Here is a 57,475-nt window from a genome sequence, read left to right as displayed (position 1 = left end):
GCAACCTTTTTCATGGCCGCCACCATATGTGAACTCCCTGAATTTGTCAAAATAACAAATTGGCCGGCCGCTGTTGAAATCAGGTGAAAACCGGAGAAGATCTCTCCGACGGTATTGGCTGCTTTACAAGATGATTCTTTTCTCCAAACGTCGGATCGCCAAAAAACCAACCATGATCGTAAACACAAGCATATAAATCAGGCTGACCACGGTCAACAGATCAAACCGGTTGAAACAAAAGGCCCGAATAAGACGAGCCGCGTGCGTGAGGGGAAAAATCTCGGCGACCGGTCGAATATAGGCCGGCAGGGATGAAAGCGGAAATACCACTCCGGAGAAAAAAAACATGGGCGTTATCAGTCCTGTGAAATAAAAATTGAAGTGATTGATATTCTTTACAAAGGAAGTAATATAAAGCCCAAGCGCCGCAAACATCAACCCCGTGAAAAACCCACCCACAGGCGCCAAAAAGCCCATCGGGGATGCAATCAATCCAAAGGGATAGATCACGCAAAGCACTGCGGCCGAATAGAACAGGCCTTTGGTGGCGCAAAAAAGCATCTCCCCGACAAAAAGATCCCGGCTCGTCAGGGACGCGGATATCATGCCGTCATAAACCCGATCAAACTCAAGCCGAATAAAGGTGCCATAAGTGCACTCGAATGAAGCGGTAAACATGGCCGGCGGCGCAATAATGCCGGAAGCCAGAAAGACCACGTAGGGAGCGCCGTCGATCACACCGACGAATTGCCCTAACCCCAGCCCCACGCCGGCCAGGAAAAAAAGAGGCTCGAGAAAAGGCGGGAACCCGTTGCTGATCAAATTCCGGGTATAAACCCGGTAATGCCGGTACCAGACGCTGAACAGCCTCACAAAGAGCGACGGCGGTTCGGATAGAACGTTTCGCATTGGCGCCGGGTTATTCATTTAATTTTCTCCCCGTCGTTTTCAGGAATAAATCCTCGAGATTGGATTGCCTCAGAAAATAATCCCCTGCCCGCAAGCCGTTTCGAACGGTTTTAAGCGCACCGAGATCCTTTGAATAGAGCAGCACCCGATGAGCAGTCTTCTCCACGCGGATTCGATCGGGAACATCTTTTTCATCGGGCAAGTCCGCGCCGAACGCCTCCAGAACCCAGGGCTCCATGTGCTCGGAAATGAGCGTGGCCGGCTTTCCCTCCATGACTTTTCGGCCGCCATTCATAATGATCAATCGATCACAAATTTGAAAGGCTTCCTCCATATAATGGGTGCAGAGCAGAATCGTAACACCTTCTTGCTGAAGCATTCTCAGTTTATCCCAGATCAGCTGACGCACCTGAGGATCCAGCCCGGTAGTGGGCTCATCCAGAATCAGCAACTTCGGCTGATTGATCAAGGCCCGGGCAATAACAAGGCGCCGCTGCATTCCGCCGGAAAGATCACGAATCTTGGAATTTATCTTCTCGGTCAGCTCCATGAACGCCAACAGGGTTTCGATACGCGGCAGGGCCGCCTGTTTTTTGAGTCCGTAAAACCGCGAATAGATCAGCAGATTCTGAAGCACGCTCAACTCTATATCCAGGTTGTTTTCCTGGGGTACAATACCGGAAAGAAATTTGATCGCAAGGGCATTGTCCTCCGGATCATATCCGAACACATTAATTTGTCCGCCCCCGTTGCCGTCTCGCCGCGTTTTACCGTAAAGCATGTTCATCATGGTCGATTTTCCGGCACCATTGGGGCCGAGAAGCCCGAAGCATTGGGCGGTTTGTACTTCAAAACTCAGCGCGTCGACCGCTCTTATGGCCTTAAACGTCTTGGTTGCCTTATCAACTTGAATTGCCAACTCTCTCATGGCGATCACCTTTTATGCGCTCAAATGGCGCCCGCAATGCGTCGTAAAAAAAAGAAGACTTTACCCAAGCCAAAACCGATTGTAAACAATCTTCTCCCCTTGCCGTGCTGAAACGCCTTGTCTTTATACGTCATGCGCCAACTGCGCCAACTGCTTGTTTTAAAAAGAGGCTTATGTTAGCCTGCACCATTTAAGATCTATAATAAAAGCTGTCATCATAAGATGAACCAGCCATAACCGGTCAACCACACAAGCAGATCGGAATAACATGGCGGCAAGAGCTGAGACTATTAATGAGGTAAAATTTCCCGCATGAATATTATTTTCTTTTTGCTGGTGGGGGTTTCTTTTCTCTTTGCGGGTTGGCACCAGCTTTCATGGGTAGCCGCAGGAGAAGCTATCTCGCCCATGGCGGCTCTGACCTCGGCTATGGTGGAATCCGCCGCAGGGGCGGTGGATCTGGCGATCGGGCTGGTCGGGGTGATGACGCTTTTTCTAGGGTTGATGAAGATCGCCGAAGCCGGCGGCATGCTCACCATTTTGGCACGCTTGATTCGACCGCTCATGGTGCGCCTCTTTCCGGATGTGCCGCCGGATCATCCGGCCATGGGCGCCATGATTTTAAATATGTCCGCCAATGCACTCGGTCTTGGAAATGCGGCCACACCATTTGGCATTCGGGCCATGCAGGAGCTTGACAGCCTCAATCCGCATAAAGGCACCGCCACCAACGCTATGGCGCTTTTTCTGGCCATCAACACCTCCAGCGTGACCCTTTTGCCCACCGGCGTCATCGCCTTGCGTGCCGCGGCCGGTTCAAGTGATCCTGCCGGCATTTTGCCCACCACCCTCTTTGCCACCATGTGCTCAACGGCCATCGCTATTCTCGCGACAATCCTCTATCGCCGGTTTTCTCCCTTGCCGATTACAGACGCATCGGCTGATCCAACGATTCAAGAAAGAACCGAACCCACCTTGGCAGAAGCGTTGTCACACCCGGATAGGGCGACCGGGTACCCCACCTGGGTCGGCATTTCGGTAATCAGCGCCCTTGTCTGTGCGATACCGCTATCGATTGTTTACGGAAAACAGGTTTCACCCTGGATTTTACCGGGCCTAATGATAGTGTTTCTGCTGTTCGGCCTTTTTCGAAAAGTTCACGTCTATGAAGTGTTTGTGGACGGCGCCAAGAAAGGATTTCAAGTTGCGCTGAAAATTATTCCGTACCTGGTGGCTATTCTGGTGGCGGTGGGCATGTTTCGGGCCAGCGGCGGGCTGGACGCGCTGGTTGGCTGGCTCGGTATTTGGACGTCCAAGGTCGGCATGCCGGCTGAAGCGCTGCCCATGGCCCTGATGCGACCCCTTTCCGGCTCGGGCGCCTACGGCATTCTGGCTTCCCTTATCAATGATCCGACCGTGGGGCCCGATAGTTACACCGGATACCTGGTCAGCACCCTTCAGGGCTCCACCGAAACAACATTTTATGTCATGGCCGTATACTTCGGTTCGGTCCAAGTGCGGCGAATACGCCATACCCTGGCGGCGGCACTTACCGCGGATGCGGCGGGCGTGATATTCGCCGTGATCGCCTGCCTTTATCTATACGGATGAATTTTTAATGAATCAGAAGCGCCATCTTTAGGGTGGTGTGCACCTCATCCCCCCAGGGCCAGAACTTGGCGATCACCGTCACATCACCGAAGGATTTTTCAAACAACGTCTGATTGACCCATATACCACCGGTTTGACGGGTTAGTGTCTGATCCTCTCGGGTTGGTTCACTGCCGGCCTGTTTTCGCGGTTCCCCGAGATTGGCGGCCAGGGTCTTATACCACGCCCCCAAATCCATATTCAAAAAAACCAACTCAACGTATTCATCATCCATGACGCGGGTTTCAACGATTTTCAAATGCGCCAGTTGTTGAAAAATGTCTTTTAATTTCATGGGTCACCCATATGGTTGGGGTAGAAAAGAAATTCGCTACAACCGCCAATAAGCGATGTCCAATGCCGCCGCCGCTTCGGGCGTATACATTCCCTTGATATCAACAACAATTTTCTTTCCGAGGGAACAAAGCGAGGCTATTTTTTCCAGCCCCAACACCTTGTAATCATGATGCCCGACTGCCAAAATTACGGCATCCACTTCCTGAAGCGCCGCCAGGGGCTGCAGGGTCAGACCATAATATCGTAGGGCTTCATCTGAATCCGCCAGGGGGTCATGAACCTTGACCTCTATGCCGTAATCCACTAATTCACTCACGATGTCCACCACCCGTGTATTTCTTAAGTCTGGAACGTTTTCCTTAAACGTGATGCCCAGCACGGCCACTTTGGCGCCCTTGACATGCTTATCTTCGGCGATGAGCATCTTTACAGTTCGCTCGGCCATATACTTGCCCATATCATCGTTGATCCGCCGGCCGGCCAGAATCATCTCCGGATGATATCCCAACGCTTCCGCCTTAAAGGTCAGATAATAGGGATCCACCCCAATGCAATGGCCCCCCACCAAGCCCGGTCTGAAGGGCAAAAAATTCCACTTGGTGCCGGCGGCGGCCAGCACTTCCAGGGTATCGATGCCGCCCTTATGAAATATCATGGCCAGCTCATTCATCAGCGCAATATTAATATCTCGCTGCGTATTTTCAATAACTTTGGCCGCCTCCGCCACTTTAATGGAAGAAGCCTTGTGAATGCCGGCCCGGACAACTTTCCCGTAAACATTCGCCAGCAACTCCCGGGTGGCATCATTCGATCCCGAAACAATCTTGACGATCGTCTCCAGGGTGTGTTCTTTATCGCCCGGGTTGATTCGTTCGGGTGAGTAGCCTACCGTAAAATCCGAACCAAAATGCATGCCGGATGCTTTCTCAAGAATCGGCACGCAAACTTCTTCCGTAGCACCCGGATAAACCGTGGATTCATAGACCACACAAGCGCCTTCTTGCATATGTTGCCCCACGATTCGAGATGCACCCGCCAACGGCCCAAAGTCCGGTATTTTGTATGCATCAATCGGCGTGGGGACAGCAACGATAATCAGCGCACATTCGGAAAGCCGCACGGGATGCTCCGTAAACTCAACGGTTGCAGCTGATAACGCCTTGTCACTCACTTCCAGAGTCCGGTCATGGCCCGCTTTTAATTCCGCCACTCTCTCGGATTTCAAATCGTAACCCACGACTTTAAAATAATTGGATAGATGAACCGCCAGCGGCAAGCCCACATACCCCAACCCGATTACGGCAATTTTTTCCTTGCCCGCGCATAACGCATCAAAGCTCACCATATATCGCCTCGTTACCATAGAAGTGACTGAAAATGACTTGCCAGAACTTAACCTCATGGGATAATCTCGAACTCCGATATCATAAATGGGGTGACAAGTCATTTATTTTATTGACTCGGATAGAAAGTATGGCCATGCAGCAAACCAACTGGATCGTCATTACCGGAGCACCCTGCTCCGGGAAAACATCGGTTATCTGCGCACTTGAGAAAAAAGGCTATTCCGTGGTGCATGAGGTTGCCCGCGCCCTCATTGACAAGGCGTTGCAGCAGGGGTTATCCCTGGCGGAAATAAAATCCGATGAATCCGCATTTGAATACCGTATTCTCGAGGAAAAAGAAAAAATAGAAGCCGGCCTCTCACCGACCGCGCTCATCTTTTTGGACCGGGCTATTCCGGATAGCCTGGCTTATTTTATTCATGCGGGCCTTGACCCAGACCTGCCGCTTAAAAAAAGTCGCCTGTATCACTATAAGAAAATATTTCTATTTGAGCGATTCCGGTTCAAACGGGACAAGGTCCGCATTGAGGACGAAATAATCGCGGAAAAACTAGACCGGTTGTTATGGGAAAGCTATCAACTTCTTAAATACGACGTGATTCGGGTCCCCGTCCTGCCGGTGGCGGAGCGAACCGAATATATTTTATCCCGCATTCAATAGTCCCCGCGTTTCATCCGCGCTCAGGTGCCGCCATTTGCCCATGGCCAGTCCGCCCAGCCGAATGTTGGCAATACGAATCCGTTTAAGCACGGTTACCTGATTTCCGGTTTGCTCGACCATCCGCCGAATCTGTCGATTACGCCCCTCTTTTAAGGTAATGCGAAAACACGCCGGATTAATCCGATGCACCTCGGCACGGCGGGTCTTTTTGCCTTTTAGCATTATACCATCAGCCATTTCCCGCAAGGCCTGATCCGTGATCGGCTGCGCAACCGTTACCTCATACTCCTTTTCATGATCAAAGGACGGATGACTCAACCGGTTGTGCAAGGCCCCATCGTTGGTCATCAATAACAGCCCCTCTGAATCTTCATCCAGACGCCCCACCGGAAACACCCGATGAGGCAAATCCACCAATTCCAGCACGATCTTTTTACCGGCATGACGGCAACTCGACACATATCCGGGGGGCTTGTTCAACGCAATATAGATGCGCGGCGCTTCCGATTTAAGCAGGCGACCATTCACGGCAACGGCATCGGTTTTCGGGTCCACCTTGACTCCCAGGACCGAAACCGTATTGCCGTTAACCGTTACCCGGCCCTGAAGAATTAACGCCTCTCCATGCCGCCGGGAACAAAGCCCCGCCTCGGATAAATATTTTTGCAACCGAATCAGCGCCATGATGCCCTGTTTTCCCCCTGTCGACTGCCTTAGAAACATGCACGAAAAAGCGTGCACAACGTTCATCAATGGAAAAGGTCGTTGGCCGCCCGTCAGCCCAGCCGCCCAGCTTCCAGCGTTGCCGCTTCAGGTGCGGTAGTCCGCATTAATTCTGACATAATCCATTGAAAAATCGCAAGTGATCAGCTGTGCGCTACCGGAGCCCATGTTTAAATCAATCCGCAGGGCATATTCAGATTGCCGCATCACCTCGGTTGCCTCGGCCTCGGCCTGCGCACCACACCACCGGGTGTTTTGTAGCAGTTGCACCTGATCAAAATAGATATCGATTTTTTCCGGCTCGATCTCGACGCCCGCCCGGCCAACGGCCGCTACAATCCGTCCCCAGTTGGCATCTTCACCAAAAAGCGCGGTTTTAACCAGAGGAGAGTGTCCCACTGTCTCCGCTACACGGTAAGCATCCGCATCCGTCAAGGCGCCCTTTACCATAAGATCAACGAGTTTGTTGACCCCCTCCCCATCCCGAATCATGGCCTTTGCGAGCTTTAAACAAAGCGCGTTCAATACCTCTTGAAAAACAGCCTCATGCTCGGATGATTCGATTTGAATACCGGAGACGCCATTGGCTAACAGCAGTACGGTATCGTTGGTGCTTGTATCGCCATCCACGCTTGCCCGGTTAAAGGATATATTCGCGGCGGCGATCAATGCATTTTTCAGAAAGCCAGGAGGGGCTTTCGCGTCCGTCAAAATATAGCACAACATAGTAGCCATATCCGGCCGAATCATGCCGGCGCCCTTGATGATGCCGGTCAACGTAAACACCTTGCCGTCGATTATTCCTTGACTCGAAATCGCCTTTGGCACTGTATCGGTGGTCATAAACGCTTTGGCCACCGCCATAATGCCTTGATAGGACAGCCCGGCAACCAACCGTGGAATGGCCGCCGAAATTCGATCCATGGGCATCGATTTTCCAATCACACCGGTAGAGGACACCAATACGAGTTCACGAGAAATACCAAGAGAATCCGCAACAAGAGCGGCCATTTCCATGGCATCGCCCATTCCCTGAGCGCCCGTGCAGCAATTGGCATTGCCGGCATTGACGACAATGGCCTGCGCCGATCCGGATTGAACCCGCTGCATATCCATCAGCACCGGCGCCGCTTTTATTTTATTTTTTGTAAAGATCCCCGCAACAGCAGCCGGCACGTCAGAAACGATCAAGCCCATATCCAACCGGTTTGCCTGTTTGATGGCAGCCGCTACACCAGCGGCCCTGAAGCCGGGGCATTTGATCTCCATTGACATGGCATGTTCTCCTCATACTGAAAAAAAACCGGCTTCATTCGGGAGAATCCGAAATGAAGCCGGAAAATCAAGCACGATATATCAATTCTATGCCGCTTGCGTATCCTTGTTGTAGCAAATACGGCAACAATTGAGACAGCGATTTGACTCGTAGGCAGCCGATGCTTCGGAAATAACCAAATCCGCTTCCACAAAAGATTTGATTCGCTCAGCCACTTCCATTTCCGGCATCGGCGTGCGTTTCTTTGCCTCAATGCCGTCAACGGATTCAAAAATAGATTCCGGAATATGCTTTTTCCGCAGGGATTTTGGAACCGGAACCACCTCTTCTTCTTTCAGAAACAGATGAATCGCCCGGGCCGCACGGCGTCCGCCGCCGATGGCCTCCACAACCAGAGAGGCGCCGGTATACGCATCGCCCGCCGCAAAAATATACGGCACGGAAGACTGTAAAACCTCCGCGTCCCCATCGATGGTGTTCCATCGGGTGATTTTAATATCAGCCGTTTCCTTTTCCTGATCCACAAATGAAACATCCGGCCCCTGACCAATCGCAGTGACCAACATATCAATATCCATCAAGGTCTCAGAGCCCTCAACCGGAACCGGTCGCCGTCGGCCGCTGGCATCCGGCTCACCCAGCTCCATTTTAAGATATTCCAACTGCTTGACCTTACCGTTTTCATCGCCGATCACACGGGTCGGCGCAGCCAGAAAATGAAAATTAACGCCCTCATGTTCAGCCGCCTCGATTTCCACCATGTTGGCAGGCATTTCAGCGCGGGTTCGTCGATACACGATCGAAACCTCTTTGGCGCCGAGCCTGACAAGGGTCCGCACGCAGTCAATAGCCGTATTCCCCCCACCGATCACCACGCATTTTTGACCGATGGGATATTGGTTGACCGGCTTGCCTTCCTGCTGGTATGCGGCAAATTTGGTTAGAAAATCAATGCCCGTATAGCAATTTCCAAGGTCTTCCCCTTCAGCACCGAGTTTATAATCCTTCCATGCGCCCACCCCCAGGAAAATAGCGTCATAGCCGTCTTCTCTTAGCGAGCTGATGGTAAAATCCTTTCCGAGCTTGACATTCAAGCGCGCTTCGATCCCCAGGTTTAAAATACCATCCGTCTCCCATTTAAGCACCTGTTTGGGCAATCGGTATTCGGGGATGCCATATCGAATCATGCCGCCAAGTTCCGGCATCATATCAAAAATCGTCACACTGTGGCCCAATCGCCGCAGAAAAAACGCGCAGCTGAGCCCGGCGGGTCCGCCGCCCACAACGGCTACTTTCTTGCCGGTATCCGGCGCGCAAGAAACGGGTAGCCGCTTGCCGGAATTCATTTCATAATCCGCCACAAATCGTTTTAACTGGTTGATGGAAACCGGTTCATCCTCGATGCCTCTGCGGCAATAATCTTCACAGGGATGGGGGCAAACCCGGCCGCAGGAGAGAAGCAATGGATTTCGTTCCCGAATGGTGTGAACCGCACCCTCGTAGTTCCCTTCACGAATCTGGGAAATGTATTTGGGGATGTCGATCTCCGCCGGGCATGTCTGGGCGCACGGCGCCAGCGCATCGTCTTCCTGATTAAAATGCAGCAGCCGATCGCTCATGGTGCGAACATGCAAAATATCTTTCGGGCAGGCCGTTTCGCATGCGCCGCACCCGACACATTTGGTCTCATCCACCACCGGAAACCCATTGGGGCCTATATGGATTGCATCAAATTTGCAGGCCTTGACACAATCACCCATGCCGATGCATCCGATGGTGCAAACACGCTTTCCCCCATACATGACGGCCATGGCCCGGCAGCTGTTAATGCCCATATAGTCAAATTTATCAGCCGCCCGAAAGCCTCCCTCACATTCATTATGGGAAATTTTGGGCTCGGCGCTGCCGGGATCCACACCAAGCACACCGGCAATCGCGATCGCGGATTCCGGCCCCGCCACGATGCAAGCGCTCGGCGGCGCCTTTCCCGTCACAATGGCCACCGCAGCCGCCGAACAACCGGCAAACCCGCAACCACCGCAATTGGCGGCTGCCAAAAAATTTTCAACCTCGGCAATCCGGGGATCTTCATAAACATAAAACACCTTGGAGGCGACGCTTAGAAGTATCCCGCAAACGGCACCAAGGATGCACATGGATAAAATGGCTTCAATCACGATGAACTCCTTAAGATATGGTCCGTAAGATTAAACCATGCCTTTAAATGCAAAAAATGTCAGGGACAACAACCCGGCCGTCACCAGTGCAATGGAAGTATCCTGCAATGGTTTGGGAACCCGCGCGAGTAATATCCGCTCCCGCACACCCGCGAAAAGGATGAGCGCCAACCCGAACCCCGCCGCAAAGCCCAGAGAGGCAACCAGCGCTTGAATAAAGGTATATTCTTTGTCGATATTAATCACACAGGCACCCATAACGGCGCAGTTGGTGGTAATCAGCGGCAGGAAAATCCCCAACCCGGCATACAACGCCGGAATACTTTTTTTCAAAAACATCTCTACGAATTGAACCAGTGCGGCAATGACAAGAATAAAAGAAATGGTCCGCAAATACACCAAGTTAAACGGCAGCAACAACCAGTAATAGATCATCCAGGTAATAACGCCCGCCAGCACCAGAACAAAAACAACTGCCATGGCCATGCCGACCGCAGTTTCCATCTTCTTGGAAGTGCCCAAAAACGGGCAGTTCCCCAAAAACTGCGCCAGCAAAATATTGTTAACAATGATACAGCTAATCAATAGGATGATGAGATCGCCCATTTTCTGCTCCTATTTTTTCCCCATAAGGTTCATCATGCATAACATCAGCCCCAGGCAAAGGAAGGCGCCGGGTGCTTGGACCATAAATTCAAACGGTTGATAGGAAGCACCGAAGATCTGTTCGACCACAACGCCTTTCCAGATGGTCAGCTCTCCTTTGCCAATCAGGTTTCGAACCGCACTGATCGCGGTCAGTGAAAGGGTAAAGCCGATACCGATACCAAGACCATCTGCAATCGATGGGATCAATGGATTCTTTGCCGCAAATGCTTCAGCACGCCCTAATAGAATGCAGTTTACAACAATTAGGGGAATAAAAACGCCAAGGCTTAAAAACAGCGAATAGGCAAACGCCTTCATCAGCAGTTCCACCACGATAACAAAGGTGGCAATTACAATAATGAAACAGGCGATACGAACCTTGGAAGGGATAATCTTGCGCAACAGGGATATCAGTATATTGGACGCCAACAGAACAAACGCCGTTGCCATCCCCATGCCGAGGCCGTTTTCCACGGTAGTGGTGACTCCCAACACCGGACATAGCCCGAGTACGAGCCGGAACGGCGGGACTTCCTTCCATAGCCCTTTGGTAAATTCCTGAGCAATCGACTTGGCCATACCTCGTCTCCCTATTTTTTAATTTCTTTTAATTTTTCAATAAGTTGTGGTTTAATTCGCTGGTAAACGGTGACAGCGTCCGAGGCTGCAACGCAAACACCTCTGGACGTGATTGTAGCGCCACTGAGTGCATTGATGTCGCCGCCGTCCTTGGTCACCTTAATGGAGCCTGAAACGGCATGCCCCTTGAATTGAGCCGCAAAGCTCGGATCTTCCTTTGCGTTGGCACCGAGGCCGGGCGTTTCACTATGAGTCGTGACGCCAACACCGTGAAATTTATCCTCGTCCACATTGATGCCCACCATCAAACCGACTTTATCGGCAAAGCCGGTGCCGAAGGTTTCAAACACAACCGTATTCGGTTTTCCGTCAAAAACGCCGACAAAAACGCTTATCTCCGTCTCCCCGTCGGGAATCTTGACACGATCCACCAGCGGATCATTAGAGGCCCCTTCCAAAATTTTTCGGATGGCGGGGCCTTTCACCAGGTTCAACTCCTGTTTTTCGATAAGGTCCTTGGTTCCATCTCTGAGCGCTGCAAGCAGTCCCCCGGAAAACGAGCTCAGGACCGTCAGAACGACAACCATTTTGATCATATCTTTCATATCAGGCCACCTTTCCAATCGCTTTGGGCCGGATCTTGTCCAGTAGCGGGTTTACGAGGTTAATTACAAGAATTGCATAAACAACGCCGTCCGCATAGATGCCGATGTTTCGAATCAGCACGGTCATGACACCCCCCAAAGCGCCGTAGATGAACATGGGAATCATGTTGACCGGCGAGGAGGAATCTTCCGTTGCCAGAAAAAACGCCCCCAAGAGGGTATAACCGGACAAGAGATGAATCAGGGGGCCGCCGTATTTGGCGGGATTCAACAAATTGAATAAAACGGCGGTAACCGCGATGCCGACCAGAAAAGAGATGGAAATTTCCCACCGAATAAATCCGCGCAAAATAAGGTAGAGACCACCGAGAATAATCCCCAGCCCGAATGTGGCGCCGATGCCCCCTACCTGACGTCCCAATAGCAAATCAAGGGGATTGAATTGGGTGGTGGCCTGAACCCCGAAAGACTTTAAGGCAACCAGGGGAGAGATGGTCAAGAATTCCAAATTGTAATTGACCAGCATCCCATCGAAATCGAAGAGGTGTTTCCAGGAAACCATCAAAATCGCGACCGCTATTATTACCGGATTAAAGGGGTTGCTACCAATACCGCCGAAAATCATCTTTCCGATAAATATTGCAATAAAGGTTCCCACCAAAACCCCCCACCAGGGCATGGTGGCAGGCATCAACATGGCCAGAACCATGCCGATTAACGCTGCATTGCCGTCCCCGATGGATATCGGCTGCTTGGCGATGCGATTAAATGCAACCTCCCAAAGCATGGCGGTGGCGATGGAAAACGCCACAACGCCCAACGCGGGAGGGCCATAGGAGATAATCCCGGCCAACACCGCCGGCACCGCCGCCAGCATGGTGTGGTAGCTTCTTTCAGATACGCTTCTGCCACAGTGCCAAAACGGCGCGTGTGAAACGATAAATTTCTTTTGACTAATCATTTTGCTCCTCCGCTGTTTGGACTTGGCTCAGTGCGAATTTAGCCAACCGAATATACTGAAAGATGGGAATTTTTGCGACACACACGTAACTGCACAACCCGCATTCAATGCAGGAATAAAGATCGTATTCATCGGCAGCCGTCTGATAAACGCCAGCCTCCAGAAACCGGACCAGCATATTGACCGGCATCTTGGCCGGGCACACCCGGACACATTCACCGCAATTGATGCAAGGATAATCGGATACGAAGGGGACATCCGCCTTATCCTGCAGCATGACGGCATCCGTGTCGGGCTGAACCGGATGCTCCTCGGAGTAGATGGCATTGCCCGTCATGGGCCCGCCGACAATCAGCCGGTCCATATCGGATAATGTTTCCCCGCAGGCGGCCAATACATTTCTAATCGGGGTTCCGATTCTAGCCTCCACAAGAGTTTGGCTGCCGTCTTTATGAATCACGGTGATAATTTTGTTTACCGGCACCCGCCCGGTCTCAAACGCATCGCCAAGGGCAGCCACCGATTCAGCGCTGAAAAAAACAACGCCCAGATCTTCAGGCGCCTTTCCAACCGGTACCGCCTTGCCTAAAACCTGATTCATGATATTCTGCGGATTCGCCGCAGGGTAAGCCGTGTCCACAGCCCTTACCTTAGCGCCGATCTCACCGTAGCTTTGAATTCGGTCCCGGGGCGTTACCACGATAATATCATCTATTCCACTGATTTTTTTAAGCATATCGATCCCCTTGGTTAAAGAGGAAAACCGGGAGGTGGCGATATAGCGGTTCGTGGTAATCAGAAGGTCTTTATCTTCGGCATAGATAACGAGGGTCTCAATGGTCTTCTCAAGATTCGACAACATCGACAAGGGCGGTTTGCCCGGTGCCGTTTGAAGAAAATCGAGTGCCGTTTGAAGGGATGGCTCGGCGGCCACGGCAGTGAATTGATCATCAAGCTGCTCGGCCTTGGCCGAATCAATGCTCACCGCCACATAGATTTTGCCGAAGTCCCCTTCAAAAACGGAGATATCGGAAACGGTTCCGGTGACGCTTGAAATCGCGTAGCCACCGGACTCCTTTGACAGCAATACTTTCTGGCCGGTCTTTACCGCGTCGCCTTTTTTCAGGACATCCTTATCCACGAATGACAACGCACCGTCGATCAGGAGTGTCACCCTGCCGGGTGTAGGAATTGATTTGGGGATCGGGAAGGCACCCTGGGACGGCGGATAAATTACCCGGGGTTTAGACAAGCCGAAAAATGGTTTCTTCATCATGATTCAACCCCATTCGTTTGGTCGCGATTTGAAAAACAGGTTCAGCCGAATGCTCGGCTATCCTATTTGTGGTTACTGGATATGACAACCGGAACACTCTACCGGCCCCGATTCATATTCATTGTGGCACTGAACGCACTGGGCATGAAAGGCATCCGCGCGCTTGCTCATAGTTACTTCTTCAAGCTCATCCGGTTCATGACAGGCAAGGCAGGCATCGGGTACTGTTTTTCCTTCCGCCGGCAGACTGTGGCAGGCACCGCATCCACTGGTATCGCTGCCATCCTCGGGATGATGATGGCAGTCCCTGCAGGAAATGCCGTAACCGGATTCTCCCAGGTGGATCTGGTGATTAAACAACACCCTTCCGGCGACGGTTTGATACATCATTCGAAGCGGCTGCGCCGGTGCCTTGGCGGGCACCATATAACAAATTACTCCCACGACAAGCAGAGCGATTGCCAGAACGTAAGCCAATTTCAGTTCTTTTTTAACCATGTTGATACGTCCTTTGTGATTGAGATCATTAACGCGGTATATGGCGAACCAAAGAAAAGTCCCTACCATAATGCGTTTTGTCTTTCAAGATTTTTTTCATTGCCCTATTCTAAGGATAGCGTCACGCCCTTCATTCAAACCATTCGATCATATTTTGGTTCATCATATTTTCGTTGACAGTGACTTATTTCACATTTATATTCGGGGGTCTAAAATTATGGGCTTAGAACGGGGCGGACTTATCCACTCCGGCCTGTTTTATTCTATTTTGTGTCACAAGGAGGTTTTTATGAAATGCACGACGATACGTGAGGGTGTCGAATGCCCTTTTATGACTGCCAAGGGATGCAGCTACACCAATGGGGCTTGTCTTGAAATCATTGAAGCCTGCAAGGGTTGCGCCCGAAGCAAGGAGTTTAAAACTGGTTGGTATTGCATGACTTGCCCCGATCCGGCTTCAAAATGGAAGCACGGTCATTGCAATATGGCCACGCATGTCACAATGGCCGTAGAAAAGAAAGCCGCGGCAAAACTCAATCCGATAAAGGCTTCAAAACGAGGAAACCGTTAACGCGGTTGCTGATCAATACGCTATTGAACCCGCTCCGCACCGAGCGGGTTTTTTTTTGATGAACCCGATTCTACGGCCATGAAGGCCGAACCGTCTATGCACACAGGAAAGCCAAGGAGGCCTTGACATGAACCCCATCGCCAAAGAACTTAATCAGACACTTCAGGCAGGGACCCCCCAACTATATGACATGTTATCCGACATCGGAAAAAACCTGTTTTTTCCCAAAGGTATATTGAGCCAAAGCGCGGAAGCCAAGGAAAAAGCATACCGGCTCAATGCCACTATCGGAATCGCAACGGAAGAGGGCAAGACCATGCATTTTCCTTCCGTCATGAATGCACTCCGCGACATTGCTCCCGAAAAGGCGCTCACCTATGCCCCCTCCTTCGGGTTGATGACGCTTCGAAAGGCTTGGCAGGACAGCCTTAAACGCAAAAACCCGTCCCTAGCCGATACTGAAATCGGGCTGCCGATCGTCACCTGCGGCATTACCCATGCTATCAGCGTATTTGCCGATGTTTGGGTCGATCCGGGAGATGTCGTGATTCTGCCGGACATGATGTGGGGCAATTATAGTATGATTTTAAGCGTCCGAAAGGGCGCCCGAATCGCACAATACCCGCTCTTCTCGAATGCGGGCGGGTTTAATCTGGCTGCATTTGAAGCGGCGGTGAACCAGGAAGCGAAAACCAACAAAAAAATCATCGTCCTTTTGAATTTTCCTCAAAACCCAACCGGTTATACGGCAACCCAAACCGAAGGGGCGGCAATCGTACAAATTCTGGCAAAAATTGCGCGCGCCGGCACGCAAGTCATTGCTGTATCGGATGATGCCTATTTTGGTCTCTTTTATGAAAAAGACACGCTTAAAGAATCCCTTTTCGCTCAATTGTGCCGCCAGGATTCACGGCTGCTGGCCGTCAAGCTGGATGGGGCGACAAAGGAGCTTTTTGTCTGGGGCCTTCGGGTCGGATTTATCACGTACGGAATCAAAATGGACGGCAACAGCGCAGCTGTCTACGATGCCCTGGAGAAAAAGACGGCCGGCGCCGTGCGCGGTTCCATCTCCAATGCTTCTCATTTAAGCCAAACGATTGTGCTTCAATCTTTGGAGGACAAGAACCATGCCAAAGAACTGGAAGAAAAATTTGCCATCCTTTGCGCCCGCGCCAAACGTGTCAAAGAAGTGCTCAGGGATGAAAAATACCGCGATGCCTTTGAAGCCTATCCGTTTAATTCCGGATATTTTATGTGTATTCGGGTTAAAAACGTCGATGCGGAAGTGCTTCGCGTCCATTTGCTGAACCAATACGGCGTGGGCCTGATTTCCTTTGGCCCGGACAATCTGAGAATCGCCTTCTCCTGCCTTGAGGAAAAGGATATTCCGTTATTGTTCGATACCATCTTACGGGGAATTTCGGATCTGAAAGCTTAGACCCCGATAAACGAACGCCATTTACTTGTCATAACAAACGTTCATCAGACATAACCCCTGGCCGGGCGCGGTTGCACCGGCCAGGGAACGGTCCGCAGCATCCCGAATGACAGCAACAGTGGTCGGTTCGATTTTTCTCCTTCCGACTTCCACCAGCGTGCCCACAATGTTTCTCACCATGTGTCTTAAAAAGCCATCGGCCGTAAAGTAAAAATTAAGCCTTGAAAGTTGCGCATCCACTTGCAACACCGCATTCAGCATATGTCTTGTGGTATGCGCCCTGGGACTACCGGTGCCTTCAAATGCCTTGAAATCGTGTCGTCCGATGAGATGTTGCATCGCGGATTTCATAGCCGCCGCATCCAAATCCTGTGGAATATGCCAAGCGTACTGCCGCCCGACGGCAACCGGAGAAAACCGGTTGATAATGGTATAACGGTAAGTTTTGGCTTTCGCGTCAAATCGGGCATGGAAACTTTCATCCACCACCGTACATGCGAGAATGGCAATATCATCCGGCAATAAAGCATTTAATCCACGACAAACCGTGTTCGCACAAAGATGAGTTTCGCAAAAAAAATTGGCGACCTGTCCTTTGGCGTGAACCCCCGCATCCGTTCTCCCTGAGCCGATGAGAGATATCCTCGATCCGGTCAGCCGGTGAAGGGCCGCTTCGATGGTAGCTTGAATGCTCTCATCCTTCTGCTGCCGCTGCCACCCATGATAGGCACTGCCGTCATACTCGATCAGCAGCTTAAAATTTTTCCGGGATTCCGTCATGGCAAAAAGATCAAAGCCGATCACAGGGAAAATTGGCCAAGGCTGTTTCCCAAATTTCATCCAGAAGATCAGCAAACTTTTCAATGTCGTGCATTGCGCCGCAGGACCTGCAGCAAAGCTTTACCCGCTTTCAGGTCAATTTTACATAAAGCTTTCCGCCGCAATCCGGGCAGTTAATTTTTGATAAATTCATTTTTTACATCTTTTCACTGTGTGTTAACAGCTTAGCCGGATCGGGCGTAGACCGCAGGGTTTCAAGCAAAAAGGTCATGTCCGAAGGCAAGGGGGATTCAAACATCATTTCTTTTCCGCTGACAGGATGTGTAAAGCCGAGCCGCCAGGCATGCAGCATCTGTCGGCCGATGCTTTCAATGGCCGCACGAACGGCGGGCGACGCCGGGGGGTATTTGGCGCCTAAATTCCGGCCACCATAGACAGAATCTCCGATAACCGGATGGTGCATCGCGGCACAATGCACACGAATCTGGTGAGTCCGACCGGTTCGAATCCGAACCCGCAACAGGCTCACCTGATCAAACCGCGATTCGACTTGCCAGTGGGTCTCGGCGATTCGCGTTTTGCGACTGACCGTGCTCATCCGTTTTCGATCCACCGGATGACGCCCGATGGGTAAAGATATCGTACCGCAATCGCGGGCAACACACCCCCACACCAAGGCCAGATATTCCTTTTGAACATGCCTGTCCCTGAATTGATCCGCGAGATGTTTCATGGCAACCGCATTTTTCGCAATGACCAAGGTGCCGGAAGTATCCCTGTCCAACCGGTGAACGATACCGGGCCTGATTTCTCCGCCAATGGCCTCAATCCCAGGGCAGTGGTGCAAAATGGCGTTGACAAGCGTTCCGTTTCGATGTCCGGGCGCCGGATGCACCACTATACCCGGCTGCTTGTTGATGACAATAATCGTCGTATCTTCATATAGAACGCTCAACGCGATCGGCTCAGGCTCAAAACTCGCCGGCACGGGCAGCGGAATAATGCCGCTGACCTTTTCGCCCATTCGAACCCGATAACCGGCCTTTTTAACATGGCCGTCGACATGCACGCTTCCCGAACGAATTAGCTTAGCAGAAAGCGTCCTCGCACAACCGGGCGCATGCGCACAAATCAGAAGGTCAAGGCGTTTTCCCTCATCGGGCGCTTCAATGGTAAATTCAAAGGCCCTGCTGCATCTGTCCATAGGGGGAAAAGGAAGGTTATTCGGAGGCAAATAGGGATTCTATCTCTTTTAATATGGTCGCTTCATCTGAATTTTTGGCCGTGGACAGCTCCCGAATAAGCAGTCCTTGCGCCGTATCATAAAGCTTGCGCTCACCAAAGGAAAGATCCTTATTTAATTTCAGCAGATATAAATCCCTAAACACTTCAGCAACGTCATTCAAACATCCGGTTTTTATCTTTTCCATATACTCCCGATAGCGCCGGTTCCAGGTCTGATTGTCGATGGGGCTATCCCTGTTTTCTTTCATTATTTCATAAACTTTTGGGATATCCTCCGCTTTGATAACGTCCCTGAGTCCGACCGATTCCACATTGCTCGTGGGGATCATGATCACCATACCGTTTTCGATAATCTTCATGATATAAAAATCATGCGTTTCCCCATTGACTACCTTGCTTTCTATGGCATTGATTCGACCGACACCATGGGCCGGGTATACCGCAAGATCGCCTACTACGAATTCCCGTAACCGCTGGCACTCACTGTTCGTGTTATCTCTCATTAATAAATCCGTAATATCACCCTATTTCGTTTGCTGTAGTAAACATACCTTAATTAAAGGTTACTTTATCATTCCGGCCGTGAACAATCAATAAAAAAGGATTGGCGCAAACGCGCCAATCCTTTTAATTGTTTTCTTTTCTGAAAACGTCGGGTTGAATTACATCAGGAAGGGAACCATCAGCAAGGCAACCACGTTGAGAATCTTGATCATCGGGTTAACCGCGGGACCGGCCGTATCTTTGTACGGGTCGCCTACGGTGTCACCGGTAACAGCGGCTTTATGGGCATCGCTGCCTTTGCCGCCCAGATGACCGTCTTCAATGTATTTTTTCGCATTGTCCCAGGCAGCGCCACCAGTGGTCATGGAGATGGCGACAAACACGCCGGTAACGATACTACCGATCAACAAGCCACCCAGAGCCACTTTGCCCAGAAGGAAGCCGACCAGCAGCGGAGCAACGACCGGCAGCAGCGCCGGAATCATCATTTCCTTCAATGCAAACTTGGTGACGATATCCACACAGGCACCGTAATCGGGTTTGCCGGTACCTTCCATAATGCCGGGAATTTCACGGAACTGACGACGAACCTCATCCACAACAGCGCCACCGGCATTGCCGACGGCCTTCATGGCGATGGAGGCGAACAGATAGGGCAGCAACCCACCGATGAAAAGACCGATGATAACCTTCACATCGGACAGATCAAACCGAATCACCTCACCACCACCTCGAATCGTAAATTCCTGCACATACGCAGCAAAAAGCACCAGCGCGGCCAAACCGGCGGAGCCGATGGCATACCCTTTGGTAACCGCCTTGGTGGTGTTGCCGACCGCATCGAGCGGATCGGTAACGGCGCGAACGCTCTCATCCATCTCGGCCATTTCCGCGATACCACCGGCATTATCCGTAATGGGGCCGTAGGCATCGATCGCGATAACCATACCGGTCATGGACAGCATGGACATGGCGGCCATGGCAATACCATAAAGGCCGGCAAAAGCATGGGATAGATAAATCGCAAGGCAGATGGCCAAAATCGGCGCAGCCGTGGACTGCATGCTAACAGCGAGCCCTGCGATGATGTTGGTGCCGTGACCGGTGGTGGAGGCTTCGGCAATCCCTTGAACCGGCGCATATTTTCCGGTGTAGTATTCGGTAATGATAACGATAACAACCGTCAGAACAAGTCCGACGAGGGTGCAGTAATAAATGTCCATGGCGGTGATGTCACCCATGCCGGTCATCATGGTCTGGCACATATAATAGAACGCACCGGCGGCAATAATCGCGGCACCGAACATTCCTTTATAAAGGGCGCCCATGATGTAACCACTTTTGCCCAACCGGACAAAAAAGATCGCGATCATGGAAGCGATAATGGAAACCGCACCCAGAACCAGCGGAAATTCGGTGGCCATGGGAACTTTCGGGAACATGAGATGGCCGATCAACATCGCGGCCACTGCTGTCACCGCGTAGGTCTCAAAAAGGTCCGCGGCCATACCGGCGCAGTCACCCACGTTGTCACCCACGTTGTCGGCGATAACGGCCGGGTTTCTCGGATCATCTTCGGGAATGCCGGCTTCGACTTTACCGACCAGGTCCGCACCGACGTCCGCGCCCTTGGTAAAGATACCGCCGCCGAGACGGGCGAAAATGGAGATTAAGCTACCTCCAAACCCGAGAGCGACCAGGGCCATAACATCATGCGTCGCTGCATAAAAACCAGCGGTAACGGTCAACGCCAGACCGGCAACGATCATACCGGTAACGGCACCGCCCTTGAATGCCAGCGCCAGACCGGCAGCCATGCCTTTTTTAGCGGCTTCCGCGGTTCTGACATTGGCGATAACGGAAACCCGCATGCCGACATAACCAGCCACAAAAGAAGCCACCGCGCCCAGAAGAAAACCCAGTGCGAATTTCGCGCCCAGGGTGGCAAAAATAATCACAAAAATGACCGCACCGGCAATGCCCATGCTCTTGGCCTGCCGATTCAGGTACGCGATGGCACCCTCTTTGATCGCACTGGCGATCTTCTGCATTTTTTCGTCACCGGCAGGAGCCGCCTTGACGATTGTTGCAAGCATAACTGAAAACAGCACGCCGAGGAGCCCCACCAGCGTACATACCACCGGTATATTTTTCAATAAACCTTCCATTACTTCCTCCATCCATTGTTATAGCTGAACATCATTAGTCTTTGTATTGTACCTGTTCATTCCAACTGTCACACCTTGACAAAGGACCATCACCACGGCTTCCGCAGAGCGTTCGATTATCCGATCCAGCATTCGGGCCTCGCTCCTATTAAAGCGACTCAGTACATGGCCGGCCACATCGGCACCGTCTTCGCGTGCCCTGGTGCCTCGCCCTACGCCGATGCGAACTCTTGTGAATTCGCCGCCGCCGAAGGCTTCAATAATTGATCTAATACCTCTATGTCCGCCATCGCCTCCTTTCTCTTTAATTTTTAATCTTTCAAATGCCAGGTCGATATCATCATGAAGAATCAACATCTCCCGGCTTGGAATTCTATAATAACCGGCGAGCTGTCTTAAAGGCCGTCCGCTTCGGTTCATGAAGGATTGCGGCTTGGCCAAAATTACAGGCACGCCTTGAATACTGCCGCGTCCGAAAATAGTGTCGAATTTTTTAGTCGACAGCTGAATATCAAACAGGCGCGCCATATGGTCGATTACTGTGAACCCGATGTTGTGACGGGTGTTTTCATAATCCTTCCCGGGATTACCCAGCCCCGCCACCAAACGAAGCGTCTCGTTTTGCATACCTATTCGATCCGATTCGTAATCCCTATCCTTCAAGGATACGGAAGGCCACTTCAAACCCATTCCCGTCAGCCGGGTATATCAAAAAACATTCGAAAAAAAACGAATGATCAAGCTTTTCCCAAAGCTTCCACTTCTTCTTCAACCGCTTCCCCCTCGCCCTCCGCCTTTTCAACCTTTCGGCCCAATACGGTAAGAACGGTGAAATTGACATCATGGGGAATCTCGGCGCCGCCTTCTAAAACAATATCTTCCACATGAACCGACCCGCCCAACCCCAGGTCCGTAACATCAATAATGATCGATTTGGGAATGCTGTTCGGATAGCAAAGCACTTCCAGTTTTCTACGGATCACCTGAAGCATGCCACCCAATTCAACACCGATGCATTTACCTTTGGTGGCGACCGGTACTTTGACGAGAACTTTCCGATCCATCGCCACTTCGTAAAAGTCTGCATGAAGATAACCGCCCGATAACGGATCAATTTGAAGCTCCTTGATCATGGCGGCTTTGCTGCCACTGAGCTCGTCAACCGCAAGATTCAAAACTACCTGCGAGACACTGTTTTTTTTCAGAATCAACTCCAGATCCCGCCTGTCAATCGAAAGCATGACGGGTGCACTGCCGGGTCCATATAAAACAGCCGGCATTCTGCCGGCCTGTCTGAGTCGTATGGCCGGCCCATCTCCCTTTTCCGCTCTTATAGCCGCTTTTAATTCGATAAGGTCCAAGGAACATTCCTCCCTGATAATACATTATAATGTCGCACGTTAAACAAATAGAGACGTCACCGAGTCCCCGCTGTGACTTCGAATGATTGCTTCCCCAAAAAGCTCCGCAATGGAGAGCTGTTTTATTTTACCAATTTCTCGGGCTTTTTCACTTAACGGGATGGTATCGGTAACCACCAGGCTGGTGAGTTCCGAATCGGCAATTCGTTGAACCGCTGGTCCGGAAAGAACCGAATGGGCGCAACACGCATGAACCTCTTTTGCCCCTTTGCGCATAATCGCGGCGGCCGCTTCCGTAAGTGTCCCCGCAGTATCCACCATATCATCCACAATGATAGCCCTCTTGCCGCTGACATCGCCGATGACGCTCATGGCTTTTGCCTGGTTGGGCTTGTCCCGACGCTTATCAACAATGCCGAGTCCCGCACCAAGCCGTTTGGCAAAGGCTCGCGCCCGTTCCGCACCGCCGGCATCCGGAGAGACAATCACCAGGTCATTGTCAAAATTTTGTTTAATATAGTCGATCAGGACAGGCGCCGCAAAAAGATTATCCACTGGAATATTGAAAAATCCTTGAATCTGTCCGGCATGAAGATCCATGGTAATAACACGATTGGCACCGGCGGTTGTAATCAGATCCGCCACCAGTTTGGCGCTGATCGGCACCCTCGGGGCAACTTTTTTATCCTGGCGGGCGTACCCGTAATAAGGTATGACGGCGGTGATTCGGCGGGAAGATGAGCGCTTGAAGGCGTCGATCATCAGGAGCAGTTCCACCAAATTTTTATTCACCGGATGGCAGGTGGACTGAATAATAAAAACGTCCTTTGATCGAACGTTCTCATCAATTTCAATCTGAATCTCACCATCACTGAATGTGGTAACTTTGGCACCCCCAATAGACATTCGAAGGTATTCACAAACGGCATTGGCCAGCTTCGGATTTGACGTGCCGGAAAAAATAATCATGTTGTCCATCAAGTCTTCCTCTCAATCACACGCTGGCAGCCCCTTACGCTCATAAACAAATGGCTGGGGCGGGAGGATTCGAACCTCCGAATGCAGGAACCAAAATCCTGTGTCTTACCGCTTGACGACGCCCCAGTGTAAAAAAACCCACCCCGCAGATCCCGTTGTGGCGATAGGGATCACATCCTACCCACCGATAGATTCGGCAAGAAACAAGCGCCATGACGAATACTTCGACAAAACCGATTGCGCATTTTGCGCAGCTTTCAAATCATAAAAAAGCCCGAACACGGTCGGGCCACTGCCTGTCATAAGCGCACCATCCGCGCCGTTGGCCAGAAGCGCTTCTTTTATTTTTTGAATCTCAGGGAATTTTGAGGCTGTCACCGTCTCAAGGTCGTTCCATAAATAACGGACCGGATTCAGCTTCCGAACCCTAAAAAAGCTTTCTTTATTTAGTTTTTGGCTGTTTGTCAATCCTAAATTCAGGTTTTTATAGACGTCGGCAGTGGCGACATGGATACGGGGGTTAACCAGTAAAACATAAAATTTAAATAAGTTATCAATAGGCGTCAGCACCTCTCCCACCCCCGTGGCAATCGCCGGCCTGCCCAGAATGAAGAAAGGCACATCTGCCCCGAGGGAAAGGCCCATTTCGCGGAGTGCAATCTGAGAAAAGGGAAAATTGAAATACCGGTTAAGCCCGATCAGAACGGTGGCGGCGTTACTGCTTCCGCCACCGAGTCCACCCGCCACCGGTATTTGTTTGGTTAATGAAATGCCGACGCAAGGGTCAATATGCCCGTTGATTTTGCCTAACCTATCAAAAAACAACCGGGCCGCGCGATACGCGAGATTGGATGAATCGGCCGGAACATCCGGATGCTCGCAGTGGATGGAAACGCCATCCACGTTAAAATCAAACTCGAGAATATCGTAAAGCCCTACCCCGCACATGAGCGTGAAAAGGTCATGATACCCATCGGTTCGCCTGCCGGTAACGTGTAAAAACAAATTGATTTTGGCGGGGGATAGCAATTTCATCGTTTTTTGATATTCGGAACCAGTATCAACCCGATTGTTTGACAAATGTAATTCTCAAGTCATAGAGCATTCCTTTAATCAGCGCGCCTTCATCCGGCGTCAGGTTGCCACGGGTTTTTTCTTCAAGCATCCCTATGATATCAATGGTTTGTTTTCCAATGGACAGGTTTTTCGTTTTCTGACCTGTGACAGGATCCTCAATGACCCCCAAATTCACCAGCGCAGATGCATTAAGGGACATGATAAAAGTCGAAAAATCAATGGCTGGAAGCGGTGAATCCCCCTTCCGGCCCGCGAATGGCTTTTCCGCCCCCGCACCGTCCCCACTGTTCCGGGCGGCATTGCCCTCCTTGTCCTTAAGAATAAAATCCTTTTCCTCCGCCATGTTACCTCCTCGCCGCCGCGTGTGGAACGCCAGACGGCAGATGTCTGCGTTTAATCACGGAAACTCCAAAGGAATCACTGTCTTCACTGTTTTCAGCGACCGCAGATGCGTTATCACTTCTTCGCTAAGCGGCGTATCGACCTGCAAGAAAATAATATTTCTCGCTCCATCCTTTTCCTGGCCCACATGCATTCTGCCGATATTGATGTTGAACAAGCCGAGTGCTGAGCCGATCTCGCCGATGGAGCCAGGAATGTCCTGATTATGAATCAGTCCCAAATGCCCTTCCGGAATCAACTCCAATCTGAAATTATTGATCATAACGATCCTGGCGTCATTTTTGCCGAAAATGGTGCCGGACACCGAGCAACTCATCTCGGTTGTGACGACCCGCACAGTAATCAGGTTGGTATAATCATCCGAGGTAGCTGTAGCCCCTTCGGTTACCTTAATGCCTCTTTCTTTTGCCAACACACCGGCATTTACAAAATTGACATCGTCCTTAACGATGGATGTCAGAAGTCCCTTAAGAACCGCACAAGTCACCGGCGAAAGATCCAGACCGTGAAAATCACCGTTATATTCGATATGAACTTCCGTGATCGGCCCGCATACCAACTGTGCTTCCAACACACCGATTCTGTCTCCGAGGTATAAATAGGGGCCAAGCTTTTCCAATAGTTCACCCGTGACGGAAGGCACGTTCACGGCGTTTTGTATCGTACCGTTTTGCAGATAGTCAATGATTTGATCGGCAACAGCGACCGCAACATTGGTCTGGGCCTCCTTGGTGGATGCACCCAAGTGCGGCGTCGCGATCACAGGGTCTAACTCCAAAAGCGGATTGTTTTCAGGCGGTTCTACCTCAAATACATCCAACGCCGCACCGGCCACCTTGCCTGACTGTATCGCCTCGTATAAATCCTTCTCTTCTACGATTCCGCCCCGGGCGCAATTGATGACCATGACCCCGTCCTTCATCTGGCCAAAGGCTTCTTTATTCAGCAGACCCGTTGTATTTTTTAATTTCGGAACGTGAACCGTAATATAATCGGATTTCCGGTACAGCTCCTCAAGCGTAGCGGCGGCAAAACCAGCCTTTTCAATCTGTTCGGCCGTAACAAAGGGATCATACACCACCACCTGCATTTTCAACCCCCTTGCCCGGTCCGCTACGATGGAGCCGATTTTCCCGAATCCAATCACGCCCAGCACCTTATTATATAATTCACGACCTTGAAGCTTCTTCTTTTCCCATCGCCCGGCCTTCAACGTCGCCGTAGCCTGGGGAATATTGCGCGACAAAGACAACATCATGGCTATGGCATGCTCCGCCGTGGTAACAACATTGCCGCCCGGGGTGTTCATGACCACAATTCCCCGCTTGGTGGCCGCTGGAATGTCCACATTGTCCAAGCCGATTCCTGCCCGTCCGACTACCTTCAGCCGATGCGCACGGCTCAGCAAATCTTCCGTCACTTTCGTCGCGCTACGAATCACCAGCGCGTCATAATCTCCGATAATCTCCTTTAGCGCCTCAGGTGTCAGCCCGGTTTGAACATCCACCTCAATCCCTGCAGCCGCACGAAACATCTCAACGCCTTCTTCCCCGAGATTATCACTTACCAAAACCTTCATGATCTTTCCTCCTCATTTGTACGCCTCAACACCATGATGAAACGCTATAACTTTCTATTATAAAAAAAGTGACCTTTTCAGAACGGGCTCCAGCATAGTCGTTATCCTGGGTTTGTCAAGTCCAAACCTTCGATATACAAGCGTATTTAAAAATTCAACCCCCCACCTTAACCGCTATTTCGATGGGATTGAATGAAAAAGCTTTATTATCTCATCAATAACTATGCCGCATTTTGATGCTTTCAACAATTATCCCACTTATTCTTCCCCTTGTGCCGTCGATTCATTTGTCGGCGCGCCCGCTTCCAGTCGTCATTTTTGACATTTTTTTCCTTTATTCCGGACTGTTGATTAACATCATCCCTTTCAATAAAAAAACTGCCCGGCGTTTTCGGGACCGGCACTCGAGCTGGAATTTCCCCGGATTTGATTTCTTCCCGGGTTTTTGCCAGCGGCGGGCCGGTAAAACAGTCGGGCGGAATCCGTTCAGCCAGGTACAGCGTTCCACCGGCATACTGCAATGGCAGCCCGCGGCGTTTCATCAATGAAACCGACACCGTGAGAAGCACCGGGGCGGCATCGTATCTGCGCCCCAATCTTTCCGCCATCCCCCTATCATCGCTCAATATGACAAAAGGGTCGGCTCCCGGCAAAACGCCCTTTTCCAGCGCGGCGGCATATGCCTTTTTGCGGATGCAGCAATATAATTGTTTCACCACTTCTTCCGAAACCGTCAACCGCGGCAAGCCCTCCCGATCGACGGCCCGCACCCGTTCCCCTTCAATTTCAATCGGCGGATTTGAATTCACCAGCACCACTTCATTCAGATGGCTGCGCCGAATGTGCCGCCAGCCATCCTCCTCACAAATCGCTTTTAACAAATCCTTTATCCTGACGTACCCGCGCGCATCGGGAACCAGGCCGAACTCCCCGGGGTTTCGGCCCAAAATATAGATAAGCAGTTTTGCCAAAGATTCCTGATGGTGTCGCTTATTCATGAATCTCTCTCGTGATAAACCGTCCCCATTCTTTTCTCCTCTCGGCTCGCCATCGGCGTTCCACTAAGCGTCTAAAAAACCATCGCCCAAATAAAGATAAAATCCCTATATTGTCAATCATTTTCAGCAGGATACCCTGAATAAGCATCGGTGGATCGATCGGCAGTTCCGGCCTTTTGGGTTCAGGCCGTCAACCGGATAAACGGCGGTTGACTTGCCCTATAAAAAACAATAGGTAGAGACCTGATTCAACTTCGCAAAAAGTCGACAGAATATCGATTAAAGATCATAAAGGTCTGCATTATCGCATGAAAATAAATTCCGTGGTGAATCGTTATATTTTCAAGGAGCTTTTCGCGCCATTTTTGCTGAGCGTCGTCTTCCTTTTATTTATATTTTTGATGACCACACTCCTTCGGATCACCGATCTGGTCGTTAACTATCACGTCGGCTTTATCACCGTCGTGAGAATGATTTTTTATTCAATCCCCTCTTTTCTGGAATTCATCATTCCAATGTCGACCATGATTGCGGTGCTGCTGACCTTGCTCAAAATGTCCAACGACAATGAAATCATTGCGTTAAAAGCCGGGGGAATCGGTATCTACCGCCTGACGCCGCCGATTCTTCTGTTTTGCATTCTCACCTTTGCAGCGACATGCGTTACAACCGTAGCGGGCCTGCCCTGGGGCAAACTCTCCGTGCGCAATCTTATGGGAGAACTGAAAACATCCAGCTATGCCGCTTTGCTGAAGGAAAGGACATTTAATGACAATTTTCAAGGCATGATGGTTTATTTCAACAAATCCGATCCGCAAACAAAATCCCTGATGGATGTATTTATCGAAGATCGAAATAACCGCGGCATTATCGTAACGGTTACAGCGCCCCTCGGTCAGTTGATCGATTCACCGGAAAACGATACATTCCATTTAAGACTGATGGATGGATTCATCAATCAGGTTCAATTAAAGGACAAAGCTTCCCATGCCATCCGTTTTAAAACTTACGATGTCCGGCTCAACCTGAAAAATGCATACCGGACCGCAACCGGAACTCAAAAAAATAAAAAGGAAATGAGCCTTTCCGAACTGCAGCGCTTTATTGGCAGCGCAACAGAAAAAAACAACGTTTACTATGAAATTCTGATAGAATTTCATAAAAAATTCTCATTGCCCTTTGCCTGTATCGCGCTGGGAATGCTGGCGTTCCCCTTGGGAATTCGAACCAAATTCGTCAAGCAATCTTCCGGGATCGGCCTTGGGCTTCTATTCTTTATGCTCTATTATTCGATCCTTTCCGCCGGTTGGGTCTTTGGAGAAGCGGGTATCTATCCGCCGGTTATCGGAATGTGGTTGCCCAATATTCTTTTCGGCGGGCTGGGACTTTTCCTGCTGATTCGAGTCGCCAACGAAAAACCATTGCTGTTCTCGAATCTGATCGATCGGATCAAAAAAACCCGGATAAACAGCCTGACCGACCCCTCCGAGGCCGCCTGTGTTGACGGTTCTACGGAATCAACGGACAACTGAATCCCCCATGAACATCCTTCATAAATATCTGATACGAGAAATTGTCAAATACTTCAGCATGATCATGGTCATGGTTGTCTGCGTGTACATGATTGTCGATTTCTTTGAACGAGTGGATAATTTTATGGAAGCGGGCGCACCCCTGGCCGCCACCTTTCGATTTCTTGCTTTCAAAATCCCGTTTATCATCGCCCAAATATTGCCGGTCGGCGTCCTGTTGTCCATTCTGATTACCTTGGGACTGATGAACAAAAAAAATGAGCTCGTCGCCTTAAGAAGCAGCGGCATTGGCATTTATACGCTTTTTAAGCCGATCGCCCTCATCGGTCTGGGCAGCGGTCTGCTCCTGTTTTTTTTCTCAGAAGGGATTGTCCCCACGACCATGGCCAAAGCAAACGATATTTATTTGAGGGAGGTTAAAAAGGTCTCCGCTATGGCCACGCGGGAAAATAATATCTGGATCAAAGGGAAACAAAGCATCACCCATATCACCCATTATAATCCGGTGGACAATGCCGTCTTCGGCGTTACGCTCCATCAATTCGATGACCAGTTCAAGCTGATTCGGCGAATCGATGCCGTAAAAGGTGTTTTTAAAAACGGGGAATGGGTGTTGGACACGGTCATGGAACAACGGATCAACACGAAGCCCCATGCCCTTGAAGTTAACTTTCATTCCCAAAAAACCGAGCCGGTGGATCTGGTGCCGGAGGATTTAAGCCAGGTGGCGAAAAAGTCGGAAGAAATGAGTTTCGATGAGCTTCGCAATTATATCCGCGACATCGAGGCCGAAGGGTATGACGCCGGGAATTATCGTGTGGATCTTCACGCAAAAACGGCATTGCCTTTTGCCTGTCTGATCATGTCCATGGTAGGCAGCGGTATTGCCGTGCGCAGGGCTTTCAAGGAACGCCTGTCCCTGATCATTGCCTGGGGCATCGCTATCATCTTTCTATACTGGGTGGTCTTTAGTTTTTGTATCTCTCTAGGATACGGGGGCATTCTTCTCCCGGTCATATCGGCCTGGCTGACCAACCTGGTTTTCCTCTGCTTGGGCGGTATCGCCTTGTTAAATGCGGATTGAGCGGGGTTGTGGCCTTCGTTGGGTTCTGAGAACCGATAAGACGGTTCTAACTATGGGAGTGAAAACCTTAAATGGTTATTATTTACAATGCATTGTTATTTCTTGCCGTCCTCATCGCGCTGCCGGTTATTTTGCCGGCTGTTCTCTGTTCTGAAAAACGGAGAAAAACCGTTTTGCCCCGGCTGGGGGTTGCCCCATCCCAACCGCTTCCACGCGGGAAAACAGGCACATTAAAATCGGAAAAACCGATATGGGTTCACGCCTTGTCCGTGGGGGAAGTCCTGTCCGCCACACCGCTTCTTTCCGGATTAACGCAGCAATATCCCGGCCGGCCGGTGCTTCTGACGGTATCCACCCTGACGGGGTATCGAATCGCCCGGGAACGGTTGCATTCCATAACGTCCGCCATTCGCTTTTTTCCTTATGATCTTCCTTTTTCAATCAAAAGGGCGCTTCATCTTGTTGATCCGGCGATGGTGCTGATGGTTGAAACGGATATTTGGCCCAACTTCATGAACGAATTAAAAAAGCGCAACATTCCGGCTTTTTTGGTAAATGCCAGGCTCTCTGCACGTGCTTATCGCAATTATAAACGTTTTTCGTTTTTTTTCGGACCTGTTTTTTCGGCCTTCACCTATATTTGTACTCAATCCGAAATGGACGCCGAGCGATTCAGCGGGCTGGGGATTGCACGACACCGGATTGTCATGGCCGGCAATTTGAAATTCGACCAGAACCGGCCCGTGCTGACGCCAGAGCAGCTCATTGCACGCCGCCAATCACTTGCCATCAACCCGGCTCAACCCGTGATCGTAGCAGGCAGCACGCATGAAGGCGAAGAAGAAATTTTACTCGGCGCGTTTTGCCGTCTAAAAACCCAATGGCCTTCGCTCGTGATGATGGTAGCACCCAGAGACCCGAAACGCGCGGCGTCCGTTACGCAACTGGCTAAGTCCGCTCATTTGAAGGCATTTACCATGACGGCGCTGGAAGATAACCCGAGCAATCAATCCGTGGATGTCATCATCGTCGATCGGCTCGGCCTGTTACGCGACTTTTACGCCCTGGCCGATGTCGCCTTTGTGGGCGGAAGCCTGGTCGCGTGCAGCGGGCATAATCCCCTGGAGCCCGCGGCATGGGCCAAACCGATCCTGTTCGGACCGGATATGAGAGATTTCATGAGCATTTCGACCGCGCTTGAATCCGCCGGCGGCGCTGTAACGGTTCAAAATGCCGAGGCATTTTATCGTAACGTGAATGCCCTGCTCTCTAACCCCGAAAAAGCCCATGCCATGGGGAAAATTTCTTTATCGATATTTCAATCGAACGGCGGCGCCGTGAAAAAGATGTTATCCTTGACGGCCCCTTTCCTTCCTCACGATGACCAGCAGGAGTAAGCCGGTGTCACCTCTTATTCGCAGAATCACATCGGCCATGAAAAGCAACCAGGCCGCTCGAACCTTTTCCTTCGAAACGATTCTGTGGGGACTCTCCCTGGTTTACGGCGGGCTCGCGCGCCTCAGATCAGCGGCATTCGAGTTTCGGCCGGCCAAACTAAAACAGCTGCCCTGTGTCGTTATTTCGATCGGCAATATCACGGTGGGCGGCACCGGTAAGACCCCGATGGTCATCTATCTGGCACGGCTGGTCCGATCCCTCGGTTATCGGGTGGCGATTGTCAGCCGGGGCTACAAGGGCAATCTCGAAAAAACGGGCGGCATTGTGAGCGATGGTCAAAAAACCCTTGTCACGCCTGAAGCATCTGGTGATGAGCCCTTCATGATCGCAAATGCGTTAACCGATATTCCCGTGGTGGTGGGGCAAAACCGGTTTATGGCGGGAACCCGGGCTATCGCCGCCTTTTCTCCAGAGGTCATTATTCTGGATGATGCCTTTCAACACCTTCAGTTGAGGCGGGACATCAACTTGCTTTTAGTGGATCAGACCCGCCCCTTTGGAAATCGCCATCTGTTGCCGCGCGGCCCCTTACGAGAACCCGTGTCCGCTATCGGCCGGGCGGATGTCATTGTGGAAACCCGATGCCGACCGAAAAGTCCTTCGGCGCCGGAACTGCTTCATGCCGTCAACCGATACGCCGCTCAAAAACCGGTTTTTCGGGCGCAACTCGAACCCGTCATCGAGAATCTCATTGGGATGGGAAAAACCGCGACAGCGGAAACTTTCCTAAAAACCGCCGGCGCCGCCCGCACCTTACTTCGGGGAAAGCGCGTGTTCGCCTTTTCAGGGGTTGCGGATAACCCCGGGTTTCATCACAGCTTAACCGAACTGGGGTGCACGGTGGCCGCAACGGCAGCCTTTCCGGACCATCATTGGTTCAGCGCGGATGACGTGGCCGCGCTTCAGCACCAAGCCCGCGATGTAAAAGCGGAGCTCATCGTAACGACACAGAAGGATATCTGCAGAATCAACGGCCTCACCCAATGGCCGGCGAATCTGGTGGTATTGGGAATCGAGCACGATTTTGGTGCGCACAAAACCGCATTTCATGATCTGATCAGAAGGAGGCTCTTTGATTTAATCGGCAAATCATGCGCCAATTCCGGCTTGACAATATTCAGCGGCCGCGTGATATAAAACCTTTTTTTCGTCATCGGCAATTCATTCATCCATCGAAGGCAATGAGAAACCTTACAGACCCTATCATCGATTCTGCGCTCTTTTGTTTTACGCGGATTTTCGGTTTTTTACCCCGAAAAATAGGCATCGGGACAGGGGTCGCCATGGGCCGGCTGGCTTATACCATCGTCAAGCGAAGCCGAAACATCGCCCTCAATAATCTGCGCAATGCTTACCCTGAAAAAAAGGACGCGCAAATCCAACGGATCGCTAAAGCCGTTTTTGAAAATTTGGGAAAACTGCTTTATGAAATTTGCTGGTCCAACTGCCTGAATAATGATGAACTGCGCCGGCACGTCAAAATTGAGGGAATGGCGCATATTCAAACCGCCTACGCAAAAGGCAAGGGCGTCCTGGTGCTGACCGGGCACTTCGGGAATTGGGAACTGATGCCGGTGGTGGGACATTTGGTCGGGCACCCGTTTAGTATTGTATACAGGCCGCTGGACTTCAAGCCGCTGGAACGGTTCACCATAAGAAGCCGTACCCGTTACGGTGGTTCCATGATCCCCAAGAAAAGATCGTTTCGAAAAATATTAAACAGCCTGGACCGAAAGGAAATGGTAACACTTCTCATGGACCAGAATGTGGCCGCCCGGGAAGGTGTTTTTGTCCCTTTTTTCAATATGCCGGCCTGTACCAACGAAGGCTTGGCGCTTCTGGCGCTTAAAACGGGCGCCCCGGTGGTTCCCGCGTTTCTGCTGAGAGAGAAAAAAGGGTTTACGGGAATGATTCTGCCGGAAGTCCCGCTCATTCGAACGGGAGATAAGATAAAAGATCTTGAAGCCAACACCAGCGCTTATAATCAAGTGATTGAATCCGTGGTCCGCCGCTATCCGGACCAGTGGTTCTGGGTTCACAGGCGTTGGAACACCAAACCACCCGCGGCCATGGCCCAGGCGGCACAAAAGAACTAACGGAAAACCGGATGCCCTTTGCGCCTTTAACGAATTCGCCTGTTCAACTGAACCTGTCCCGAGCCGCGGCATGCGTTCTTGCCCTGGGTTTTTCGGCAAGGATTTATCTATTTTATCAAATCCCCATTATCAGCCCGGACAGCCATTTATACATTCAGCAGGCAAAAGCCCTCTATTTCGGCCTGTTCGATCAGATTCTGAGTTGTTATTCTTATTTGTCTCCCTACCCGGTAGCGGTCTGCGCGGCCTATCGCATTTTCGGTGATTGGGTGATAGCGGCGCAAAGCGTTAACATCTTTTTCAGCACCCTTACCATTATTCCCTTTTATTGGCTGTTGCGCCGCTTTTTCGATGATACCGTCGCGTCGCTGACCGCCCTGGTGTTTGCCCTTTTGCCGGCCTATACGTTCGTCTCAACGGATGCCCTGCGAGACCCCCTGTTTTGGTTTTTTTCAGTTTCGGGGCTGTATCTTTTTATTCTTCACATCGAAAAAAGGCGCCCCGGGGTACTGCTGTGTTGCAGTTTCTGCCTGGCCTTTGCGACATGGGCCCGTATTGAAGGCTCCCTTTATATTCTGGTAACCGCATGTTATTTGCCTTTTATTAAAAACCGGAACAGATGGACGGATCTACTCATTTTCTTAACGCCCTATATTATTTTGCTATTCATGCTCATTGGGCTGGCTTCCGGCCTGGGACTTAATTGGGTTGAAATTCTCAACCCCAAAAGAATATTGAATCTTCCTTTAGGGGTGATTTCCCAATACGAAGGTCTGCGCAACGAGTTAAAAACCCTTTACCAACCCGACCTGTTTACTGTCAGCAAGTATTTCTTCGACAGAATCAGAAGTCTGGTTTGGATTATCGCCCTTGTCGCCCTCATCGTCCTTATCGTGGAAACGCTGCTTTATATTTTTTTCGGCTTTCTTCTCGCAGGCGCAGTTTCCCTGGGACATTCCGCATGGACGGACAAACGAATCCGGTATATCGCCTTTATTTGCATTTCTGCGTTGGGGCTGCTCTATTTTCAGACGTTCTGCGCGTGGCATGCGGCGGAGCGCCACCTGGCGGTTTTTCTGCTGCCGGCATTTATTTTCATCGGCGCCGGCATCAAGCGGTTTCATTTGTTTTTATCAAACCGGTTTCGGTGTCGACCGGCCACCGGATATGCCGTTGTGTGTGCGCTCGTTCTGCTCACCGTTGCACCCAAAATAATTCGGGCAAATTATGATGCGGACAAGCTGATCTTCCGGGAAATCGGCCTTTTCATCTCGCAACGCGAAACAGGACAGCGGGCCGTATCCGTCTGCGGAGCCTTTAAGCGGGTAACGGATGTGCACTTTTATGCCAATGTGAACACGCCATGGGCGCCCTGTTTTGATACTGGGGCACTTTTTTATCGCACAAAGGCCGAGCTGCTCCAGTTTATCCAAAACCAAAAATATGACTATTTCATATGGGATCAGGCGGGATGGCAACATGAGGGAATAACGCCCTCGTCCGTGAATTCGGCCAACGGCTTTCACAACATTCGAGAGTGGCACTCAAAAAAGCTGGGCAGGCTCATCCTCTATGAGGTTATACTTCCCTCGAAAACCGGAGCGACCCTTAAGTCAATAAATGAAAGGCAGCCGTGAAGCACTCTCGAACTATTAAAAACGGCGCCACTGCATCGGCGGCAACCACCGAAGGTATCAGCATGGGCGCAAATTCAATTTCATGCCGAATCGCCATATTCAGAACAGACAATGGCCTTTATGGCGAATGGAAAAACAAGACGTCCCCTTTTTCCATCAAGGGATGGCGGGGCAGGCGGGATCATTCCATCTCCGACATCGAAGTCGAAAAAATGCTTGAAGCCTTTTTTTCTGAAGAAAGGAACGCTTTTTTTACGCCTTTTTATGCCAGCGATTACAAGCATACCTATGTTTCCGGTTCCGTTTTATCCCAAAATAAGGATGTGTATCTGAAGCATTACAAGGTGCACGAAGCCCCTCTCAAAATCCGGGCCAGAAATCTGCTGAGAAGGACCCTGGCGAAAAAGGCCATGTGTGCTTACTACCGGCTAAAAGAGATGGGAATTGATGCGGTTGAACCTCTTTTCTATGCCAGAAGGGAAGGGTTGTTTATTCCCCGCGAGGCGGTTTTCGCGTCGCTGTCGACAGGAACGAATCAGACGCTGGCGGCAGTGCTTCAAAGAGAGCACCAAAAAGGCGAGCTTCTACCCCTGGTGCGCGCGTTGGGCGCCTTTATGGGCGATCTTCACCGAAAGGGCGTGCTCTATGCGGAACCCGTCACCAATTTACTTCCCGTTGCGCAGGGAGATTCGTGGCGTTTCGTGCTCTGCGACCTGGATGAAATGCGTTCTCTTGGCGGCATGACCCAACAGCAGCGGGTTAAATATCTTGCCAAACTGAGAACAACGCTCTTTAATTTAGAGAAAGCCGCACTGACCGAGTTTGACACCACCTATCATGCAGCGTTTTAACGGTCAGGAATTTTGGTCAGGAATTGCGCCTTGACAATGTTCCGCCGCCGAATAATATGAGTGTTTTTGTTCACCGGCGATAAGCCGCCACTGAATTGATTGAATGGTTATCCATGACCCCATACACAGACTCAGCCAATAATCCGACAGTCCTCACTTCGGAATGCGGCGTTGATCAGAATCGGGAATGGCGCGTAAAAAAGCCGGGCAAGCGTATTTGCTATGGTGCTCTCCGATGAAGATCGGGTTGGTATGCCGGCACTTTCTTTCAACCAAGGGGGGGCTGGAACGGTACGCCCTGTCCCTCAGCACGGAGCTGGCCCGCCGGGGACATGAAGTTCATGTCTTTGCCACTACCGGAGAAAAAATACCCGGGGTGCAACTCCATCATGTCCCGGTCTTTCCATTCTCCTCTCCCGGGAAAAACCTCTCCTTTGCCCTGATAGCATCTAAACGAATCTCCGGGGTTCAGTTGGACGTGGTTCAAAGCATGGAACGGATTTGGAACCAGGACATTTTCCGGGCATCGGACGGCATCAATCCGGTCCAGATGGAACAACGATATACCAACCCCCTGCTTAGAAAGTTCAAAGCGATCACTCCCAGACGCCAGGTGTTGACTTTTCTGGAAAAACGAATCTTTCAACAAAACGGCGCCAGATTCGTTCTAACCAATTCGAAATTGGTAAAGGATCAGATCCGCAGCCACTATCAAATACCCGATGAAAAAATTCACGTCATTTACAACAGTGTGAATACGAGTCGATTCAATCTCACCGCAAGGGATCGATTCGGTGACGCCTTTCGAATGCAATACGGCATTAAGCCGGACCATCTGTCGATCCTGTTTGTGGGGAACGAATTCAAGCAAAAAGGGCTTCCCGTTTTGATCGAAGCGGCCGCCCGCAGCGGCGCCAAAAACATTCGGCTCTTTGTAGCCGGCGCTGATCCGATTCCACCCTATCGCCGATGGGCCGAAAAGGCCGGTTTGGGAGAAGCCACCGTTTTCTTGGGATACCAAAAAGATCTTGAACGCTTATACGGCGCCGTTGATTTACTGGTACTGCCGACCCGCTATGATCCCTTTGCCAATGTCTGCCTTGAAGCCATGGCCTGCGGCACACCCGTGATCACCACCGTAATGAACGGCGCCTCTGAAATCATCAAAAACGGCCGGGAGGGGTTTGTCTTAAAAACAGGGGATGCCGATGAATTATCGGCCCGGATTCAGGATTTTCTGGCCGTTTCCGACCGGGCGGCCATAAGACAGCGGGTTGCTGAAAAGGCAACCGCTTTCACCATGGGAAACCATATGCGCCGGCTTTTTGACCTGTATGCTCGCGTATGCGAGGAAAAAGCGAATGAGCATCGGTTCCCAAAAAATAGAAATTGATGCCCGCCAGAACATGGTCATCAATCGGGACTATGCGCCCATCCTATCAGAAAACGGCCTGATGGACTTTGACGGATTCTATCAATATGGGGGCGGCACCCTCGTTAAACAGATCCGGGAAAGAAGTGTCACCCGCCTGGAAGTCCATCCTTGCGGAAAAACAAGCGTTTTTTTCCTGAAACGCCATATTGCCGAGCGACTGGGCGTGTGCGCACGCATAGCGGCTTGGGTCTCTGGAAGAAGCACCTCTCCGGGAATGGCTGAATTTGAAACCATCTGTGAATTCAGGGAAAACGGTATTCCAACGGTTGCACCCGTGGCGGCTGGGGAACGGCAACTCAGCTTTTTTCGATACGAATCCTTTCTGGTGACGGAAGATGTCTCCCCTTTCATCTCCTTGGAAAAGCTGATACACGATCACCCCGAAAAGCTCAGCGGCCCGATCGGACAACAGCGCAAACATCGAATCATTTCCGCCATTGCCCGTCTTGCCCGAACCATGCATGAAAAAGGCTTAAACCACCGCGACTTCAACGCAACGCATGTCCTGATCGGCCCTGAAGATAAGGATGGGGAATTTTCCCTGGCGCTGTTCGATCTTCAGCGAGTGGATCGAAAAAAGTGGATGCGCTTTAAATGGGGCATCAAAATCCTGGCGGAATTATTTTATTCCATGCCGGCGCCGCTTTTTGACGAAAATGACCGGACGACTCTGTTTCAAACCTATCACCGGACGAAGCGACTGCGATTGACGGACCGGGCCTTGTTGGTTTGGATTCAGCGCAAAACCAGCCGGATTGCGCGGCACACCCGAAAAATAAGGGCGCGCCGGCGTTCATCCCACAAGGCTTCATAACGGATTGAAAGCACATGCACCCTATGCACATCAAGCTAATGACCCTGTTGAAGAAATGGATAATCGGCCATCCGAAAACCCTGCAGCAAAAATTTCCGCAATATGAGATCGGCCGTGGAACGTACGGCTCCGATCTTCGAATATTGCGGCGAAAAGACGGCGCCACTTTAAAAATCGGCGCCTTTTGTTCCATCGCAGCCGGCGTGCAAATTTTTCTCGGAGGAGAACATCGCATCGACTGGGTAACCACCTACCCGTTTAATGTTCTGTGGCATTCGGCAAACCACATCAAGGGTCATCCAAAAACAAAGGGCGATGTGGAAATAGGAAATGATGTATGGATCGGCCAAGAAGCCGTGATTTTGTCCGGCGTAAAAATTGGCGATGGGGCGGTGGTCGGCGTTAGAGCCGTTGTCACCGCAAATGTTCCGCCTTATGCCGTTGTGGCGGGCAATCCGGCCCGGGTGCTAAAAAAACGCTTTGATGATATGACCATTCAACGCTTGCTGAATTCGAAATGGTGGAATTGGCCTGAATCGAAGATAGAAAAGATGCTTCCCATGCTATTGAATCATGATATCGAACGGTTCCTGACTTCGGCCGCGCAAGATAAAATATAGGGGGATGTGTTATGCCGCCAATTTTTAAAATCGATTTGAAAAAAAAAACGGAACAGCCGGAACCCGTTATTATCGAATTGGGCAGTGGCGAAAAAAAAAGGCCCGGTCGGATCTGCATCGATAAAATGGAAATGCCGCACGTCGATATTGTCGCGGATCTGGAAGAGGGGTTGCCTTTTTTCCCGGATAATTCAGTGGATGAAATTCATTCAAAGAGCTTTTTGGAACACATTGACAATTTCGAGTTCTTGATGAAGGAGATTTGGCGCGTTCTTAAACCCGATGGCCGGAAATTTTTATATGTGCCGCATTTTTCAAATCCTTATTACTACTCCGACTACACCCATAAGCGGTTTTTCGGACTATACACCTTTGAATATTTCTCCAACCACCAGGACAGATTCAAAAGAAAAGTCCCCTCTTTTTATCAGGAATTCGGTTTCATCACGGAAGATATCACGATTGTGTTCACCTCCCCGTGGAAAGGCCGAAAACTGGTAAAACGCATGTTTCAATCATTTTTCAATCTGAATACCTGGTTGATGGAATTCTATGAGGAAAATCTGTGCTACTTGATTCCCTGTTATGCGCTTCAGGTCACCTTGCGCCCCGCTAAACAGCTATCCAAGGAACCCTAAAGGCTGTCGGCGGCCACAAAAAGAAGAAAGAGTCCGAAATGAAAGTCGCTTTTGTGACCACAAGACCGGATAAAGCCAGCTTTAAGTTTCGCGTTGCGCAATACCTTCCCTATATCCAAGAATCGGGGCTCGACCATGAAATCCTTATTTTTCCACACGGGTTTTTCGCCCGACGCCGGTTCTTCAGCAGATTAGCCGGCTTCGATATTGTTTTCTGGCAAAAACGACTGCTGGGAAGAATGGATTTATGGTCACTGCGTCAAAACAGCCGGCATTTGATCTATGATGTTGACGATTCGGTCATGTATCATGATTCAAAAAGGGGACAATTCGATTCCAGCCGGCTGGCCCGGCGGTTTCAACGAATGACGGAGACGGCGGACCGGGTGGTTGTCGGCAATGGGTTTCTGGGTGAATTGGCGGCCCGATATAACGATGGGGGAAAAATTATAAAAATCCCCAGTGTTATCGATACGAATGTTTGGCATACACCCCACCGGAAATCTTCCGAGGAAAAAGAAGTGACCATCGGCTGGCTGGGCTCGCAAAGCACACTGCCCTATTGGATCGATAAATTGCCCCTATGGAAAAATATCAGCCGGAATTTCCCCCGGGTAAAATTCACAGTGGTGTGCAATGATGTTGAAAAGACCTTTTCATCACCGGAATATAAGCAGTTTAATTTTCAGCCGATCGAATGGACCCACGCAAAACAGGTGGCCAATTGCGCCGCCTTTGATATCGGTGTCATGCCGCTTCCGGACAACCCGTGGACTCGGGGCAAATGCGGGTTTAAATTGATACAGTATCTAAGTTTGGGGATTGCCGCCGTCGCTTCGCCCGTCGGGGTGAATTCTGAAATTATCCTTCACGGAAAAACCGGCCTGCTGGCTGATTCCGACGATGAGTGGACCGCCTGTTTGAGTCAATTAATAGAAAATCGAGAAAAGCGCTCGGCATTGGGAAATAACGGCTATCACCACGTAACGGAAAACTATTCGGTGCAGGCTTGGCTTGCTTCTTTCAACGGGTTATTTCAACCGGGCGCATAATGCCCGGACCAACGATCATCAACAGGGCTCTATGCAACTTCTTGCTACCGCTCAAAAACAAAAAAAAACGATTGCTGCAACGCATCGCCTTGCAGCCGACAAATCCCATATCCGGCTGACCTATGTCACTCATTTTTACCTGAATCAAACCGATGCCACCTCCGTGATGGACTTATTAAAACGATATGAAACCTACTCACCGGCCCTGCTGGACCTCATTCAGTTTGTCATCGTGGACGATGGTTCGCCATTAACTTACGACATTCCGGATCTGAATCTGAATCTTCTCTGGCTGAAAATCACGGACGATATCCCTTGGAATCAAGCAGGGGCCCGAAACCTGGGGGTTATCTACGCACCGTCCGATAAAGTCCTGATAACGGATCTGGATCATGAATTTCCGGAAGAAACACTTCGGTATATGGTTCAACGCGGTGAATGCGGCCGGCATTGTTACCGCATCTTTCGGCAGGGCGCCAGACCCCATCCCCACCCGAATATTTTCTTGATATCCAGGGCCCGGTTTTTAAGATTTTACGGATACGATGAGGAATTTTCTGGGCACTATGGTGCGGAAGATTATCGTTTTGTCAAAATTCAAAAATATCACGGAACGCGGTTCATTAAAATGAATCGAAACTACAGGTGCTTTGAAAGAAAGGACATCAACCGTGAAACGGCCTACCACTCCCTTGAGCGGGATCTTCGCTTCAACACACCGATTGATGCCAGAAAAAATCGGGAAATCCTCGAATATGGACCGAATGCCGGTCATAGCCGACTGTTTCTCAATTTCAGCTGGCGAGTATGCCATACCTATCATCGGCAGGGGACCGGCGTCAGAAAAAAGCGCCCGTTATGGAAACATTTCTGGCATTGGCGGTGGGTTTTCGGTTACAAATAGCACCTGACTCAGGCACCCCCAAATATCCGTACCCGGCAGCCGAAAATGGGAATCGATGATGAATTTCACGCAGGTCCAACTTTAATGACAAGCAATTGCGAAGGGGTTTAAGAAACATTAGGTATTTTATGCAATCGATCAAATTCCCCAGGGAAAAAATCAAGAAAATCCTGGTCATCAAGATGCGCTATATCGGGGACACCGTACTGGTAACACCACTTCTGCGCGCGCTTAAAACCGCCATGCCAGCGGCGGAGACGTTTTTATTGCTCAACAAGGAGGCGGCCCCGGTTATAACAGGGCATCCGCATATCAACCGGTTGCTGTCCTTTGATGATCAGCGCGCCAAAAAAGATCTCGCCTATTTCATCCAATTTGTGCTGCAGATCAGAAAACTCAAATTGGATATGGTGATCGATCTGACCCAAAACGACCGATCCGCGCTCTTCACCTTCTTCACCGGCGCCGCTTACCGGATCGGTTTTGACGGGGCGTCCGCCTTTCAACGCCGCGCCTATACCCACCGGGTTCCTTATCTATTTGGAAAAATCCATACCGTGGATCATCACCTGATGATGGCCAAGCACCTCGGTTTGCCACCGGTCGATTCGAATCCCGATTTGCCGGTTTTCCCCGAGGACATCCAATGGGTACGCAATCGGCTTGCCAGCGCCGGCGTGGAGAACTCGCTTCCCTATGTCCTGATTCACCCGGGAGCAAGGCGATGGTATAAAAGCTGGCCGATTGACCGCTTTTCTCAACTCGCTGACAGGATATACCAACGCTATCGCGTACAGGTGGTGCTCTCTGGCGGCCCTTCCGACCGGGAAACCTGCGAAAAGATCGCCTCAAAAACGACTCGACGCATCTTTGACCTGAGCGGGCAAATTCCCTTGGCACAATTACCGGCTCTGATTCAAAAGAGCGTGCTTCTAATCGGAAACGACTCCGCCCCGATCCACATCGCGACCGCCGTCAACACACCGGTGATTGCCCTGTTCGGCCCCACCCGGTGGGAGGACTGGCATCCCCGCCGCGATCATGACAAAACCCTTTCGGTTTCTTTCCCCTGCAGACCTTGCGGCCATTCCAACCCGGACTGCCCAATGGGGGATGCCTATTGCATGTCCGAAATATCGACCACATCCGTTTGGACCGCTGTTCAGGAACGTCTGCTCGCTAGCGGCGTGGATTCGCATCATGCTGTTTAACTCCTTTCCCTACATCGCCCTCTTTTTTCCGATCGCATGCAGTCTTTTTTTTCTCAGCAACCGTCTTCTCCCCCTTTTCTTCAGCAGGGCGTGGCTTTTGATCGCCTCGCTTGCGTTTTACGCCCTGGGCAGCCGCGCCGTACCGCTTTTAATCCTCTCGATCGGCGTCAACTATTGGATCGGCACCCATTTGCAAAAACTTGCGGCAGCCGGCAACACCCGGCACGGCGCGGCGCGGCGGGTGCTTATTTTGGGCCTTGTTTTTAATATCGGGTTACTCGGGTGGTTTAAATATGCCGATTTTTTCGTATGGAATGTCAACCAACTCACCGGTTACCAATTCCCCTTACCCGGTATTGTTCTTCCACTCGCGATCAGTTTTTACACCTTTCAGCAAATCAGCTTTCTGGTGGATAGTTATCGTGGCGGGATTCGATGCGACGGGTGGCTGGATTATGCCCTGTATGTGACATTTTTTCCTCAACTTATTTCCGGGCCCATTGTCCGATACCTTGAGTTTGCGCCCCAGTTACAGCGCTGGCATTCAGCCCGTTTTGATTTCCAAAACGCTTCGATCGGGCTTTCGCTTTTTTTCACCGGCCTGGTGAAAACGGCTGCTGTCGCCCATATTTTCGGCAACTGGGCCGATCAGGGCTTTTCCAATTCGGACTCCTTATCGCTCATAGACGGGTGGACAACGTCCTTAAGTTACACCTTTCAAATTTATCTTGATTTCAGCGGATATACCGATATGGCCCTGGGCGCTGCCCGGTTTTTTAATATCGAGCTGCCGCTAAATTTCAATTCTCCCTATCAAGCCGTCAATATACAGGATTTTTGGCGGCGCTGGCACATGACATTAAGCCGTTTTTTAAGAGATTATATTTATATTCCCCTGGGGGGAAATAAGCGCGGCGAGGTAAAAACCGGTATCAATGTCATCCTTACCTTTCTCATTGGCGGCATTTGGCATGGCGCGGGATGGACCTTTATCGTGTGGGGCGCGCTTCATGGAATAGGCGCAGCACTGCTTCGGGTTTGGTGGAAAACCGGCATCAGGCTGCCCACCGTTGTCGCCGCCTTTTTCACCTTTAACTTCATCAATATCACCTGGGTTTTTTTCAGGGCGGAAAGTATCGAAAAAGCGATGTGCATCCTTAAATCCATGATGGGGTGCTGCAAACTGACCGGCTTTAGCATTCTGCACGGCATCCCCGCCGCCGATATCATTATCGCGAGCATATCCATTCTGACCGTGTTTTTGGGTAAAAACACCAATTCGATTCCCGGGACTTTAAAACCCGGCGCTTGGGCGGCGCTGCGTCTGACCGCCACCATTCTAATGGCCTTGCTGTATCTGAACTCTTCGATTCCCAAGGAGTTTCTTTATTTTGACTTTTAAGCCAGAAGGCCAAAGTCCATTTTTAGGCCTCCGCTTGGCTCACGGGCGGCCGCGGCGTTCGGCCTCCAGCACACAACCAGATAAATCTTCTCGGAGACCACCTGATAGCCCTTATGTCGTTTCCCAAAGCGCACGAATCGGGACGGCATACAAGTTTTCGCCGAAGCCGGCAACGCTCTGCCCATCATACAGCACAACCCCGGCAGCAAATTGTTCCCCAGTCGTTTCCCGAAGTTTTTTCAATCCTCGAAAATCCCTTTCCATTATCGTAGCGGCGGCCTTTATTTCAACACCTGCCACTGCGCCAGCTTGCTCCAGCACAATATCCACCTCCACACCGTCCTTATCCCTGAAATGGTAGAATTGAACCGGCTTATCGTTCCAACTCGCTTGTCTCTTGAGTTCCTGAAAGACAAATGTCTCCAGAAGCTGGCCCAACATGGCGCGATCTTTGATGAGTTCCGGGGCATCCACACCGAGTAAAGCCGAGGCAAGACCGCTATCGGTAAGATGCAATTTGGGCGTCTTGATGAGACGACTCAGCCGGTTGCTATGCCATGGCGGCAAATGTTCCAAGAGAAAAATTCTTTCCAGCAGCACCACGTAGTCACGAATGGTCGGCCGGCTCAATTGAAACGCTGACGCCATTTCGGCCACATTGACCAATCGGGCGGTTTGCCCGGCGGCAAGCTGAAGCAGCCGTGGAAGTGAGCCTAAAGCACTGATACGGGACAGATCACGCACATCCCGCTGCACCAGCGTTTCGATATAGTCACGGTACCAAGCCGCGCATCGTTTCGGCGTGGAACGCAGAAGCGCTGGAGGGTAGCCGCCTGTGGCAATCCGTCCGGCCAGCACCGGTCCAAGGCGCTCAAAACGACTGTTTCGAAACTGAGCGGTAAACAGCGCATCCATAAAACGAGACGCCTTACCAGCAAGTTCATCTTGGGCCAGCGGGTGCAACCGCAAGATCTCCATGCGCCCTGCCAGTGAATCCGCCAATTTAGGAACCAGCAACACATTGGCCGAACCGGTCAAAATAAAGCGTCCCGGCCGGCGGTCCCGGTCAACAGCCGATTTCAATGCAAGAAATAGGGCCGGAACACGCTGGACTTCGTCCAGGACGGTTCTATCCGTCAGATCGGCTATAAACCCCACCGGATCGGTCTGGGCTGCAGCCAGTTGAACATTGTCGTCAAAGGTGACGTATTCATAGCCTGCCGCATCACCGACCATACGGGCAAGGGTAGTTTTGCCGCACTGGCGCGGCCCGTGGACTAACACCACGGGGGTGTCCTCCAACGCCTCCTCCAAGCGCCTGCGCGCAAATCGCGGGTATAGGATGGGCTCAGCCATTGCGTCCATTCGAAAACCAAGTATTCGGCCAAATGAAAGGTTACATACCGGCCAAATGAAAGGATGTCAATCGGTATTCGCTCGTGAGCTTTGAGCGATTATGGTTCCCCCCAATATTTCGGACGGCATGTATAGCTTATTTTAACTCAATTGAGAACATGGTCGCGGCGGAAAGCTAATTTTAGGCCTCCGCCCGATTCACGGGCGGCCGCTGCGTTCACACTTATGACTATTGGAACCAAGCATTTTTCAAATTAGCGTGTAGCAGGATTAAGGGGGCTTCAGCCCGATTTACTATTGCCATCGCCAATATTTTTCTTTATAAAAAGCAAGTTCTTATCTTAATTCCCGGAACTTTAAAACCCGGCGCTTGGGTGGGAGAGAAAATAGCGATTGAACTGGCTACGGTCGGCTGCCGAAGCTGTCTTGAAGCAGTTTTTTGACATGACACACAGGAATCGCATAGGTGATGCCGCTCGGGTTGGAAATGCCGTGTTCCTTGGATTCCTTTACAAAAACCTTATTGATGATCCCGATAACCCGGCCGGTTTTAACGTCATAGAGGGGACTGCCGCTATTGCCCGGATAGGCGGTGGCATCCAGCTGGAACACCGGGTAGGGCGCCTGCAATCGGTTGACCAGGGCCTTATCCAGCGGCCGAATCGCATTGGATGGAATGGCGATGGGTGTGATGGCAGAGATAATCCCGCGATGCGTGGCAGCGTTAAGACCCAAAATCACACCGAGCGGGAACCCGGTAAAGGCATAGAGATCACCTTCCCGCACTCGGGTGTCATCCCCAAGTTCCAACGCCGCCAACGCCTGCCCCTCAAAAACAAGCAGGCAAAGATCATGTTCCTTGTCCATGCGAACTTCCTTGGCGGGGAAAATGGACAATTTTCCGCCACGACTCGAAAAAACCCCGAGGAATTCTTTGCGTTTCTCATCTATTTTTTCGGGAATCACATGCGCGTTGGTGACCACATGGCGGCCGTCCGTCACGGCAAACCCGGTGCCGAACAGGATAGCGGGCGGTCGACGGCGCTTTTCATAGGTCCCTATTCCGACAATGGCCGGTTTAATTTTAACGATCGTGTCCGGAAGGCTTTCGATTTCCGCCCCAGCTGAAGCTATCGTGGCCCGCATCACACAGATGCAAAGGATCAGCGGCCAGGCTATCATCGCTCGAATTTTCAACATATCAATTCCATATTGTTGTTTTCAGCGCGCCGGACCGGGGCATTACAATGTGCGCAAGACATACCTTCACAATAAATAACAATATTAATTGAAGCTGCTCACTTCCGCTTCAATTCCCTCTCGCAGCTTCATCAGCTTCTTTGCAAACTTCTCGAGTTTCACATCTTCTTCCGTGACCGGCACCCATGGCTTGACTGGAACGGGTTTGATGTTTTCATCCACGGCAACCAGGATAATGATGCAACGGGTGGTTTTTCCGAACTGGCCATTCTTCATATCACAGGCCGATACATCTACCGAAACATGCATACTGGTCCGGCCCGTATAAATCAGTTTGGCCCGGACTTCGACCAGATTCCCAATGTGGATCGGCCGATAAAAGCGAGTGCCTCCGACATAGACCGTAACGCAATACTCGCCGCTCCAGCTGACTGCACAAGCATAGGCGGTCTGGTCAATCCACTTCATCACAGCGCCCCCATGGACCTTACCGCCAAAGTTGATGTCGGTCGGTTGCGCCAGGAATCTGAATGTGATTTCTCTCTGGCGCTTTTCAACTGTTTCCATCGTTTACCTCACATAAATGTTAACATGATCGTGACCGCTTCAAAAAAAAACAAAAAGAGGCTGCCCATTTTTAAAAAAGGATAACGCAATCCATTATAAAAAGCCAGACCGCTTTATCGGTAAACTGTAGACCGGTCGAATACTTACCGGCGCGCGATGGCCGCTTTTAATGCTTCTAGCTTGGGGCCGTCTTGTGTCCAGGCCCGGCAGCTTCCAACCAGGAACTCGATGTTCTCGACGTCGTCGATCGAGTTTGCAACGGGGCGCTTTTTGCGCCACTTGTTGGTAATATACCCATGCAGTGCGGCCTGGCTCATGACCGTGAGAAGGTGCGTCAGGTGGGAACATCCTTTCACACCGCCCATGAGTGCTCTCACCTTTTTCACAAATCCGGCCTGAATATTCATCCCGATGACCTTTGGAATAGAATCAAGGACAGTGCGGCAAAATTCAAGGGGGACATGCGGCATTTCTGCCTCTGCATCGAGAATGGCCGGGGGCGAGCCACCCACCTTAAGCCGAATGGTAAGATAATGAACCGGTCCTTTATCCATTTCTTCTCCGGTCGTATTATATATTTTTTCAAACCGGTCATCCCGCAACCACCCTTCGACCAGAACCGTGTCCTCATCCAGGGCGTAGCTTTTCATATCAATGGATCGGCTATGTATCAGATTGCCGGTTATCAGCTCTTTTAAAGAACCCATGGGACCTCTCGCCTCCATATATTATTAATATTTCCTGTTTGGTAGCCAACATTAGCGTCTCAACCCGGTACCGTCAAGCCCGGTGATGATGAACGACGGCATATAAACCGGAAACTCAGGGAATGACAAAAGGCATTGGCTCGTTATGATCATGGCATTGTTGATCGATTCATGATATGGCCGGGGCGAAAATCGAGAGCATCGTTCAAAGGTCGACGAAATCTTGACTTTTTTTAAGGCGCATATCAAAAAATTAACCACGGGATGAGGCATATGCCGGCATTTTTGTACCTGGCGCCCATGAGGGGCTTTACCACCGCATTATACAGAAACCTTTATATAAAGCATTTTGACGGGGTGAATGCCGCCATCGCCCCGTTTATCCCCACGTTGTCACAGAAGCAGATCAATACCGCCCATATTCGGGATATCCTGCCGGAAAACAATCACGGCATGCCGGTTATTCCGCAGATTCTCAGCAACGATCCGAAAGGGTTCATCGAACTGGCCGGTGTTTTTTTTGATTACGGCTACACGACCGTCAACTGGAACCTGGGATGCCCGTTTCCCATGGTCGCCAAGAAAAACCGGGGCTCCGGACTGCTGCCCCACCCCGAAAGAATTGATGCTTTTTTGGATAAAGTTCTTGCCGAAATGCGGGCCCGGCTCTCCATCAAACTGCGGCTGGGACGAGAAAAAACCAGTGAAATTTTGCAGTTAATCCCCATCTTGAACCGCTATCCGCTTTCGGAAATCATTATTCACCCGCGTACGGGCGTGCAGATGTACACCGGCGCTGCGGATCTGGATGCCTTTGCCGCCTGCCTGCCGCGGCTGAATGCGCCCGTGGTATACAACGGCGATATTTTTGACTTGCCATCCTTTTACCGATTGTGCGCCAGGTTTCCGGCCATTTCCCGCTGGATGATCGGCAGAGGGCCGTTGTGCAACCCGTTTTTGCCGGCGGTGCTTCAATCCGGGAATGAAGAAATCACCCGGCCGGTGGAACGATTTAAAAAATTTCATGATGATCTGTTTACCGCCTATCGCGAGGAATTCAGCGGCCCTGCGCATCTTGTAAACCGCATGAAAGGCTACTGGCAATATTTCGCCTTCTCATTCAGCAACGGCCACAAGCTGTTTAAACGGATCAAAATGCTAAGATCCGCTGAAAAATATATAGCCGAGACCGACCGGTTTTTCGAACAAGAAGCCATTTGGCAACCAAATCTTATATTCAAATAGCCCCTAATCCGGCAAAGCCGGATGCTGGGATGCTGGGATGCATGAAAGCCATCTTTCACCTTCGGCGAATACACACGCAAAAGCGTGCATGTTTCTGATAAAGTGTCTATTCGCCACTCATGACGTGCGTTAAATAGTGCCCTTTTACGATAAAATATCATGATATGAACCGATTGAATGACGTCGGTATATTTCAATCGTTCCACCACTCGATGGAAAAAGCAAAAAAGCAGCGCTCGATGCAGAAATCGCCTTGAAATGGGATGGGTTTAACGTTATGTAAAATACATTCGCATTCATCAATACCGAGAACACAGGAGCACCCATTAGCAAAATGAATCAAGATCTCAAAAGCAGTTCGTCAGTAGACAATACCAATAAAATGACCTGTGAAGACCTGAACCTGCAAATTCCATGTGAAATAGTCTCCCGCGTGCATCAATACGCCCAGGCCAATAAAACCAGCCTGACAAATGTCGTGATTGAAGCATTAGACGCATTTTTACGTATTAATAAAGATTGATGAACACTTAAGGGCAGCAGAAAGAATAATTTATCCCAACTTACTTGCCTCTGGGGCCGTCTTCTGCGTTGCGCCAACCGTTGAATATTCAATATGCACCGGCCGGCACGCCTTGAATGGGAGGCCATATCCGGCGCGATTTGGGATAATTTATTCTTTCCGTGGTCCTAAAAAGTCTTAATATCACGCTAATACACAATGATATAAAAGATAACCACTAAAAAATATTATGCTTTTTCTTGACCATCCTTGTGACTTCTCGTGAAAAAAGATGATTCGTCAAACCTCATTACCGCAATGCTGATGGTCTTTGCTGTAGGCAACCTTGCGTTCAACCAAAAAGCCGCCCCTGTTGCGGAAAGAAGTGAGCTTCATCCCACCTTTTCAAGCGCTTGGATTTCTTCCGCCGCCAAGACTCTGTTAATATCAAGGAGAATTTTGACGCCACTTTCCATTTTAGCCATTCCCAAAATGAAACTCGTATTTAAAGCCACGCCGAAGGTCGGCGCTTTTTCAATCTGTTCCGCGCGAATATTAAGCACCTCGGAAACCGAGTCCACCACATTGCCGATCTGAATCGTACCAGTTTCACTTTCAATCTCAACCACGATGATACAGGTTCGCTCCGTATAATCCATGGGCTCCATGCCGAATTTCAGTCTCAAATCAATGATGGGAATTACCCGGCCACGAAGATTAATAACGCCTTTGACAAATTTCGGCGTTTGAGGAACGCTGGTTATGGCCATCATTCCGATAATCTCTTTTATTTTAAGAATGCTGATGCCATACTCTTCACTTCCCAGGGAAAAAGAAAGATATTTTCCTTCCTTGTCAGCCATTGCCTTAATCGCCTTATCCATCGGTTCAATAAAATCGGCCATTTTTTAATGCCTCCTCGTGCGGTTGGTGTATATAAACCATAGGTCCTGCCCAACTGGTTCGTTCCATCTGCATCATTCCCCATTCCGGTTCAAATTTGTTTGTAATTATCAGAATATGTTTAAAAAGTCATCTAAATCCGATAGGCTTTTATTCTGCTTGCCATAAAAATGATATCTTTTGGTGCCGGTTTAAAAACTATGAATCCGGCCCGACATCAAGGCTGAAATGAACAAGCACTTTCTTGACACAACGTTACGCGTCCGGCATTATAAATAGCCGTATCAATCAGCGACGTTAGTAGAAATACGCAAATGCATGTGTTACTGGAAAAGGTCGTTGGCCACCAAACAGCCCAGCGGCCCAGCTTTCGGCTTCGCCGTATTAGGGCGCTTTTAATGACGGCATCAAAATAAATCATGAAAATAACCACCCTCATAAAAGAGTTTATCCATAAGGCAAAGCAAGAAGCCGCAAGAGACTATCAGCTTTCCATGGCGATGAAAAAAAGCACTGCACCATCGGCCGCTGAGAAAAAAGAGTACGCACGTAAAGGCTGGATAGGCATGGATCTTGACGGCACATTGGCGCGAACGGACCCGCTGTCGGGCATATCAAAAATTGGCGATCCCGTTCCAAAAATGGTCAATTTAGCCACCCGATTAATCAATGAAGGAAATCGAGTAAAGATTTTCACGGCTCGAGCATTCGATGCCGACCAGGTCGCCATGATTCATAACTGGCTTAAAGAAAACGGGCTTCCCGAACTCGAAGTAACCAATATCAAAGATTTTGAAATGATCCGCTTGTATGACGATCGTGCGATTCAAGTGATCACCAACACGGGAGAACTTGTCGAGCCGTCTTGAAGTCCCATAACAACGTCGGGATGTTGGCCCCGTTCGACATTCAAGGGGACAAGTTTTTTTAAAACCAATCCTCAGGGCGTATCACCGAATCAATATGGTACCGTTTTTTTAACTGGGTGTTAAGTCGTTTCGCTGCTTCGTGTGTCAGATTATTCCCGCATCTTACAAGATACCACGTTCTTTGTTTGGCATCCTTTAACACCACTATCCTGGCGTCCACACCCTTTTCGATTAGGTTCGTTTTCATTTCAAGAGCATTGGTCTCCACGAGAAAGGCCCCTGCTTGCACGACATGCGATTTGCCGCTGGTTTCAGCCAGCATTTTCTGAACGTCTTGCTTCGCGGATACAGCGGGATCAAACCCGGGGTTGAGCGCAAGCGTTTTTTCCAAATCTGCGCGGGCTTCTTCAAGCCGGTTCAAAGCGACCCGTGAAATCGCCCGGTTGAAATAGCTGACATAACTGTTCGGGGCCTCTTTAATTGCAATATCGTAATTAAAGACCGCTTTTTCGTACTCCCCTTTATAATGCCAAGCAGCGCCCAAGTTGCTGTAAAGCCCTTTTAAGGACGGATCAATGCGCAGCGCGGTGTTAAAATCTTGGATGGCATCGTCCATTTTTCTCACGCTCATTAAGGCCACCCCACGGTTCTTGTATGCCTTTGCATTATCAGGCGCGATGACGATCAACTCCGTAAAAAGATCAATCGCCTCCTGATAGTTTCCTTGTTTATAGTTGCTTACGGCCATGTCAAAAAGCGCTTTTGGATCCGTTTGTGAATATCCGTGCTCGCCGGTCAAAATACAAAAGAAAAAAATCACCACTATTTTTTGAAGGGAACACTTTAACCCAACCCTCATTGATCCCCTCTCAATCAGCGCCGCCGTGGTATGTTTTTTGCAGTTAATGTTTGAATTATTAACCATTTTGCCTTAAGGTGATGAACAGTTGGAATGTTTTCTATCAACAACTTTCCATCGTCTTTTTTTACTATCAAGAGGGGCCGAATGAAATACATTTATTACATAATAGGGATTCTCATTCTGATCACCATTGGCTTTTCCTTTCGGTTATCCGGCCTTAAGGTTGAAGTATCAGAGCCTGCGATCATCATCAATGACAGAATAATTTCGAAAAGTGAGCTCGGCGAACGCGCCAAATTTGGCTCTTACCATAGCCGGGGAAAAGGGTTTTTAAATTCTGTAATTACCCGGGAACTTCTCATTCAGGAGGCAATCAAGCAGGGGATTCATAAAGAAGAGGCCTTTCGAAAATCGGTTGAAACGTTTTACGAACAATCACTGATTAAAGTTCTTGTGGATCGGAAATATCAGTCCCTATCCCCCGCTGTAACCAAAGACATGATAGGCAAATTCAAAGAAATGCTATCTAAAACCATCCGGTACACCAAATTTGTATATGAAAATGAAGTTGATGTTCAAAACGGAAAGGTCAAATCGACTGAAACGCTTGAAAATGATTTTATTAATCTTTCCGAATCACTCAAGTTTTCTCTGTTTTTGCTAACCCCGGGTGCCAGTTCCAAACCCGAATTCTCTGAGGAAGGATATGTTGTCTACCGTCTTGACAATGTATCCGTCTCTTCCAAGGCGAACAACATACCGAATGACAGTCAGGTGCGTGCCTTCCTATCTGATCAGCGCAAAAGAGCCCAGTTTGATCTCTGGATGAACGAGACCAAAGAAAAAGCCGACATTCAAATTCTTACACATGAAAAAGTAAGTGAGGAGGGGCAAATATAATGGTCGCATACAAGCGCAGACATTTATTTATCAACAAAGAATTTCAAGGGAAATACATATTCAGTGCCTTTATCTGCGTTGCCGCCGGCAGTGTGCTATTTGCCCTGATATTCAGTTTTTTTTCTTCCAACACGCTCTCGATTGTCTACGACAACTATCACCTGAAACTCGGCACCACACCGGGCTTGTTGTTAAACAAAATTCTCGGTGCGCAATGGCTGTTTATTGTCCTTGGCGGCATTGCGGTTGCCATTATGACCCTATTTCTTACCCATCGGGTTGCCGGGCCGTTTTTCAGGTTTGAAAAAACGCTGGATTTAATGACGACCAAGGACCTCTCGGGTCGCATCTTCCTTCGTAAAAATGACGAAGGGAAAAATCTCGGTGAAAAAATAAATGCGTTTAATAAGATGCTTTCCCATAGTCTGCTCCAAATGCGCCAGTCCGCAGTAAGTATCAAACAATGCTGTGATTCCGACCAGGCTACCGATAGCAGCCGAACTCAACAGGATCTGTTGCAAGCGAAATTAGAGACAATCCGCCAACAGAACCAACTGATGATGGAAATACTGAATGGGTTCAAACTGACGATTGAATAATTCCGTATGCAGCTTAAGAAAATACAACTATTATTTGTCGCGGTTGCATCGCTTATCTTTTTTCCGGGACAGGCTTCAGGGCTTGAAATGGAGACCCGATATGCGACGGTTATCTATGATACCGTGGAAACCCTCAGAAAATTTGACAACAACTTATATATGGGAAATTTAAAATACCTGCTTCAGGGGAAAAAAAGTGAGACCATTCAGGATGAAGTTTGCAATAAAATCGATTTGATTATTGAAAAGGTGGAAACGATACTGGATATGTACCCCGCCAAAATAAAAGTTATCATTGTGGTTTATTCATCAACAGAAGGGGTACAAAAGGATTTTCAACGAATTTATAATAAAAAAACTGATTATATCGCTTTTTACTCGCCGATAGAGAACACCGTTTTCTATTCGGCAAAACATGCCAGTCTCAGGGTGGTATCCCATGAAATAGCACACATGGTGGTGGAAAACTATTTTGCCGTATCCCCACCCCCGAAAATTCATGAAGTGCTCGCGCAATACGCCGAAATGCATATTACGGATTGACGGGTTTTAACGCTTTCAATCGCCGCTTGGCCGTTTGATTGTCGGGATCAATAAAAACGGCCTGCTGATATTCTTCCTGCGCTCTATAGGTAATTCCCATATTCTGATATAAATCGCCCAGCGAAATTCTTATCCCCGCGTCACGCGGTAGAACTTCGGAAGCCCTTTTCATCACCTTCAATGCGTCTTTATCGTTGCCCCTCTTCTTAAAGAAGTCATAAACCCTGTAAAATTCCCATCGACTGATTGTTTCCTGCTTTTCGATAAAGGATAACGCCGCCAGATATTGGTTTTCCGCTTCTTGTCGCTTTCCGGAACCATATAGGAAATCAGCATATGCCATCACCGCCCCGGGGATTTTTGGAACGGCTTCCAGCATATCCTCGTCACTTACATTGTAAATGGCCATGGTCGTAAGCGCACTGTCGATCTTTCTCTTTTCGATTTCAACCGCTCGCTTAACATAAGCCAGCCCGAGTGCTGTCTTGTTGTTGGCAAGAAGCCAGGCGCCATATTCCAGCGCATTGTCGGCATTGCTGATATCCCTAACCACACTTGCAAAAAGAAGTTTTTCAGCAAGATCACGCGCTCCTTTTTTGGCAAAAATATCACCCAATCTCTTCAGGTAACCACTATTGGCGGGATTGAGGCGAATCGCTTTTTTGAAATCCCGCATCGCCGAAATCTCATCATTTAAAAACAGAGAGGCATTGGCGCTTGCAAAGGAATAGACACTATTTAAGGGATTAAAAATGGATGCATATTCGACGATCCGCTTGATTTTTTGCAGATCCTCTTTCTGGGTTTTTGCGCCTGCGCGATAATGGCTGATATGTGAAAAATAAAAGTTTCCGGTCAACACAGCCATATGGTAAACCGTTACGGCAACCATCATGACGCAGATCACGATAACGGATGCGATTTTTACCCTTTGTGACCGAACAGGCTCTAAGCGAGAGGACCTTGCGCCATCCCGCATCGTTGTATTGGAAGCCGATACGGCAAGCCCCGCCAAAAAGAAAAACCATAACCCGTTGGCGCCCACATAAAAATTGAAATCCGTGAGCGCGTGAATAAGCAAGGCAATAACACCCGTCATACTTCCCATGGAAATATATAGGGAATAGGCGTCACCTCGCGTCAGAAACGTCCGGTAAGTTTTTACAAAAAAAACGATGATAAAAGCCGCTGCAAGAACAAAACCGATACCCCCTCCCTCTGCGGCCAGCTCCAGATAATCATTATGCGCATGATCAACCGTAAGATTTCCGAAACCACTTTGATAGGAAGGGTATATATCACCATATGTTCCCATCCCCGTTCCGGTAACAGGAAAATCTTTGACTATCTTAACCGTATCTTTCCAAAAATCCAGTCGCGCCTCATAGATAGTGCCATCCACCTTTTTGAGACTCGCAAATCGCTCAAAAATTTTGCCCCAGCCGAACCATCCCACGGACAACGCAGTCAACACAATGATAGCGGTGATCAGAATCGTATTCGATCGGCTTATCTTTCTTTTTAAAAGAAGATAAGTGAAAAAAACGAGGGAAAGGCACAAACTGAGCATGCCGCCCCTGGAAAGACTGACGAAGACGGAGGTCGCGATTAAAAGGGCGGCCATGCCGATTAAAATATGAATATTGGCCTTCTCCTGGCTTAGAATTTCAACGACCCCCTTTAGAAGGGAGGTACTTCTCGCTCTGGGTCTGTGAAAAAAAAACAGGGCCAGTACAACCGGGAAAATCATCTCCATCAGTCCGGCATAGTGGTTATGGCAGATATAGGGTCCGACAATCAAAGAATTTTTGGGGACATGCCGAAACCAAAGCGCCATATCATCCGTCAGATAGAATTGAAGAATGGATGAGAAGGATAGCAGGGCGCCGAAAATCGTTACGGCGACCACCGTTTTCTTGATCCGATCATGGCGCCTTAAGAGCTGAATGGTCAGCACATAAAACGCAGCATAGGTCGCCCATCTGAAAAATTCCTTCAGGGTATTCGCGGGATGAATGGAAAACGTCATCCAAGCATCCGGGGCCGATAACGCGATGGCTGCTGAATGCAGGTTGTAGGCGGCAGGTGAAAAGAATTTGACCACTGCGGGAGGCAGCGGAATGATCTGTATGATGATATAGACTAAAAAAAGAAGAAGCGGGATAATTCCCGGAACAGCAAGAAGCGTTTCCTGATTTTTCGCCCCCGTTATCAGCAACATTGCCAGCGCGAAGAAAGTAAGAATTTCCATTACGGCATATGACCACGGCTCCACGGTGCCAAATGCCAAGGGCGAAAAAATGATCAGGAAAATAAATAGTCTATTCTTCGTCATCTTTGGGTTTGGAAGAAGAGGAGTAATAGTAATCGCCATACCCATAATAATATCCGCTTTTTTTGGCATCAAATCGGTTTAGGATCATACCAATTAAGGGAACGGATATTTCCTTGAAGAGTTTTAAGCCCTTGCTTATCATTTCATAGGTGGTTGATCCGGCCCAGGATACAATCACCACGCCCTGAACATTTTTACTGATGATAAGTGGATCACTGACATTTAATGCCGGGGGCGAGTCAACAAGAATCATGTCATAGACATCAGAAAGTTTTGCGATTAATTTCCCCATCCTATCAGAGCTCAAGAGCTCCGATGGGTTGGGCGGCACGGGTCCTGCCGTTATTACATGCAAATTTTCAACCGGACCGTTTTCAATAATATTTTTGGTCTCAATACCCGCCAGAAAAGAGCTAAGACCCGTAGTATTATTCAGCTTGAAATTTTGGTGCTGCACCGGCCGCCGCATGTCTGCATCAATTAAAAGGGTCTTTTTCCCGGCCCTTGCAATCGTCGCA

59 protein-coding genes and 1 tRNA gene (2 of these 60 running past the window's edge) are annotated in these 57,475 nt (G+C 49.9%); 26 read left to right on the top strand and 34 right to left on the bottom strand.

The window, feature by feature from the left end:
• The 3 genes from mltG to RBT11_08640 form a co-directional block, all read right to left on the bottom strand.
• A protein-coding gene (gene mltG / locus RBT11_08650) for an endolytic transglycosylase MltG (protein MDX9786832.1) crosses the window boundary here: on the bottom strand, nt 1–14 show its 5' end (the start). The gene continues 994 nt to the left of window position 1, outside the view; the window shows 14 of its 1,008 coding nt (coding positions 1–14); it begins with the start codon at nt 12–14; the stop codon falls past the left edge of the window.
• 109 nt (nt 15–123) lie between these two features.
• Nucleotides 124–927 (bottom strand): ABC transporter permease, encoded by an 804-nt coding sequence (locus RBT11_08645; protein MDX9786831.1) that lies wholly within the window; start codon nt 925–927, stop codon nt 124–126.
• Complete coding sequence (locus RBT11_08640; GenBank protein MDX9786830.1) at nt 920–1,837, bottom strand: ATP-binding cassette domain-containing protein; 918 nt, start codon at nt 1,835–1,837, stop codon at nt 920–922. Before RBT11_08640 ends, RBT11_08645 begins: the two co-directional genes overlap by 8 nt.
• 312 nt (nt 1,838–2,149) lie before the next feature.
• Here RBT11_08640 and RBT11_08635 point away from each other — a divergent pair, with 312 nt between their 5' ends.
• Nucleotides 2,150–3,448 carry a nucleoside recognition domain-containing protein gene (locus tag RBT11_08635; GenBank protein ID MDX9786829.1) on the top strand — a complete coding sequence of 433 codons (1,299 nt, stop codon included), beginning with the start codon at nt 2,150–2,152 and terminating at the stop codon, nt 3,446–3,448.
• Nucleotides 3,449–3,452: 4 nt separating this feature from the next.
• Here RBT11_08635 and RBT11_08630 read toward each other — a convergent pair whose 3' ends face one another.
• Both RBT11_08630 and RBT11_08625 read right to left on the bottom strand, forming a co-directional pair.
• The gene (locus RBT11_08630) at nt 3,453–3,782 is read right to left on the bottom strand and encodes a hypothetical protein (GenBank protein ID MDX9786828.1); all 330 of its coding nucleotides are present in this window, start codon (nt 3,780–3,782) and stop codon (nt 3,453–3,455) included.
• A gap of 36 nt (nt 3,783–3,818) precedes the next feature.
• Nucleotides 3,819–5,129, bottom strand: coding sequence for a nucleotide sugar dehydrogenase (locus RBT11_08625; protein MDX9786827.1), 1,311 nt, complete (start codon nt 5,127–5,129; stop codon nt 3,819–3,821).
• A 128-nt stretch (nt 5,130–5,257) separates the two neighbouring features.
• Here RBT11_08625 and RBT11_08620 point away from each other — a divergent pair, with 128 nt between their 5' ends.
• A complete protein-coding gene (locus RBT11_08620; GenBank protein ID MDX9786826.1) occupies nt 5,258–5,791 on the top strand; it encodes an ATP-binding protein in 534 nt (177 codons plus the stop codon).
• On the opposite strand, the gene RBT11_08615 is transcribed toward RBT11_08620, so the two are convergent.
• The 9 genes from RBT11_08615 to RBT11_08575 form a co-directional block, all read right to left on the bottom strand.
• On the bottom strand, nt 5,774–6,475 hold the full coding sequence (locus RBT11_08615) for a pseudouridine synthase (GenBank protein MDX9786825.1): 702 nt from the start codon (nt 6,473–6,475) through the stop codon (nt 5,774–5,776). The genes RBT11_08620 and RBT11_08615 overlap by 18 nt on opposite strands.
• A 126-nt stretch (nt 6,476–6,601) precedes the next feature.
• On the bottom strand, nt 6,602–7,789 hold the full coding sequence (gene argJ, locus RBT11_08610; protein MDX9786824.1) for a bifunctional glutamate N-acetyltransferase/amino-acid acetyltransferase ArgJ: 1,188 nt from the start codon (nt 7,787–7,789) through the stop codon (nt 6,602–6,604).
• Between the two features lie 87 nt (nt 7,790–7,876).
• Nucleotides 7,877–9,967, bottom strand: a complete 2,091-nt coding sequence (locus RBT11_08605) for an RnfABCDGE type electron transport complex subunit B (protein ID MDX9786823.1) — start codon at nt 9,965–9,967, stop codon at nt 7,877–7,879.
• Nucleotides 9,968–9,997: 30 nt separating this feature from the next.
• Complete coding sequence (locus tag RBT11_08600; GenBank protein MDX9786822.1) at nt 9,998–10,573, bottom strand: RnfABCDGE type electron transport complex subunit A; 576 nt, start codon at nt 10,571–10,573, stop codon at nt 9,998–10,000.
• Between the two features lie 9 nt (nt 10,574–10,582).
• Nucleotides 10,583–11,194 carry an electron transport complex subunit E gene (locus RBT11_08595; protein ID MDX9786821.1) on the bottom strand — a complete coding sequence of 204 codons (612 nt, stop codon included), beginning with the start codon at nt 11,192–11,194 and terminating at the stop codon, nt 10,583–10,585.
• A gap of 11 nt (nt 11,195–11,205) precedes the next feature.
• Nucleotides 11,206–11,799 (bottom strand): RnfABCDGE type electron transport complex subunit G, encoded by a 594-nt coding sequence (locus RBT11_08590; protein MDX9786820.1) that lies wholly within the window; start codon nt 11,797–11,799, stop codon nt 11,206–11,208.
• 1 nt (nt 11,800) lies between these two features.
• Nucleotides 11,801–12,760 (bottom strand): RnfABCDGE type electron transport complex subunit D, encoded by a 960-nt coding sequence (locus RBT11_08585; protein ID MDX9786819.1) that lies wholly within the window; start codon nt 12,758–12,760, stop codon nt 11,801–11,803.
• Nucleotides 12,753–14,036, bottom strand: a complete 1,284-nt coding sequence (locus RBT11_08580) for a 4Fe-4S dicluster domain-containing protein (protein ID MDX9786818.1) — start codon at nt 14,034–14,036, stop codon at nt 12,753–12,755. The genes RBT11_08585 and RBT11_08580 overlap by 8 nt, the downstream gene beginning before the upstream one ends.
• A 72-nt stretch (nt 14,037–14,108) precedes the next feature.
• Entirely contained in the window at nt 14,109–14,534 is a 426-nt protein-coding gene (locus tag RBT11_08575; GenBank protein MDX9786817.1) for a cytochrome c3 family protein, read from the bottom strand.
• Nucleotides 14,535–14,823: 289 nt separating this feature from the next.
• Here RBT11_08575 and RBT11_08570 point away from each other — a divergent pair, with 289 nt between their 5' ends.
• Both RBT11_08570 and RBT11_08565 read left to right on the top strand, forming a co-directional pair.
• On the top strand, nt 14,824–15,105 hold the full coding sequence (locus tag RBT11_08570) for a PxxKW family cysteine-rich protein (GenBank protein ID MDX9786816.1): 282 nt from the start codon (nt 14,824–14,826) through the stop codon (nt 15,103–15,105).
• Between the two features lie 127 nt (nt 15,106–15,232).
• A complete protein-coding gene (locus RBT11_08565; GenBank protein ID MDX9786815.1) occupies nt 15,233–16,543 on the top strand; it encodes an aminotransferase class I/II-fold pyridoxal phosphate-dependent enzyme in 1,311 nt (436 codons plus the stop codon).
• Between the two features lie 21 nt (nt 16,544–16,564).
• Here the strand turns inward: RBT11_08565 and truA are convergent, their stop codons facing one another.
• Nucleotides 16,565–17,323, bottom strand: a complete 759-nt coding sequence (gene truA / locus RBT11_08560; protein ID MDX9786814.1) for a tRNA pseudouridine(38-40) synthase TruA — start codon at nt 17,321–17,323, stop codon at nt 16,565–16,567.
• On the opposite strand from truA, the gene RBT11_08555 reads away from it, so the two are divergent.
• Nucleotides 17,322–17,507 (top strand): hypothetical protein, encoded by a 186-nt coding sequence (locus tag RBT11_08555; protein ID MDX9786813.1) that lies wholly within the window; start codon nt 17,322–17,324, stop codon nt 17,505–17,507. The two genes, truA and RBT11_08555, sit on opposite strands and share 2 nt — an antisense overlap.
• A gap of 12 nt (nt 17,508–17,519) precedes the next feature.
• Here the strand turns inward: RBT11_08555 and RBT11_08550 are convergent, their stop codons facing one another.
• From RBT11_08550 to RBT11_08500, 11 genes are all read right to left on the bottom strand, one after another.
• Nucleotides 17,520–18,557, bottom strand: a complete 1,038-nt coding sequence (locus tag RBT11_08550) for an RluA family pseudouridine synthase (protein ID MDX9786812.1) — start codon at nt 18,555–18,557, stop codon at nt 17,520–17,522.
• The gene (locus tag RBT11_08545) at nt 18,544–19,071 is read right to left on the bottom strand and encodes a CarD family transcriptional regulator (protein MDX9786811.1); all 528 of its coding nucleotides are present in this window, start codon (nt 19,069–19,071) and stop codon (nt 18,544–18,546) included. The genes RBT11_08550 and RBT11_08545 overlap by 14 nt, the downstream gene beginning before the upstream one ends.
• A 159-nt stretch (nt 19,072–19,230) precedes the next feature.
• Nucleotides 19,231–21,240 carry a sodium-translocating pyrophosphatase gene (locus RBT11_08540; protein MDX9786810.1) on the bottom strand — a complete coding sequence of 670 codons (2,010 nt, stop codon included), beginning with the start codon at nt 21,238–21,240 and terminating at the stop codon, nt 19,231–19,233.
• 18 nt (nt 21,241–21,258) lie between these two features.
• A complete protein-coding gene (pth, locus tag RBT11_08535) occupies nt 21,259–21,867 on the bottom strand; it encodes an aminoacyl-tRNA hydrolase (GenBank protein MDX9786809.1) in 609 nt (202 codons plus the stop codon).
• Nucleotides 21,868–21,977: 110 nt separating this feature from the next.
• Nucleotides 21,978–22,601, bottom strand: coding sequence for a 50S ribosomal protein L25 (locus RBT11_08530; GenBank protein ID MDX9786808.1), 624 nt, complete (start codon nt 22,599–22,601; stop codon nt 21,978–21,980).
• Nucleotides 22,602–22,640: 39 nt separating this feature from the next.
• Nucleotides 22,641–23,579 (bottom strand): ribose-phosphate pyrophosphokinase, encoded by a 939-nt coding sequence (locus tag RBT11_08525; GenBank protein ID MDX9786807.1) that lies wholly within the window; start codon nt 23,577–23,579, stop codon nt 22,641–22,643.
• A 51-nt stretch (nt 23,580–23,630) separates the two neighbouring features.
• A tRNA-Gln gene (locus tag RBT11_08520) sits at nt 23,631–23,705 on the bottom strand.
• A 51-nt stretch (nt 23,706–23,756) separates the two neighbouring features.
• Nucleotides 23,757–24,614, bottom strand: a complete 858-nt coding sequence (ispE, locus tag RBT11_08515) for a 4-(cytidine 5'-diphospho)-2-C-methyl-D-erythritol kinase (GenBank protein MDX9786806.1) — start codon at nt 24,612–24,614, stop codon at nt 23,757–23,759.
• A gap of 25 nt (nt 24,615–24,639) precedes the next feature.
• Nucleotides 24,640–24,999, bottom strand: coding sequence for a DUF1844 domain-containing protein (locus RBT11_08510; GenBank protein ID MDX9786805.1), 360 nt, complete (start codon nt 24,997–24,999; stop codon nt 24,640–24,642).
• 54 nt (nt 25,000–25,053) lie between these two features.
• The gene (serA, locus tag RBT11_08505; protein ID MDX9786804.1) at nt 25,054–26,637 is read right to left on the bottom strand and encodes a phosphoglycerate dehydrogenase; all 1,584 of its coding nucleotides are present in this window, start codon (nt 26,635–26,637) and stop codon (nt 25,054–25,056) included.
• A gap of 242 nt (nt 26,638–26,879) precedes the next feature.
• Entirely contained in the window at nt 26,880–27,635 is a 756-nt protein-coding gene (locus RBT11_08500; GenBank protein ID MDX9786803.1) for a hypothetical protein, read from the bottom strand.
• 308 nt (nt 27,636–27,943) lie between these two features.
• Between RBT11_08500 and lptF the strand changes: the two genes are divergently transcribed.
• The 15 genes from lptF to RBT11_08425 all read left to right on the top strand — a co-directional run bounded on the left by lptF (nt 27,944) and on the right by RBT11_08425 (nt 44,369).
• Nucleotides 27,944–29,167 carry an LPS export ABC transporter permease LptF gene (gene lptF, locus RBT11_08495; GenBank protein ID MDX9786802.1) on the top strand — a complete coding sequence of 408 codons (1,224 nt, stop codon included), beginning with the start codon at nt 27,944–27,946 and terminating at the stop codon, nt 29,165–29,167.
• Between the two features lie 7 nt (nt 29,168–29,174).
• Nucleotides 29,175–30,251, top strand: a complete 1,077-nt coding sequence (gene lptG, locus RBT11_08490) for an LPS export ABC transporter permease LptG (protein MDX9786801.1) — start codon at nt 29,175–29,177, stop codon at nt 30,249–30,251.
• Nucleotides 30,252–30,322: 71 nt separating this feature from the next.
• Nucleotides 30,323–31,648: a 3-deoxy-D-manno-octulosonic acid transferase gene (locus RBT11_08485; GenBank protein MDX9786800.1), complete on the top strand. Its 1,326-nt coding sequence runs from the start codon at nt 30,323–30,325 to the stop codon at nt 31,646–31,648.
• 4 nt (nt 31,649–31,652) lie between these two features.
• Nucleotides 31,653–32,846 (top strand): tetraacyldisaccharide 4'-kinase, encoded by a 1,194-nt coding sequence (gene lpxK, locus RBT11_08480; GenBank protein MDX9786799.1) that lies wholly within the window; start codon nt 31,653–31,655, stop codon nt 32,844–32,846.
• Nucleotides 32,847–32,890: 44 nt separating this feature from the next.
• Complete coding sequence (locus tag RBT11_08475) at nt 32,891–33,805, top strand: lysophospholipid acyltransferase family protein (protein ID MDX9786798.1); 915 nt, start codon at nt 32,891–32,893, stop codon at nt 33,803–33,805.
• Nucleotides 33,806–33,816: 11 nt separating this feature from the next.
• Entirely contained in the window at nt 33,817–35,442 is a 1,626-nt protein-coding gene (locus tag RBT11_08470) for a glycosyltransferase family 39 protein (GenBank protein MDX9786797.1), read from the top strand.
• A complete protein-coding gene (locus RBT11_08465) occupies nt 35,439–36,293 on the top strand; it encodes a hypothetical protein (protein MDX9786796.1) in 855 nt (284 codons plus the stop codon). The genes RBT11_08470 and RBT11_08465 overlap by 4 nt, the downstream gene beginning before the upstream one ends.
• Nucleotides 36,294–36,480: 187 nt before the next feature.
• Nucleotides 36,481–37,686 (top strand): glycosyltransferase family 4 protein, encoded by a 1,206-nt coding sequence (locus tag RBT11_08460; GenBank protein MDX9786795.1) that lies wholly within the window; start codon nt 36,481–36,483, stop codon nt 37,684–37,686.
• A complete protein-coding gene (locus tag RBT11_08455; GenBank protein MDX9786794.1) occupies nt 37,655–38,542 on the top strand; it encodes a lipopolysaccharide kinase InaA family protein in 888 nt (295 codons plus the stop codon). Before RBT11_08460 ends, RBT11_08455 begins: the two co-directional genes overlap by 32 nt.
• A gap of 23 nt (nt 38,543–38,565) precedes the next feature.
• Complete coding sequence (locus RBT11_08450) at nt 38,566–39,162, top strand: CatB-related O-acetyltransferase (protein ID MDX9786793.1); 597 nt, start codon at nt 38,566–38,568, stop codon at nt 39,160–39,162.
• Between the two features lie 11 nt (nt 39,163–39,173).
• Nucleotides 39,174–39,800 (top strand): methyltransferase domain-containing protein, encoded by a 627-nt coding sequence (locus tag RBT11_08445; GenBank protein MDX9786792.1) that lies wholly within the window; start codon nt 39,174–39,176, stop codon nt 39,798–39,800.
• Nucleotides 39,801–39,838: 38 nt separating this feature from the next.
• A complete protein-coding gene (locus RBT11_08440; protein ID MDX9786791.1) occupies nt 39,839–40,852 on the top strand; it encodes a glycosyltransferase family 4 protein in 1,014 nt (337 codons plus the stop codon).
• A gap of 31 nt (nt 40,853–40,883) precedes the next feature.
• Complete coding sequence (locus RBT11_08435; GenBank protein MDX9786790.1) at nt 40,884–41,756, top strand: glycosyltransferase; 873 nt, start codon at nt 40,884–40,886, stop codon at nt 41,754–41,756.
• 128 nt (nt 41,757–41,884) lie between these two features.
• A complete protein-coding gene (gene rfaQ, locus RBT11_08430) occupies nt 41,885–42,967 on the top strand; it encodes a putative lipopolysaccharide heptosyltransferase III (protein MDX9786789.1) in 1,083 nt (360 codons plus the stop codon).
• Nucleotides 42,957–44,369 carry an MBOAT family O-acyltransferase gene (locus tag RBT11_08425; GenBank protein MDX9786788.1) on the top strand — a complete coding sequence of 471 codons (1,413 nt, stop codon included), beginning with the start codon at nt 42,957–42,959 and terminating at the stop codon, nt 44,367–44,369. The genes rfaQ and RBT11_08425 overlap by 11 nt, the downstream gene beginning before the upstream one ends.
• Before the next feature lie 111 nt (nt 44,370–44,480).
• Here the strand turns inward: RBT11_08425 and RBT11_08420 are convergent, their stop codons facing one another.
• The 4 genes from RBT11_08420 to RBT11_08405 all read right to left on the bottom strand — a co-directional run bounded on the left by RBT11_08420 (nt 44,481) and on the right by RBT11_08405 (nt 48,199).
• Entirely contained in the window at nt 44,481–45,725 is a 1,245-nt protein-coding gene (locus tag RBT11_08420) for an ATP-binding protein (protein MDX9786787.1), read from the bottom strand.
• Nucleotides 45,726–46,127: 402 nt separating this feature from the next.
• Nucleotides 46,128–46,925 carry a serine protease gene (locus RBT11_08415; protein ID MDX9786786.1) on the bottom strand — a complete coding sequence of 266 codons (798 nt, stop codon included), beginning with the start codon at nt 46,923–46,925 and terminating at the stop codon, nt 46,128–46,130.
• 84 nt (nt 46,926–47,009) lie between these two features.
• Complete coding sequence (locus RBT11_08410) at nt 47,010–47,492, bottom strand: acyl-CoA thioesterase (protein ID MDX9786785.1); 483 nt, start codon at nt 47,490–47,492, stop codon at nt 47,010–47,012.
• A 143-nt stretch (nt 47,493–47,635) separates the two neighbouring features.
• Nucleotides 47,636–48,199 carry a DUF2889 domain-containing protein gene (locus RBT11_08405; GenBank protein ID MDX9786784.1) on the bottom strand — a complete coding sequence of 188 codons (564 nt, stop codon included), beginning with the start codon at nt 48,197–48,199 and terminating at the stop codon, nt 47,636–47,638.
• A 273-nt stretch (nt 48,200–48,472) separates the two neighbouring features.
• Here RBT11_08405 and RBT11_08400 point away from each other — a divergent pair, with 273 nt between their 5' ends.
• Both RBT11_08400 and RBT11_08395 read left to right on the top strand, forming a co-directional pair.
• Nucleotides 48,473–49,444: a tRNA-dihydrouridine synthase family protein gene (locus RBT11_08400; GenBank protein ID MDX9786783.1), complete on the top strand. Its 972-nt coding sequence runs from the start codon at nt 48,473–48,475 to the stop codon at nt 49,442–49,444.
• A 334-nt stretch (nt 49,445–49,778) separates the two neighbouring features.
• On the top strand, nt 49,779–49,967 hold the full coding sequence (locus RBT11_08395; protein ID MDX9786782.1) for a hypothetical protein: 189 nt from the start codon (nt 49,779–49,781) through the stop codon (nt 49,965–49,967).
• 371 nt (nt 49,968–50,338) lie between these two features.
• Here the strand turns inward: RBT11_08395 and RBT11_08390 are convergent, their stop codons facing one another.
• Nucleotides 50,339–50,851 (bottom strand): chemotaxis protein CheW, encoded by a 513-nt coding sequence (locus RBT11_08390; protein MDX9786781.1) that lies wholly within the window; start codon nt 50,849–50,851, stop codon nt 50,339–50,341.
• A 417-nt stretch (nt 50,852–51,268) separates the two neighbouring features.
• On the opposite strand from RBT11_08390, the gene RBT11_08385 reads away from it, so the two are divergent.
• Nucleotides 51,269–51,718, top strand: a complete 450-nt coding sequence (locus RBT11_08385) for a hypothetical protein (GenBank protein ID MDX9786780.1) — start codon at nt 51,269–51,271, stop codon at nt 51,716–51,718.
• 58 nt (nt 51,719–51,776) lie between these two features.
• Here the strand turns inward: RBT11_08385 and RBT11_08380 are convergent, their stop codons facing one another.
• Complete coding sequence (locus tag RBT11_08380; GenBank protein ID MDX9786779.1) at nt 51,777–52,577, bottom strand: tetratricopeptide repeat protein; 801 nt, start codon at nt 52,575–52,577, stop codon at nt 51,777–51,779.
• Nucleotides 52,578–52,724: 147 nt separating this feature from the next.
• On the opposite strand from RBT11_08380, the gene RBT11_08375 reads away from it, so the two are divergent.
• From RBT11_08375 to RBT11_08365, 3 genes are read left to right on the top strand one after another with little or no spacing between them, the layout of a single operon-like run.
• On the top strand, nt 52,725–53,480 hold the full coding sequence (locus RBT11_08375) for a hypothetical protein (protein MDX9786778.1): 756 nt from the start codon (nt 52,725–52,727) through the stop codon (nt 53,478–53,480).
• Nucleotides 53,480–54,079: a methyl-accepting chemotaxis protein gene (locus RBT11_08370; protein ID MDX9786777.1), complete on the top strand. Its 600-nt coding sequence runs from the start codon at nt 53,480–53,482 to the stop codon at nt 54,077–54,079. The genes RBT11_08375 and RBT11_08370 overlap by 1 nt, the downstream gene beginning before the upstream one ends.
• A gap of 6 nt (nt 54,080–54,085) precedes the next feature.
• A complete protein-coding gene (locus tag RBT11_08365; GenBank protein ID MDX9786776.1) occupies nt 54,086–54,622 on the top strand; it encodes a hypothetical protein in 537 nt (178 codons plus the stop codon).
• Here RBT11_08365 and RBT11_08360 read toward each other — a convergent pair.
• Together RBT11_08360 and RBT11_08355 are read right to left on the bottom strand one after the other, a co-directional pair.
• Nucleotides 54,612–56,873, bottom strand: a complete 2,262-nt coding sequence (locus RBT11_08360) for an O-antigen ligase family protein (protein ID MDX9786775.1) — start codon at nt 56,871–56,873, stop codon at nt 54,612–54,614. The two genes, RBT11_08365 and RBT11_08360, sit on opposite strands and share 11 nt — an antisense overlap.
• A 70-nt stretch (nt 56,874–56,943) precedes the next feature.
• Nucleotides 56,944–57,475: the end of a polysaccharide biosynthesis tyrosine autokinase gene (locus tag RBT11_08355; protein ID MDX9786774.1), read on the bottom strand. Its footprint extends 1,667 nt past the window's final position; 532 of the gene's 2,199 nt are visible here — the last part of the coding sequence; the start codon falls outside the window, past its right edge; its stop codon occupies nt 56,944–56,946.

The organism is Desulfobacterales bacterium, from assembly GCA_034003325.1.
Taxonomy (GTDB): Bacteria; Desulfobacterota; Desulfobacteria; order Desulfobacterales; family JAFDDL01; genus JAVEYW01.
Note: the sequence above shows the minus strand (reverse complement) of the source record. Positions and strands in the feature narration are given on the sequence as shown.

Coding starts and splice junctions, on each gene's coding strand:
- ispE (MDX9786806.1), bottom strand. CDS start 24,614: ATGAAATTGCTATCCCCCGCCAAAATCAATTTGTTTTTACACGTTACC.
- RBT11_08410 (MDX9786785.1), bottom strand. CDS start 47,492: ATGGAAACAGTTGAAAAGCGCCAGAGAGAAATCACATTCAGATTCCTG.
- RBT11_08555 (MDX9786813.1), top strand. CDS start 17,322: ATGGCAAAAAGATCAAAGCCGATCACAGGGAAAATTGGCCAAGGCTGT.
- RBT11_08380 (MDX9786779.1), bottom strand. CDS start 52,577: ATGAGGGTTGGGTTAAAGTGTTCCCTTCAAAAAATAGTGGTGATTTTT.
- RBT11_08370 (MDX9786777.1), top strand. CDS start 53,480: ATGGTCGCATACAAGCGCAGACATTTATTTATCAACAAAGAATTTCAA.
- RBT11_08565 (MDX9786815.1), top strand. CDS start 15,233: ATGAACCCCATCGCCAAAGAACTTAATCAGACACTTCAGGCAGGGACC.
- serA (MDX9786804.1), bottom strand. CDS start 26,637: ATGAAGGTTTTGGTAAGTGATAATCTCGGGGAAGAAGGCGTTGAGATG.
- RBT11_08595 (MDX9786821.1), bottom strand. CDS start 11,194: ATGGCCAAGTCGATTGCTCAGGAATTTACCAAAGGGCTATGGAAGGAA.
- RBT11_08375 (MDX9786778.1), top strand. CDS start 52,725: ATGAAATACATTTATTACATAATAGGGATTCTCATTCTGATCACCATT.
- RBT11_08630 (MDX9786828.1), bottom strand. CDS start 3,782: ATGAAATTAAAAGACATTTTTCAACAACTGGCGCATTTGAAAATCGTT.
- rfaQ (MDX9786789.1), top strand. CDS start 41,885: ATGCAATCGATCAAATTCCCCAGGGAAAAAATCAAGAAAATCCTGGTC.
- RBT11_08575 (MDX9786817.1), bottom strand. CDS start 14,534: ATGGTTAAAAAAGAACTGAAATTGGCTTACGTTCTGGCAATCGCTCTG.
- RBT11_08360 (MDX9786775.1), bottom strand. CDS start 56,873: ATGGAAATTCTTACTTTCTTCGCGCTGGCAATGTTGCTGATAACGGGG.
- RBT11_08395 (MDX9786782.1), top strand. CDS start 49,779: ATGAATCAAGATCTCAAAAGCAGTTCGTCAGTAGACAATACCAATAAA.
- RBT11_08525 (MDX9786807.1), bottom strand. CDS start 23,579: ATGGACAACATGATTATTTTTTCCGGCACGTCAAATCCGAAGCTGGCC.
- RBT11_08445 (MDX9786792.1), top strand. CDS start 39,174: ATGCCGCCAATTTTTAAAATCGATTTGAAAAAAAAAACGGAACAGCCG.
- RBT11_08485 (MDX9786800.1), top strand. CDS start 30,323: ATGGTTATTATTTACAATGCATTGTTATTTCTTGCCGTCCTCATCGCG.
- RBT11_08570 (MDX9786816.1), top strand. CDS start 14,824: ATGAAATGCACGACGATACGTGAGGGTGTCGAATGCCCTTTTATGACT.
- RBT11_08455 (MDX9786794.1), top strand. CDS start 37,655: ATGAGCATCGGTTCCCAAAAAATAGAAATTGATGCCCGCCAGAACATG.
- RBT11_08600 (MDX9786822.1), bottom strand. CDS start 10,573: ATGGGCGATCTCATCATCCTATTGATTAGCTGTATCATTGTTAACAAT.
- argJ (MDX9786824.1), bottom strand. CDS start 7,789: ATGTCAATGGAGATCAAATGCCCCGGCTTCAGGGCCGCTGGTGTAGCG.
- RBT11_08400 (MDX9786783.1), top strand. CDS start 48,473: ATGCCGGCATTTTTGTACCTGGCGCCCATGAGGGGCTTTACCACCGCA.
- RBT11_08500 (MDX9786803.1), bottom strand. CDS start 27,635: ATGAATAAGCGACACCATCAGGAATCTTTGGCAAAACTGCTTATCTAT.
- RBT11_08615 (MDX9786825.1), bottom strand. CDS start 6,475: ATGGCGCTGATTCGGTTGCAAAAATATTTATCCGAGGCGGGGCTTTGT.
- RBT11_08625 (MDX9786827.1), bottom strand. CDS start 5,129: ATGGTGAGCTTTGATGCGTTATGCGCGGGCAAGGAAAAAATTGCCGTA.
- RBT11_08440 (MDX9786791.1), top strand. CDS start 39,839: ATGAAAGTCGCTTTTGTGACCACAAGACCGGATAAAGCCAGCTTTAAG.
- RBT11_08420 (MDX9786787.1), bottom strand. CDS start 45,725: ATGGCTGAGCCCATCCTATACCCGCGATTTGCGCGCAGGCGCTTGGAG.
- RBT11_08590 (MDX9786820.1), bottom strand. CDS start 11,799: ATGAAAGATATGATCAAAATGGTTGTCGTTCTGACGGTCCTGAGCTCG.
- RBT11_08645 (MDX9786831.1), bottom strand. CDS start 927: ATGAATAACCCGGCGCCAATGCGAAACGTTCTATCCGAACCGCCGTCG.
- RBT11_08620 (MDX9786826.1), top strand. CDS start 5,258: ATGGCCATGCAGCAAACCAACTGGATCGTCATTACCGGAGCACCCTGC.
- RBT11_08540 (MDX9786810.1), bottom strand. CDS start 21,240: ATGGAAGGTTTATTGAAAAATATACCGGTGGTATGTACGCTGGTGGGG.
- RBT11_08460 (MDX9786795.1), top strand. CDS start 36,481: ATGGCGCGTAAAAAAGCCGGGCAAGCGTATTTGCTATGGTGCTCTCCG.
- pth (MDX9786809.1), bottom strand. CDS start 21,867: ATGCAAAACGAGACGCTTCGTTTGGTGGCGGGGCTGGGTAATCCCGGG.
- RBT11_08415 (MDX9786786.1), bottom strand. CDS start 46,925: ATGTTGAAAATTCGAGCGATGATAGCCTGGCCGCTGATCCTTTGCATC.
- RBT11_08635 (MDX9786829.1), top strand. CDS start 2,150: ATGAATATTATTTTCTTTTTGCTGGTGGGGGTTTCTTTTCTCTTTGCG.
- lptG (MDX9786801.1), top strand. CDS start 29,175: ATGAACATCCTTCATAAATATCTGATACGAGAAATTGTCAAATACTTC.
- RBT11_08365 (MDX9786776.1), top strand. CDS start 54,086: ATGCAGCTTAAGAAAATACAACTATTATTTGTCGCGGTTGCATCGCTT.
- RBT11_08435 (MDX9786790.1), top strand. CDS start 40,884: ATGCAACTTCTTGCTACCGCTCAAAAACAAAAAAAAACGATTGCTGCA.
- lptF (MDX9786802.1), top strand. CDS start 27,944: ATGAAAATAAATTCCGTGGTGAATCGTTATATTTTCAAGGAGCTTTTC.
- RBT11_08475 (MDX9786798.1), top strand. CDS start 32,891: ATGAGAAACCTTACAGACCCTATCATCGATTCTGCGCTCTTTTGTTTT.
- RBT11_08585 (MDX9786819.1), bottom strand. CDS start 12,760: ATGATTAGTCAAAAGAAATTTATCGTTTCACACGCGCCGTTTTGGCAC.
- RBT11_08450 (MDX9786793.1), top strand. CDS start 38,566: ATGCACATCAAGCTAATGACCCTGTTGAAGAAATGGATAATCGGCCAT.
- RBT11_08405 (MDX9786784.1), bottom strand. CDS start 48,199: ATGGGTTCTTTAAAAGAGCTGATAACCGGCAATCTGATACATAGCCGA.
- RBT11_08580 (MDX9786818.1), bottom strand. CDS start 14,036: ATGATGAAGAAACCATTTTTCGGCTTGTCTAAACCCCGGGTAATTTAT.
- truA (MDX9786814.1), bottom strand. CDS start 17,323: ATGACGGAATCCCGGAAAAATTTTAAGCTGCTGATCGAGTATGACGGC.
- RBT11_08425 (MDX9786788.1), top strand. CDS start 42,957: ATGCTGTTTAACTCCTTTCCCTACATCGCCCTCTTTTTTCCGATCGCA.
- RBT11_08510 (MDX9786805.1), bottom strand. CDS start 24,999: ATGGCGGAGGAAAAGGATTTTATTCTTAAGGACAAGGAGGGCAATGCC.
- RBT11_08545 (MDX9786811.1), bottom strand. CDS start 19,071: ATGAGAGATAACACGAACAGTGAGTGCCAGCGGTTACGGGAATTCGTA.
- RBT11_08470 (MDX9786797.1), top strand. CDS start 33,817: ATGCCCTTTGCGCCTTTAACGAATTCGCCTGTTCAACTGAACCTGTCC.
- RBT11_08385 (MDX9786780.1), top strand. CDS start 51,269: ATGAAAATAACCACCCTCATAAAAGAGTTTATCCATAAGGCAAAGCAA.
- RBT11_08640 (MDX9786830.1), bottom strand. CDS start 1,837: ATGAGAGAGTTGGCAATTCAAGTTGATAAGGCAACCAAGACGTTTAAG.
- RBT11_08390 (MDX9786781.1), bottom strand. CDS start 50,851: ATGGCCGATTTTATTGAACCGATGGATAAGGCGATTAAGGCAATGGCT.